Origin of the sequence: Streptomyces sp. NPDC059828, from assembly GCF_042731955.1 — a bacterium.
Classification (GTDB): Bacteria; Actinomycetota; Actinomycetes; order Streptomycetales; family Streptomycetaceae; genus Streptomyces.
Genome location: NZ_JBHWIW010000008.1, coordinates 112,724 through 154,051 on the forward strand (window position 1 = coordinate 112,724; position 41,328 = coordinate 154,051).

General features: G+C 70.1%; 30 protein-coding genes and 2 pseudogenes (1 of these 32 running past the window's edge). 21 read left to right on the forward strand and 11 right to left on the reverse strand.

Annotated features, from left to right (window positions below; all coding sequences use genetic code 11):
* From ACFV6V_RS07545 to ACFV6V_RS07560, 4 genes are all read left to right on the forward strand, one after another.
* Positions 1 to 733: the 3' portion of a caspase family protein gene (locus ACFV6V_RS07545; protein WP_385560492.1), read on the forward strand. 416 nt of this gene lie to the left of the window's left edge; 733 of the gene's 1,149 nt are visible here — the last part of the coding sequence; the start codon falls outside the window, past its left edge; it ends in the stop codon at positions 731 to 733.
* Positions 734 to 1,537: 804 nt separating this feature from the next.
* Complete coding sequence (locus tag ACFV6V_RS07550; protein WP_385560495.1) at positions 1,538 to 4,039, forward strand: GH92 family glycosyl hydrolase; 2,502 nt, start codon at positions 1,538 to 1,540, stop codon at positions 4,037 to 4,039.
* Between the two features lie 350 nt (positions 4,040 to 4,389).
* A complete protein-coding gene (locus ACFV6V_RS07555) occupies positions 4,390 to 5,217 on the forward strand; it encodes an FG-GAP repeat domain-containing protein (RefSeq protein ID WP_385560498.1) in 828 nt (275 codons plus the stop codon).
* Between the two features lie 56 nt (positions 5,218 to 5,273).
* Complete coding sequence (locus ACFV6V_RS07560) at positions 5,274 to 5,420, forward strand: DUF6192 family protein (protein WP_385560635.1); 147 nt, start codon at positions 5,274 to 5,276, stop codon at positions 5,418 to 5,420.
* Between the two features lie 18 nt (positions 5,421 to 5,438).
* Here ACFV6V_RS07560 and ACFV6V_RS07565 read toward each other — a convergent pair whose 3' ends face one another.
* Entirely contained in the window at positions 5,439 to 5,972 is a 534-nt protein-coding gene (locus ACFV6V_RS07565; protein WP_385560501.1) for a GNAT family N-acetyltransferase, read from the reverse strand.
* A gap of 591 nt (positions 5,973 to 6,563) precedes the next feature.
* Positions 6,564 to 7,178 carry a TetR/AcrR family transcriptional regulator gene (locus ACFV6V_RS07570; RefSeq protein ID WP_385560504.1) on the reverse strand — a complete coding sequence of 205 codons (615 nt, stop codon included), beginning with the start codon at positions 7,176 to 7,178 and terminating at the stop codon, positions 6,564 to 6,566.
* A 121-nt stretch (positions 7,179 to 7,299) separates the two neighbouring features.
* On the opposite strand from ACFV6V_RS07570, the gene ACFV6V_RS07575 reads away from it, so the two are divergent.
* The gene (locus ACFV6V_RS07575; protein WP_385560507.1) at positions 7,300 to 8,283 is read left to right on the forward strand and encodes an oxidoreductase; all 984 of its coding nucleotides are present in this window, start codon (positions 7,300 to 7,302) and stop codon (positions 8,281 to 8,283) included.
* Positions 8,284 to 8,459: 176 nt separating this feature from the next.
* Here ACFV6V_RS07575 and ACFV6V_RS07580 read toward each other — a convergent pair whose 3' ends face one another.
* Positions 8,460 to 9,110, reverse strand: a complete 651-nt coding sequence (locus tag ACFV6V_RS07580; RefSeq protein WP_385560509.1) for a hypothetical protein — start codon at positions 9,108 to 9,110, stop codon at positions 8,460 to 8,462.
* A gap of 610 nt (positions 9,111 to 9,720) precedes the next feature.
* Here ACFV6V_RS07580 and ACFV6V_RS07585 point away from each other — a divergent pair.
* Positions 9,721 to 10,590 (forward strand): hypothetical protein, encoded by an 870-nt coding sequence (locus ACFV6V_RS07585; protein WP_385560512.1) that lies wholly within the window; start codon positions 9,721 to 9,723, stop codon positions 10,588 to 10,590.
* A gap of 217 nt (positions 10,591 to 10,807) precedes the next feature.
* Here the strand turns inward: ACFV6V_RS07585 and ACFV6V_RS07590 are convergent, their stop codons facing one another.
* The 5 genes from ACFV6V_RS07590 to ACFV6V_RS07610 all read right to left on the reverse strand — a co-directional run bounded on the left by ACFV6V_RS07590 (position 10,808) and on the right by ACFV6V_RS07610 (position 17,263).
* On the reverse strand, positions 10,808 to 12,271 hold the full coding sequence (locus tag ACFV6V_RS07590; RefSeq protein ID WP_385560514.1) for a hypothetical protein: 1,464 nt from the start codon (positions 12,269 to 12,271) through the stop codon (positions 10,808 to 10,810).
* 618 nt (positions 12,272 to 12,889) lie between these two features.
* Positions 12,890 to 14,215 (reverse strand): PP2C family protein-serine/threonine phosphatase, encoded by a 1,326-nt coding sequence (locus ACFV6V_RS07595; RefSeq protein ID WP_385560517.1) that lies wholly within the window; start codon positions 14,213 to 14,215, stop codon positions 12,890 to 12,892.
* Between the two features lie 159 nt (positions 14,216 to 14,374).
* The gene (locus tag ACFV6V_RS07600) at positions 14,375 to 14,830 is read right to left on the reverse strand and encodes a hypothetical protein (RefSeq protein WP_385560520.1); all 456 of its coding nucleotides are present in this window, start codon (positions 14,828 to 14,830) and stop codon (positions 14,375 to 14,377) included.
* Positions 14,831 to 15,293: 463 nt separating this feature from the next.
* Positions 15,294 to 15,629, reverse strand: coding sequence for a hypothetical protein (locus ACFV6V_RS07605; RefSeq protein ID WP_385560523.1), 336 nt, complete (start codon positions 15,627 to 15,629; stop codon positions 15,294 to 15,296).
* A gap of 635 nt (positions 15,630 to 16,264) precedes the next feature.
* Entirely contained in the window at positions 16,265 to 17,263 is a 999-nt protein-coding gene (locus tag ACFV6V_RS07610; RefSeq protein WP_385560526.1) for a linear amide C-N hydrolase, read from the reverse strand.
* A gap of 341 nt (positions 17,264 to 17,604) precedes the next feature.
* Here ACFV6V_RS07610 and ACFV6V_RS07615 point away from each other — a divergent pair.
* From ACFV6V_RS07615 to ACFV6V_RS07670, 12 genes and pseudogenes are all read left to right on the forward strand, one after another.
* Positions 17,605 to 17,761, forward strand: a pseudogene (locus ACFV6V_RS07615) (IS5/IS1182 family transposase); the annotation flags it as partial.
* 564 nt (positions 17,762 to 18,325) lie between these two features.
* Entirely contained in the window at positions 18,326 to 18,601 is a 276-nt protein-coding gene (locus ACFV6V_RS07620) for a hypothetical protein (protein WP_385560529.1), read from the forward strand.
* Between the two features lie 9 nt (positions 18,602 to 18,610).
* A complete protein-coding gene (locus ACFV6V_RS07625; protein ID WP_385560532.1) occupies positions 18,611 to 20,413 on the forward strand; it encodes a BTAD domain-containing putative transcriptional regulator in 1,803 nt (600 codons plus the stop codon).
* Positions 20,414 to 20,419: 6 nt separating this feature from the next.
* On the forward strand, positions 20,420 to 22,606 hold the full coding sequence (locus ACFV6V_RS07630; protein ID WP_385560535.1) for a TOMM precursor leader peptide-binding protein: 2,187 nt from the start codon (positions 20,420 to 20,422) through the stop codon (positions 22,604 to 22,606).
* Complete coding sequence (locus ACFV6V_RS07635; RefSeq protein WP_385560538.1) at positions 22,593 to 24,521, forward strand: TOMM precursor leader peptide-binding protein; 1,929 nt, start codon at positions 22,593 to 22,595, stop codon at positions 24,519 to 24,521. Before ACFV6V_RS07630 ends, ACFV6V_RS07635 begins: the two co-directional genes overlap by 14 nt.
* A 36-nt stretch (positions 24,522 to 24,557) precedes the next feature.
* The gene (locus ACFV6V_RS07640) at positions 24,558 to 26,144 is read left to right on the forward strand and encodes a SagB family peptide dehydrogenase (RefSeq protein WP_385560541.1); all 1,587 of its coding nucleotides are present in this window, start codon (positions 24,558 to 24,560) and stop codon (positions 26,142 to 26,144) included.
* A gap of 10 nt (positions 26,145 to 26,154) precedes the next feature.
* Positions 26,155 to 28,842: a lantibiotic dehydratase gene (locus ACFV6V_RS07645; RefSeq protein ID WP_385560544.1), complete on the forward strand. Its 2,688-nt coding sequence runs from the start codon at positions 26,155 to 26,157 to the stop codon at positions 28,840 to 28,842.
* Positions 28,839 to 29,879 (forward strand): lantibiotic dehydratase C-terminal domain-containing protein, encoded by a 1,041-nt coding sequence (locus ACFV6V_RS07650; RefSeq protein WP_385560547.1) that lies wholly within the window; start codon positions 28,839 to 28,841, stop codon positions 29,877 to 29,879. Before ACFV6V_RS07645 ends, ACFV6V_RS07650 begins: the two co-directional genes overlap by 4 nt.
* Entirely contained in the window at positions 29,876 to 30,988 is a 1,113-nt protein-coding gene (locus tag ACFV6V_RS07655; RefSeq protein WP_385560550.1) for a peptidase M50, read from the forward strand. The genes ACFV6V_RS07650 and ACFV6V_RS07655 overlap by 4 nt, the downstream gene beginning before the upstream one ends.
* Positions 30,989 to 31,043: 55 nt before the next feature.
* Positions 31,044 to 32,009: an ABC transporter ATP-binding protein gene (locus ACFV6V_RS07660; protein WP_385560553.1), complete on the forward strand. Its 966-nt coding sequence runs from the start codon at positions 31,044 to 31,046 to the stop codon at positions 32,007 to 32,009.
* A gap of 68 nt (positions 32,010 to 32,077) precedes the next feature.
* A complete protein-coding gene (locus ACFV6V_RS07665) occupies positions 32,078 to 32,836 on the forward strand; it encodes an ABC transporter permease (RefSeq protein ID WP_385560556.1) in 759 nt (252 codons plus the stop codon).
* On the forward strand, positions 32,833 to 34,812 hold the full coding sequence (locus tag ACFV6V_RS07670) for a TOMM precursor leader peptide-binding protein (protein ID WP_385560563.1): 1,980 nt from the start codon (positions 32,833 to 32,835) through the stop codon (positions 34,810 to 34,812). The genes ACFV6V_RS07665 and ACFV6V_RS07670 overlap by 4 nt, the downstream gene beginning before the upstream one ends.
* Before the next feature lie 96 nt (positions 34,813 to 34,908).
* On the opposite strand, the gene ACFV6V_RS07675 is transcribed toward ACFV6V_RS07670, so the two are convergent.
* Positions 34,909 to 35,085: a thiazolylpeptide-type bacteriocin gene (locus ACFV6V_RS07675; protein WP_338678094.1), complete on the reverse strand. Its 177-nt coding sequence runs from the start codon at positions 35,083 to 35,085 to the stop codon at positions 34,909 to 34,911.
* Between the two features lie 283 nt (positions 35,086 to 35,368).
* On the opposite strand from ACFV6V_RS07675, the gene ACFV6V_RS07680 reads away from it, so the two are divergent.
* Positions 35,369 to 36,619: an amidohydrolase gene (locus ACFV6V_RS07680; protein ID WP_385560566.1), complete on the forward strand. Its 1,251-nt coding sequence runs from the start codon at positions 35,369 to 35,371 to the stop codon at positions 36,617 to 36,619.
* Positions 36,620 to 36,769: 150 nt separating this feature from the next.
* Here ACFV6V_RS07680 and ACFV6V_RS07685 read toward each other — a convergent pair.
* Positions 36,770 to 37,692 (reverse strand): annotated as a pseudogene (locus ACFV6V_RS07685) (aminoglycoside phosphotransferase family protein).
* Between the two features lie 534 nt (positions 37,693 to 38,226).
* Between ACFV6V_RS07685 and ACFV6V_RS07690 the strand changes: the two are divergent.
* Positions 38,227 to 38,709, forward strand: a complete 483-nt coding sequence (locus ACFV6V_RS07690) for a hypothetical protein (protein ID WP_385560569.1) — start codon at positions 38,227 to 38,229, stop codon at positions 38,707 to 38,709.
* A 700-nt stretch (positions 38,710 to 39,409) separates the two neighbouring features.
* Here the strand turns inward: ACFV6V_RS07690 and ACFV6V_RS07695 are convergent.
* The gene (locus tag ACFV6V_RS07695; RefSeq protein WP_385560572.1) at positions 39,410 to 40,066 is read right to left on the reverse strand and encodes a proteophosphoglycan 5; all 657 of its coding nucleotides are present in this window, start codon (positions 40,064 to 40,066) and stop codon (positions 39,410 to 39,412) included.
* A 541-nt stretch (positions 40,067 to 40,607) separates the two neighbouring features.
* On the opposite strand from ACFV6V_RS07695, the gene ACFV6V_RS07700 reads away from it, so the two are divergent.
* Positions 40,608 to 41,231, forward strand: a complete 624-nt coding sequence (locus ACFV6V_RS07700) for a hypothetical protein (RefSeq protein ID WP_385560575.1) — start codon at positions 40,608 to 40,610, stop codon at positions 41,229 to 41,231.
* Positions 41,232 to 41,328: the final 97 nt, after the last annotated feature.

Sequence of the window (41,328 nt, forward strand, 5' to 3'; positions counted from 1 at the left end):
CCTCGCCCTGGGCAGGATGAGCGCCTCACAGGGACTCGCCGACCAGGCCGCGGTGGAAGGCACCTTCCTGCTCGCCGCCTCCGCCGAGACCCGCACCGCCCTGGCACCGGTCGGCGACACCCACACGGCCTTCACCGGTGCCCTCCTCGACACACTGCGCCACGGCATCCCCGGCGGCTCGCCGCTGCTCGACCTGGAAGCCATCTACCAACACCTGCGCCGGACCCTGGAAGCGCGGGGACATCCCGTTCCCCAGGCCAGGAACCGCAACAGCGGCGCCCAGGTGGCGCTCGCCCGCAACCACGCAGATCTTCCCGCAGCCCCGGTCACCACCGCGGCCAGCACCGAGCCCGACCGTCGCCCCTGGCCCGACCCCGCCTCGATCCGCACCGTCACCGGCTTCTTCACCAACCTCGCGGCCGTGCGGGAGGCCAGCGGCCTGACCCAGCAGGAGGTCAGCCGCCGCTCAGCCGGACGCATCTCCGTGGCAAGCATCAGCAGACTGGTCAACCGAGACACGCTCCCTGCGACCTGGGCCACCACAGCCGCCTACTTGTCTGCCTGCGGCGTACCCGACGACCAGATCAGTCAATGGAAAGGCTCCTGGCACCAATTGCACCAAGCCGCGGCCGTGACGCAGCAGGCGCGCGCTGAGGCGCCCCGCGGTGAAACCGCTAAACCCACAACGCCGCGACGACGGCTCTCCAACCTGTGGCGCCGCCCTGGTCACTGACCAGGGCCGGCCGAGGCCGAAGCTCCCGGCGGGCTGGGCCGAGGGGCTTTCTCCGTGTGGCCGGATTCGTTCCCGACAAGGGTGTTCCACCCTGCGATGGCCAAGAGGCCGACCACGAGAATCACGCCCGTGGACGGCTTCTTCCACCGGCTCGACGCCGATGAGGGCTTCACATAGTGCCCTGCTCGGTAATACCCCTTGCGATTCTGCGCCACAGTCCCACATCCCCCGAGGCCGACCCGACCGATACGCGCACGAGTGTCTCAGCGACCGTCCCATTACGGTTCTTGAACTGCTGAACGTGGCTGATTCTGCACTTTGGCCGCCGAGTGGTAACCCAATATCTGGCCGCCCCATGAAGCTGCAGGAACATGCCGGCCTATCGCTATGCCCACTGCATACCCAGCTCGTGTGGACGATCGCGCTGTTCCCAGGGGTACGTTCACGCAATTCCCCAGGCCGAATCCACGTCGCTGTCGAGGAAGGACACCGTGACGGCCGACCCCCGTTCTCTGGACGAGGCTCGTCAGGCAGCGCCGTCCGGCGTCAGCGAAGTCCGTGACTTGCCAGCCCGCTGTGAACGCCTCCGTGTCGTCGATACCCCGGCTGCCCGCATGAGAGGCCGGGACGGCGGACCCCAACGCGCCTCGTCGGCAGTGTCCTCGTCCAGGAGGCGGTGAAGCAGCTGCCCGCCCTGGCTCGGCGGAGGGGTCAAGCCACCCGGCGTTCACCTCGGCGTGAGGGGATTACAGGTACCGAGTTCAGCGCAGACCAGTAGGAGGTCACGTTGACATGCTCACTGCGATGCCGGGTTTCCGACGGCTCGCCCCACCCTCTGGAGAGTGCGCCTTGCGCCATTCACAACGACGTTTCACGGCCGTGTTGCTGGTTGGAACGCTGATACCCGGTTCGCTGCTCACCTCGCAGGCCTCGGCCACGAGCGCGTCGGCCGCGTCCCCTCGCGTCGCCGAAGTGCGCCATCCCGCCGCGTACGTGGACCCCTTCATCGGGACAGCACGCAACGGCACCACCTGGCCGGGCGCCACCCTGCCGTTCGGAATGATCGCCTGGAGCCCTACCAGCACCAAGGGCGACCAGACCAGCACCGGAGCCGCCAACGGATACCAGTACGACGTCACCAGGGTCCGCGGCTTCAGCCTCACTCACCTCAATGGCGCGGGCTGCAACCCCGGGGCCGCTGGGGACGTCCCGATCATGCCGTACACCGGGGAGATCACCGACTCCCCTTCGGCCGACAGCGCGGACCGGATCTATGCCAGCGACTTCTCTCACACCCAGGAAGAAGCCCGCCCCGGCCACTACAAGGTGACCCTCGCCTCCGGAGTGACCACGGACCTCGCCGTCACCCAGCGGGCCGGAGTGGGGGAGTTCGTCTTCCCCGAGGGCAGCCCCGCCAAGCTGCTGTTCCGTACGTCCAATTCGCTCAACGGCAGCGAGGACGCGGACATCCGCATCGACCCCGGGCGGCGCGAGGTCACCGGGTCCGTGCTGACCGGAGCCTTCTGCGGGCGGCGTGCCAATGGCGGCGTCAACAACCGCAAGAGCTACTACCGGCTGCACTTCGTGGCCCGCTTCGACCGCGCGTTCAGCGACACCGGCACCTGGCGCGACGCCGAGGTCCGGCACGGCGCCACCGAGGCGTCAGGCGGCGAGGGATACGCAACCGGAGCAGACCGGGCGGGACGCGGCTCCGGCGGCTGGGTCGGGTTCGACACGAGCGGGAACGACGCTGCGAAGCGCACGGTGCGGATGCGTCTGGGCATCTCGTACGTCAGCGGCACCGCGGCAGCCGAGAACCTGAACGCCGAAGTCAGACATCATGACAACGTTGCCTCGGTGGCCGAACGCGGCTATCGCACCTGGGACGATCAGCTTCGCCGTATCCGGATCAGCGGCGGCACCACGGAGCAGCGCACGGCGTTCTACACAGCCCTGTACCACGCCCTGATGCAGCCCAATGTGATGAACGACGTGAACGGCCGCTACATGGGCATGGACGGCAGGGAGCACCGACTGGCCAAGGGGCAGCGCGCCCAGTACAGCAACTTCTCCGGCTGGGACCAGTACCGCGCCCAGATCCAGCTCCTCGCACTCCTCGAACCCCGCCTCGCGGGGGACTTCGCCCAGTCCCTGTACCACTACGCACAGCAGAACGACGGAGTGTGGGACCGCTGGGTGCATGTCACCGGTGCCACCCATGTGATGACCGGCGACCCCTCTGCCGCGACCCTGGCGACCTTCTACGCCATGGGCGTGCGGAACTTCGACGCCGAGGGCGCCTTCGCCTCCTTCGTACGCCAGGCCACCGTGCCGCATCCCGACGGGCTCTCCGACGCCGGCTGCCCCGGTCAGTGCGTCGGTGTCCGGCCCAATCTGGCGCAGTACCTCGACTCGCACTACGCCGCTCAGGACGTCTGCCACTGCTGGGGCGGCGCGGCGGAGACGCTGGAGGCGTCCGTCGCCGACTCGGCGCTCGCGCAATGGGCGGGCCTGCTCGGCCGGCAGGAACTGCACGAGCGGTTCTCCGAGCGCGGGACCTACTGGAAGAACGTGTTCAACCCTTCGGCCACGCCCGGTGAGGGATATATCCAGGCGCGCAGCCTCGACGGCAGCTGGGTACCCGGCTTCACCCCGGCCACGGGCACCGGCTTCGCGCAGGGCAGCAGTGCCACGTACACATGGATGGTGCCCCAGGACGTGTCGGGGCTGGCCTCGGCGATGGGCGGACGCCAGACCGCGGCGGCGCGCCTCGACGGCTTCTTCCACAAGCCGGACGGCAGCTGGTCGCTCGCCGGCGGGGACCCGCTGAGGTACGACCCGACCAACGAGCCGGGAATCCACGCTCCCTGGTTGTACAACGCGTTCGGCCAGCCGTGGAAGACACAGGAGACCGTGCGGGAGATCGTCAACACGGTGTACGGGCCGGGCCCGAGTGGCCTGCCCGGCAACGATGACCTCGGCACGCTGTCCGCCTGGTACGTCTTCGCCGCCCTCGGCATGTACCCACAGACACCGGGCCGCGCCGAAATGCTGCTGTCCGCGCCACTGTTCCCCCGCGCCGTGCTGCACCGCGACGGTCGCCGGCCGATCATCGTGACCGCCCCCGAAGCCTCAGCAGCGAACCGCTACGTCAACGGCGTCACCATCGACGGCCGGGACCACGACCAGGCCTGGGTGAGCGGCTCGCTGGTCGCTCACGGCGGGAGCATCGCCTTCCGTCTCGGTGCGAGCCCGAACACCCGGTGGGGGACCGACGAGAGGGCGCTGCCGGTGGACTTCCGCTAAGGCGTGCTTCAGAAGTCGCTGGCTGCCTGGCCGGCCGCCCGGGGAGGTCGCGGGCGGCCGGCGCACGGTGCGCCGTGAAGCACCCGGCAGCGCGGCCACGCTCCTGATGAAGCTCTGTGTGTCGCGAGCGGAAACCGCAGACAAGCCTCGGTACTCGAAGGAACAGCCCGGGTACGCAACGCCCGCTCCAGCCCTCCACGATCTCGCGCGTCCGATCGCAAGGCAATATGCCCGTGAAGCCGCTCCCCAGTCTGATCTAGGGTGCTGTCCGACTGTCGACTGACGGACAAGAACGAGGGGGATCCGACATGAGAGCAAGTGTGCACGTGACTGTAGGAGCTGCGGTCGCTGTGGTCGCATCACTGCTGGGGGGACAAGCGACAGCAGCAGAGCGCCCTGGTTGGCGGGACTTCTCCGGACCGTCGGACGGTTTTGGTGACCTGGTGGTCATCCACCCGGACACGAGTGCGTCCTTCTTCTGGGGAACGGGCACAGGGAGTCTGCGCACCCATCACCAGTACTGGGGCTCGGGAGCCGGTTTCAACCTTTTCGTACCCTTCAGTGATCTGACCGGAGACCGCTGTAACGACCTCATCAGCCGCCGGAAGAACGGTGACTTGTACGCGGAGCAGATTCACTGCTCTCCTGGTATGGGCGGGCAGTTCGACCTGAGCCACCGCCTGGGGACCGGCTGGAACCAGTTCAACGTTCTGACCTCACCAGGCGACATGACGGGTGACGGCCGCGCCGACCTGGTAGCCCGCCAGACAAGCACCGGCGACATGTACTTGTACGCGAACAATGGGACCGGCGGACTCGAGGCCAAGGGACGCATCGGCAAGAACTGGAAGACCTACCGTGCCGTATTCGGAGCGGGCGACATCAATGGGGACGGCATCGGCGACATCCTCGCGGTCGACCGCAGCGACTCCCTGTGGCGCTACGACGGGACAGCCGCCGGAACGCTCAAGCCCCGCGTCCTCGTGTTCGGCAATCGGTGGGCCACCGGCCGCAACGCATTCGTGGGCGTGGGCGACATCACGGGAGACGGCCGCCCTGACCTGATCTCCCAGAACACGCAAGGGCAGCTGCTACGCAACAACGGCACCGACAAGAGCACGTTCCGTTCCACCGTCAAGATCGCCACGGCTGGCTGGGGAGGCAAGAAAATCTTCTGACGGCCGCACGGGCTACAGCGTCTTGTGCCAGCTCACCGTCGCGTCCGGTCTCGCTGCTGAGGGCGAGTCCCCGCTGGACGGACGAGGCGAACCGCAGGGTCGGCCGACAGGTCGTCAGGCCTGTCACCCCGCAGGAGACGACCAGCGCTCTCCACAACCTGGCCACCGACGAGGTGATGCAGCGGTCGGTGATCTCCCGGTGATCTGACGGCTCGGCCGGTTCACGCCTGGAACTGGGTGAGATCGATGCTGTACACGCGCAGCGGATATCCGTACACCGGGTGTGGCTTCACGTATTCCGGCACCATGTCCAGCTTGCGGATGACGTTCTCGGACGCTTCGTTACCCACCCGGTTGATGCTGATCAGCCGGTCGAGGCCGCGGTCCTGGAGTGCGAACTCCATGGTGGCTTGGGCGGCTTCGGACGCGTATCCCTGGCCCCAGAACTGTGAGCCCAGCCGCCAGCTGATCGCCACGGCGGGCAGCACCTCCGGCAGGAACTCGGGCACGGACAGACCCGTGAAGCCGACCAGTTCACCCGAGGCCAGCAACTCGACGGCGAAGAGTCCGAAGCCCTCCTCGTCCCACTCTTCCTCGGCTCTCTCGATGGCCTCCGCCGTGTAGTCCAGGTCGCGCGCCGAGCCGTCGTCAATCCAGTGCATGACCCGCGGGTCCGCGTTGATGTCCGCCATGGGCGCAAGGTCGTCGTCATGCCAGCGGCGGAGGAGGAGGCGGGGGGTGCGGATCTCGGTCATGGCGCCCATCCTGCCGAAGGCAACGGCCCCATCGGTAATCGGCGCTGCTGTGTCGCCTCTCCAAGGCCGCAAATTACAAGAAGCGTGACTATTTGTCTCCAGGAAGCATGTGCTCCAGGTGTTCGGGCATCTGGCCGAGCGTGCGTTCGGCCGGTGAGCACAGGCACCCGCGGGCCTGCGGAGACCGCGCCCGGCACCATGCCGGCGCCCCGAGCCTCGATTCTGATGCGCAACACGCCGACCTGGAACCCGTGTCCCCCGCTTCATCGCCGAGCTCGTTCCAGAGCATGTACATGGCCGGAGGGGCTAACCAAAGCGCTCAGTCACACCTGCTGAGACTGAGCGCTGGGCCCCAGGCGGGGGCCGGGAATGCCGTGGCGCAGCAGACAGCGCACCCGGCAGGCGCTCGACTCGCCATCGGGGACGGCCGGAGCAGCGCCGAGGCAACTGGTTGAGCCCAGGGCGTCGGCGCCAAGCCGAACACAAGGGAAGGATGGGTCCGGTGGACACCGATTTCATGCGAGGGTGATGCGCTCTACCTGAGCCGTCGGCACAGAGACGACGGGTTCGGCGCTGCCTGCCCGGTCCCGGTCATGGCGTCGGCAGCACGCGCGCGTGCGCGGCGGCCAGCGCGACGTCCACTGCCTGGTCCGCGGTCGCTTCGTCGACGGGTTCACCGGTGAACACGAGGCGGAAGTAGATCGGCGCGACCAGGGCTTTGAGAAGTTCGGCGGGGTCGGTCTCCATGGGCAGTTCGCCGCGTTCGACGGCTCGGGTGACAACGGGTTCCGCCCGCCGGAAGCGGTCCTCGAACAGCGCGCGCTTGATCTCGGCGAGCTGGGGCATGCGCTCGGCGTCCGAGAGAGCGGTGGTGAGCAGGGCACGGCCCGCCTGCGTGGTCATGGTCGCGACGAGGGAGCGGGCCAGTGCGCGCAGGTCGCTCTCCACCGCCCCTGTGTCGGGGATCGGGATGTCGGTGGCGAAGTGGCAGGCCAGTGCGTCCGCGACCAGGCCGTCGGAGGTTTTCCAGTTCCGGTAGATCGTCGTCTTGTGTACGCCGGCCCGCTGGGCGACGGCGTCGACGGTCAGTGCGGCATACCCCGTCTCCGCGAGCTCCTTGATGGTCGCCGCCAGCACGGCGGCACGCATCTTGTTGCCGCGCCCGACAGCGGGGCCACGCCCTGAGGCCGACTCGACAGACTTCATTGCAACTCCTAGTTGCGTTATTGGTGACACCTGCGACAGTATCAAGGCATTGCAACTTTCAGTTGCGATATGGCCGCGCTCCCCTGCGTCCACAAGCCCCCACCCGTCGATTGAGGTTCCCATGATCCGTGTCCCCCAGGCCTCCGCCCAAGCCGCGCTGAGCGACCCGTGGACGCCGGACTCCATCCCCAGCCAGTCCGGGCGTCTGGTCATGGTCACCGGCGCCAACAGCGGCATCGGATACATCACCGCTCGCGAACTCGCCCGCCGCGGTGCCCAAGTCGTCCTGGCGTGCCGCAGCCGCGATCGCGGGTGTGAGGCGATCGAGCGCCTACGGACCGAGGTCCCCGGCGCTCACGTGGAACTGCGCCTGCTCGACCTCGCCGACCTGCAGTCCGTCCGCCGCTTCGCCGAGGGCTGGAGTCACGACCGCCTCGATCTCCTGGTCAACAACGCCGGCATTGCCATGGTGCCGTTCTCCCGGACCGCCGACGGCTTCGAGTCCCAGTTCGGCGTCAACCACCTCGGCACGTTCGCGCTCACCGGCCTGCTCGTGCCCCACCTGCTGAACGCTCCGGATCCGCGTGTGGTCACGGTCAGCAGTGAAGGCCAGCGATTCGCCCGGTTCGACATGGGCAACCTCGACGCTGAGCGCGGCTATCGGACCGTGTACGCCTATATCCAGTCGAAACGGGCGAATCTGTACTTCGCCACGGAACTACAGCGCAGGGCCGTCGCCGCCGGGCTGAGGTTGCGCAGCATGGCCGTCGCCCCGGGACTCACTCGCTCCAACGTGCTCACCGGCGGCGCCAACAGCACCCGGGGCCGCGCTCACGGAACGCTCATGCGCCTGCTGTTGCGCAGTGCCTTCCGGCCCACGCCGGAGGGGGCCAAGACCTCCCTGTACGCAGCGACCGTCCCCGACCTGGCCGGAGGTAGCTACGTCGTGCCCGACGGGCCGCTCCAGCTCCGAGGTGAACCCGTCCTCCGCACTCGGGAACGCGCCATCCAGGACGCCGCCACCGCCCGCCGATTGTGGGTGCTTTCGGAACGGCTCACCAGTGTGCGCTACCCCTTGCCCGCAAATCCCCCTTCTCAGGATTGAGCAGTACCGAAATGCCGCGGTGACCCTGCCGGACCGTGTCGATTCATCACCGGTGCGCGCGGAGAGCCGGCGTTGTGCCGCCTCCCAGGAACTGAGCAGATGGGTCACCAGCAGGGCCCGTTCATTCACACCTGCACCCAAGGATTGCTCGACGGCCATCACGTGCGCGTTCGCGCCTACTCCAGAGGGGACGACGCGTGCGGCACATGGGCGAGCGCGGTGATCAGCCGCACCGGCATATAGGTGGGCCAGTGATTCCGGCCCACCTGGTAGGACACGTACCCGAGCTCACGGCTCGCCTGTATCTCGGCTTCGGCCTCTGTCTGGTACACGACACGGCAGCCGCCCGCGGCACCCTTGGCTCGCTGCCACAGTGCTGGCGCGGGCTTCCGCTCCTCCTCGGTGCGCGGGGTGAAGATCCTGTCCCCGAAGTCCGCCCAGTTGAAAGGACGCGAACCCTTCCAGTCCTTGTCGATCACTCGCTTCAGCTCCGCGGCCCGTTCCGCGTCGCTCGCGCCCCAGGAGGACGGCACGTTGGTGATCAGGCCGATGCGTATGCTGCGGGCGCGTAGCGCGCGCAGATAAGCGGCCGCTTCCGGCATGTACGTGATGCTCTTGTCCTCTGCCGTGTGCACCAGAGTCTCACCGAGGTCGAAGTACACGAGTACGCACCGGCCGTCCCGACCGGAGCCGGAGACGGTGCCGGTGTGTGCGTCGATGACCGTGCGGGGTAAGCGCTCGGCGGAGGCCGCCCCGGTCATCACCACCACACAGCCGAGGGCCGACAGTATCCGGCCGGTGACCCTGCGAGCGGAAGTCTTCTTCATGGGGCTGCCCTCCGTGGGAGCTTCAGATCACATGCACGTCATGTTCACTTCATACCCGGCCTACGCGGAAAACTCGTCGCTCTGACGATCCCTCCTGACCGGGGCGCGCACTCGACCTGCGACCCCCCATTGACGCCGGGAGGGGTTTGTTGGGGCAGGGATTGTCCGACTTGGCGTCCACATCGAGCTTGCCACCTGGAGCGTGGAGGCCGACATCGACCTCTACGTCCCCGTGCTCGACGTGGCAACACCGGCGATCAGGGGCGGGGTGAAGATCGGCTCCTCGCTGGGCCGGCGGCTCATCACCTCGCAGGCCCTCGCCCTCGGCGCCAACGGCGGGCTGCCGCTGGCTCGCCCCTTGTGGATATGGGCGATGAGGTCGTCCCCGAGAAGCTTGCGGCCGGTGCTGTACCCATGTGATGGGAAACGAGGCGGGCCGCGGGCGCCGTTGGTTCGTTCGCCGACCGGACCTGGCTGCGGGCCCCGGGTTCTGAGACCTCGACGTTTCGGGGCCCGGTACCGGCCGTAGGGGTGATCGAGCTCTTCATCTGGCCCAGTGGCTGCGGCCCGGGTCGCATCGACTGGTCTCGGGCAGCGCACAGTGAGAGGCGTGGATGTCGAGCGGGTCGCCGAGGAGCTCTACAGGCTGCGCCCGTCCGAGTTCGTGGCGGCGCGGGACGCGTACGTCGCCGAGGCACGCAAGGCGAAGGACACCGCGACCGCGAAAGCGATCGCTGACATGCGTCGGCCGACGCTCGCAGCATGGGCAGCGAACCTACTGGCTCGCGAACAGCATGAGGAAGCCACGCGATTCCTGGCGCTGGGGGAGACGTTCCGAGAGGCTCATCGGACACTCGATGCGACACAGCTGCGGGCGGCGAGCGGGCAGCGGCACCAACTCGTCACGACGCTCGCGCGCTCGGCCGCCGCGCTGGCCCGCCGCGCCGGTCAGCCGGTGAGCGACACGGTGCTGCACGAGGTCGAGCAGATCCTCCAGGCCGCTCTCGCCCGCCCGGATGTCGCCGAGCAGTGGGCGAAGGGACGGCTTGTGACGGTGCCTGACGTCGCTGTCGACTTCGACATCATCACCCCGGCGACCCTGTCGCCCCGGCCAGCACCTGCCGCACCCGCCCCATCTCGAAAGAAGCGCGGGCGCGACGAAGAGAAGCGTCGAGGCGAGCTTGAGCGTGCTCGCACAAGGGCTCAGGAAGCAGCCAACGAAGCCCGCAGGCGCGAACAGGGCCTTGACGAAGCACAAGAAGCACAGCGCGGATCGGACGAGAACGCCCGGCGGGCGGCAGAGCGGGTGCGTCGCCTGGAGCACGAGCTGCGGGAAGCCCGGCGTGCCCAGGCCGAGACGGCGGCGGTCGCGGAGGAAGCCGGTACGGCGGTGAGCGACGCCAAGCGCACCTTGCGGGACGCGCGCCACGCCGCAGATGAAACCTCCCGCACCCTGGCACACCTGGAGCAAGAGGAATAGCCCGACCGTTCCCTTGAACGCCCAGACTCACAAGCCACGCCGCCCCGTCGCACTTCCGCCCACGGCGGAGCTGAAGACGTGACGAGGGTCGGCGGCTTGCGGCCGGGCGCACAGCTGCTCCTATCGCGGGGCGCACCGCACCACCCGCACGGCCGGCCTCCTGCCCTCAGGAGAGCGGCCGGGGGCAGGAGGCGGGTGGTCGGGGCAGGTGGGTGCGTCAGCCGAAGCAGTTGGGGACGGGGTCGCCGCCCTGGCAGTTGGTGGGGACGTTGTCGATGATGCGGACCTTGCCGTGGGTGGTGACGGTGCCGTCGCTGTGGACGCCGCCTGCGGGTTCGTCGGAGATGTTGCGGGTCACCTTGCTGTTGGTGAGGCTCAGGTCGTCTTCGTTGAGAATGCCGCCGCCGGTCGCGCCGTTGCCGGGCGCCTGGTTGTCGTTGACGTGGCTGCCACGAACGGCCAGTGAGCCGGAGCTGTCGATGCCGCCGCCTCCGTCGACGCCGGTGTTCCTGTTGACGTTGCTGTCCTCGATCACCCCCGCGCCGAGGAGGAAGACGCCGCCGCCCTGTGCAGTGGCGGTGTTCTCGTTGATGGTGCTGCGCCGGACGTACAGGGCCTGGCCGAAGGGGATGATGCCGCCGCCGAATGCGGAGGTGTTGTGCAGGACGGCGCTCCGGTCGATGCTGAGGATCCCGCCGAGGGTGAGGATGCCGCCGCCGAAGCCGTTGGTGGCGGTGTTGTGTGCGATCAGGGTTTTGCTGAGTGTGGTGACCCCACTGCTGTTGAGGGCACCACCCAATGGGGCGGTGTTGCGGGTGAGCTTGGAATCATGGAGTCCCAGCTTGCCTTCGCTGTTGTCGATGGCGCCGCCGACTTCGCTGAAGTTCTTGCTGAGGGTGCTGGAGTGGAGATCGGCGATGCCCTCGTTGGAGATCGCGCCGCCGTCTTCAGCGCTGTTGTCGGTGAAGGTGACGTGTTTGCTGTCGAGGCGTCCGGCTGGAGTGACGCTGATGGCGCCACCGTCTTCTTCGTCGACCTTGCCTTGGGTGAGGGTGAGGTCGCGGAGCTTCAGGTCACCGCCGGGGCCGACCTCGAAGATGCGGAACTGGTCGGCGTTTGCGGCGCGGGCGATGGTGGCGCCGTTCCCGTGGATGGTGATCGGCTGGGTGATCTCCGGTAGACCGTTGTCGTCCTGTGTCGCCGTCAGCGTGTACGTGCAGTCCTTCGCGAGCACGAGAGCCCCGCCGCGGTTCTCGTTCAGGTCGACGAGGGCTGCGACCAGGTCGTTGGGGTCGCACTCCACGTACCGCTTGTCGCCGCCGTGGGCTCCGTCATGCTTCTTGTGGCCGTGGTGCTCGCCGTCGTGGCCGTACCGGTCGCCGGACCGCTTGTCCGCGTCGTGCTTCTTGCCCTCGTCACCCTTTCCGGCAGTGGACTTCTCCTTGCCCTCGTCGCCCTTGCTGCCGCCCGAGGCCCCTTCGGTCTTCTTGACGTCGACCCGTGCGGTGGAGGAGGCCGTCAGTCCGACCGCTTCGGCGCCGGTGATGCTCGCGACGGTCGTGGTGCCCGTCATGGTCACCAGCCCGGCCGCGGCGAGAACGGCTGCTGTCCGATGACGGCTCAGCGCCGCCGACTTCGCAGGACGCGGAACATCCGCGTCCATGCCCAGTGATCTAGACATCCGACGTGGCTCTCCTTCTGTGTGACGGCGGGTCATGGCCCATGCCAGGCAGGGGCCATGGCTCCCACATAAAAACAAATGAAAAACCGCAAATCAGACAATTATCCTATGTGGGGTGTGTCGTCGCAGATGAAGACGGGAGCCGGACAGCCTTCGAACCATGGATGACGGCCCCCATGAACTCGATGACGATGCGCCACACTGCAGTCGGACAGCAGGCGGTCCACGGCTCTTGTCAACGACCATTTGTGGACACCAAGGCCCGACCGGGACAGCCATTCGGAGCATGGGCACCACGCAAGTCATCGCGGGAAGGCCCGAAGCGGAACCGGAGGAAGGTACAGGTCGCATCAGTCAGCAGCCCTCAAGGGACCTTGTGCCATCAACGCGGGATCTGCACGGCTCGAGGCGGGGGCAGGCACTGGCGAACGATCCGCGTCAGGCATGGCGCCTGGGGCCACGAGGTCCACGCACCCGCCGAGCGCCGAATGGCGGCCGGCGGCTGGCGGTGGTCAGGCGGTGCCCCTCGGCACGGTCGGCCGCACCAAGGGACGGTCCGTCAGGATCTTCGGGTACAGCCCATGAAGGGGCACGCGGTGGGCCGGCATCGGCGAAGGGCTAAGTCGACGGGGGCGTACGCAGGGCGAGGATGGCCATGTCGTCGTGGCCGTCGCTCGGGTGGTGGTCGACAAGAGTCTGGCAAAGGTCGTTCAGGGACAGGTCGCTGTGGCTGGCCGCGGTTTGGGCGAGGGCGTCGAGGCTGTTGTCGATCGGGTGCCGGGGGTGCTCGATCAGTCCGTCGGTGAAGAAGACCACGGTGAAGCCGGCGGGAAGCGGGTGGGTGTGGTCAGGGCGGGGCTGGTCGGCGTCCACTCCCAGGGGGATCCCAGGATCGGCGAACAGATACTTCGGCAGCTGGCCGGGGGCGATGAGCAGGGGCGGGAGGTGGCCTGCGGTGCTCCAGTGCAAGGTCCAGGCAGACCCTGCGGGTTCGATGCGGGCCAGGCAGGCGGTGGTGACGGGGTTGTTGGTGATGGCCTGCAGAGTGTGATCCAGCTGTGTGAGGACTGCGCTGGGCGGGGTGCGGCGATCGTAGAGCAGGGCGCGCAGCATGTTGCGGGTCTGAGCCATGGCCGCCGCAGCTTTCAGGTCGTGGCCTCCCACGTCCCCGATGACGGCAGCACACGCCCCGTCCGGGAGCAGAAAGGCGTCGTACCAGTCACCGCCGACCCGGGCTGGGGCGGTCGCCGGGCGGTAGACGGCGGCGCCCTCGTACGGTCGCAGGTCGGACAGTGTCGGCAGCAGCAAACGCTGGAACTGCTCACTGCGTGCCCGGACATGCCCGAACAGACGCGCATTCTCGATGGCCACTCCGGCGGCCGCGGCCAGTGCAACGACGACGTCCTCGTCGTACTCGTCGAAGGGTTCCCCGTCGCGCCGGTCGGCAAGGTACAGGTCCCCATAGACCTTGCCCCGGACACTGATCGCCACCCCGAGCAGGCTGCGCATCGGCGGGTGACCGGGCGGGAACCCTGCGGATTGCGCATGCGAGGAAATCTCCTCGACCCGGAGCGGTTCGGGGCGGTGAATCAGGGCTCCGAGCAGACCCCTGCCGCGAGGAAACTCGACACCGCCCAGGTCAGCCCGCTCCTGCTCGGTCAGCCCCACCGGGATGAAGTGCGCCAGGCCCTCGCCCTGCTCGTCGAGGACGCCCATCGCGCCATAGCGAGCCTGGACCAGGTCCATGGCAGCCCTGACGATCCGGTCCAGCACCACTGGCAGCTCCAATTCCCGGCTGACCGCCATGACCGCATCCAGCAGCGCCTGCAACCGATCCCTGGTCCGGGCCAGCCCCCGGAGCTGCGCGGAGATCTGGTCGAGCTGGTCGTCCAGGAACTGATGCAGGTCAACGATGTTCGCAGGTTGCGGTTGATCACGTTCCATTGGGCTCTCCCGACGCCGCCGCGTAAGCCGTCGTACCTGGCGGACGTGTATGACTCACCTTCACCCACCGGCATGGAACACCTCACATGTCGCACCGCCCGGGCCGAGCCTGTGCCGGCCCGCCGACCTATGGTTCAGTGCCGGTCGTCCGTCTCCTGTCTATCGCCTTGAGCCGACCACCATCCCCCGACGCTCCGGGATCAGAGTCGGGTACTTGTGCCGCGCCAGGACGTCGCGGGAGCCCGGCACACAAGACTGTGTCGCGCCATTGATGAGGGCCCAACCGAGGCCGAGTCCCACGCCCGCGGTGACGCGTACCTCGGTGTCGGTGTCGGTGTCGGTGTCGGCGAGCGCGGTGGCGTACACCCCGGTGTCGCCCAGCCGCAGGGCGCGCAGCACGTCGAGCACGGCGGCCCGGACGGCCGCCGGGTCGGCGACGCCGAGCGCCTCCCGCAGACCGGCCCCGAACCCGGCCCGGACCTGGGGGCGGTGTTCCCGAAGCCGCTCGGCCGGCGAGGGCCTGGCTCCAGTCGGCACGGTCTCGCCGAGGGCCGCTACGGCGGCCGTCCGGACCGCCGGGTCGCGGTCGGCGAGGTAGAGGCTGAGCGCCTCCAAGTCGGAGGAGTCCTCGGCGAGGGACAGGAGACTGAGGAGGGCGGGGCTGGGCGCGGATCCCTCCGGAGCCCCGGCCGGGTCGGGAGCCGGCGCCGGCGCGGGTGTGGTCGGGCGGGCGGCCGGGGGTGGCATCCCGCGGGCCGGCCGTGGCGACCGGCACCGGTGTGGCGCCCAGCTGGCGGATGCCCACAATGCGGTCGATGACCTTGGCATCGCACACCGCCGGGAGCCGACGGCTGGAGCGAGGGCTTCTTCCTGGCCAACGGGCAGCAGGACCGCCCACACGATGCTGATCCCGGTGCGCATCAGGCGGAGGTGGCGGAAGAGGACTTCCTCGTCCGGTGCGGCGTCCCGGCAGTTCGGACCGAGGTGTGTCGCAGTGAGCTCATCACTGCCCGGGTGGTGGGGCGGTGCGTTCCGCCTCAGCAGTCGACGAATCGCGGGGCCTGCTGGGGGTGGTTCTTCAGCCAGCAGTGCTTTGGAGGTGTTGGTTGTCCAGCAGGACGCGGGTGACCGCTGCCGCCACCCCGGCGGCCAGGAGGCCGCGGTTGGACCGCCAGGACAGTACGGACCAACGTGACTGGGCGGACAGTACGGAACCGATACTGAGCCAGGAGCCGGCAGAGATGACGGAAAGGGCAGAGCCGATCGAGCCGATCGACAGAGTGCTGCCGACCGATCCGAGTGACAGCACGGATCCGGCTGATCCGACCGAGAGTACTGACCCGACCGATCCGATGGACAACACGGAATCCCGGGACCAGAGGGACAACGACGACTCTGCGGCACGCGTGAGCATGGGTCGATGGTAAGGCGCTGAGTCGGCCGTACGCGTTTCGAACCGCTCGCCTTGCCTGCCGTTTTCCGGCGTCGGCAGACGTCGGTTCGGTGCTGTCGGTGCTGGGGCCGGGCCATCCGCCCTCGGCCTGCCGGTAGCCGTCTCCGGCTGCCGTCTGCCCGGTCCCCTGGAGCCGGGCACTCGTGGTTCAGATGAGCGGCCGGGTGCTGATGAAGTGGGCCGGTGTAGAGGTGCACGGGCATCCGCGGATGACGTCCTTGGTGTGTTCGTCGGCGTGTACCGGCTTCGGGCGTCGGCGGTGCTGCCTGGCTCGCCACGACGACGGGCTCGAGCCGCGTGAACCGCCCTGGCCGGCGGGAACGTGCGGGGCCGGGGCCGCCGTCGCGTGGTCACCCGGCGTCACCGATCTGGCTGCGCGACCAGGCCGAGTGGGACCGCGCGGCCGCCAGGGATCCTCGGGCCGTGAGCGCACCGGGTACCGCTGCCACACGGCTTGCAGGCCATTGACCGGCCGCGTTCCACCGCCTGCCGCGAGCAGTTCCCTGCCAGCCCATGCCGTGCCGCCGATGACGAGGGTTCGCCTGGTCCACACCCGGCACCAGTGGTCCAGGCGACGGTGCGGCCGCGAGAGGTTCTCAGAACGGCGCGGGAGACGGTGCGAACGCACCCGAGACATCGCCTGCGAGCAGGAGACCATCAGGGTTCAGTGTCATGACGGGGGCGCCGGGGGACAGGTCGAAGCGGTCGAGTTCCGCCCACAGCAGGTTGGGACTGGTGGCCAGTTCGAGGAAGTACCGCCTGCCGGTGAGGTCGCAGACGGTGCGGTACTCGGTGTTGTACGTCGCGAACCGCCCCGACCCGTAGGGGGCGCCGAAGGGGACGGAGGCGTTGCGGGTGACGGCCAGGATGGCGGCGACCGCCTGCTGTTCGTCGGCTGGTCGGGGCAGCAGCGAGGTGAAGTAGGCGGCGCGCTGGAAGCGGTCGATCGCGTTGACGTTTCCCGGCAGGGGGATTTCGCTGTCGGGCCCGTCGTGGCCGAGCCTCCTCAGGGTGCTCACCTGCTTCTCCAGCAGACGCAGTTGCTCGTCGTAGGCGGGCTCGTTCGTCATGATCGTGTAGTCGCGGCTGTGATGCACCTGCCGTTCACCCGCGAGGTACTCGATGATCGCCGAGTCTCCGGATCTGTCCTCCAACGCCACATGGACCGTGGCCGTGAAGCCCCGCATCTCGATCGGCACCAGCTGGAAGCTGTCGGCCAGGGCCAGGGCTTCGCCGACGCTGGCGGCACTGTCCAGCAGGTACTGGATCCACAGGGCGATCTGGAGACCGGGCCGGTCCGGGTCGCGGGGGCCGGGGTCGCTGTCGTCCAGATAGAGCATGTGCGCCGCCAGGCCGGCTTCGTTGATGCCGTCGGCCGTTCCCGCGCCGTAGACGGTCGTCACGAGGCTGCCGTATCTGCTCGTCCACAGCAGGGGGTTGTCGGCGACCACGATGGCGTCGGCCAGTTTGCCGCCGTCGTGCTTCAGCCCCTGGGGAAAGACGGTCAGGACCGGCTCGGTCGACTCCGGCCAGTCCATCGTGCGGCCGGCGAGGACGGCGTGGTCGTTCGTGTTCCACAGAATCCGCGTGCACATGACTCGTCCCTCTCTTGTGTGCACCCCGCCCCGGGCCCGGCACCCAAGGGCGTCCCGCCTCTGGGTCTCGCCCCCGGGGGCCGTGCCGCCGGCGTCTACGCCTCAAGGACTGCCACGAGCCGGCGGGCTTGCCACCCCTGCTGGGCGGAAAGTACCTGATCAGCCCTGCTTGAGCAGTGGCCGGGCACCGGGCGCCGAATGTGACGCTCGGAGGGGGCTTGTTGGTGTACGGAGTGACGGCTGGCCTGGTGTGTCGAGAGGTGGGTGAGTGAGCCGGGCGGGGAAGCCAGAGCGTGTGAGCTGGGGTTCTTCCTGTTTCCGCTGCCCCAGGGTTTGAGGACTTGTGGGACCTGATCGAACCGCTGACACCGGCCGATCCGGTTCCCGGTCGTGCGCTGGGCCGCTGACCGCCGAACCCCGGAGGCCATCGCGGGCCTGCCGGACGGACTCGGCTCGTTCCAGACTGTTCACAAACGGCTGATCAGATGGGCCGTGGAACGGCACCACCCGCAACACACTGGTCGACACGGTCCATGGTGCAAGAGGTGGGCCTGTCGCAGTCGTCGGTGCGTCGGATCTGGCGAGACCACGTCGATGACCTGCCGTGTCCCGCAAGCTGTGCAGCATCTAGGCCGGTGGCACGGCTTCCTCGTTCGGCCCCCGCCCTCACCCGGGCAGACGCCCCCGTTCCTCCGGTATTTCCCGCACCGGTGCCATTGCACACCCAGCCCTCGACCATCGAGCGGGGAATACGCCGGAATCCTTTCCTCGCTCCGAGTCAAACCATGCCTGGCCAGCAGGAATCAATCGATCATGTGCGGTTGGGATGAGACCCTCGAAGAACCTGACGCCTCATCAAATTCCGCTCTTGAAAAGAATCTTGACAATGGCAATGGGCGGCGCGAATGATGAGCGCGCTCCGCCGTGGTGACCACCACCTGGCACCGGGCACGCCGCTACGGCAGTACGGCCGGGGGACGACCGTGCTGCCGCGGAGATGTCGTTGGCATCGTGATACGCACCGCGAAGACGACCGCAGCGGAGCGATCTGGGGGGCGAAGCATGGCGGGAACGACGATGACGTCGGCGGAGCGGACATGCGCCGGTGCCGCCCAGGCCTGTGCACTCGGCATGCTGACGATCGGCACCGGTACAGCTGGGGTGGCGACCGCGCCCACCCGGGCCGGCGGCAGGTGCACCTGGCCCGGCGAGACCGTGGCGGGGCCGTTCCCCGTGCGGACGGTCCAAGCGCCCTTCCACCGAGCCACGGTCGGGCAGCAGCAGCAGCCGACCGCCGCACCGGTCGGTCCGTGCAAGCTGCTCCACGGTGGGGACTAGGCCGCGGCGATGCGATTCGAGCTACTGGGGCCGCTGAGCATCACTGACGGCACGGAAACCGTCGTACTCCAGCCCTCCAAACCGACGAATCTGCTCGCCGCTCTGCTGTTGCACGCCAACGGCGTGGTGTCCGCCGAGTACCTGCAACGAGCCATCTGGGGTGAGGAACAACCAGCTGCGGCGAAAGCCGCCCTGCAGACCTGCGTCCTGCGCCTGCGGCGGCTCTTCGTCAAGCACGGGGTGGTGGACACCCCGATCGAGGCGGTCCCCGGCGGCTACCGGATCAGCGCGGGACCGCGGAGCCTCGACGTGATCGGGTTCCGGGACGGGGTACGCCATGCAGCCCGTCTCGCCCATACCCCGGAGATGGAGTTACGCGCGCTCAAGGACGCGCTGGCGCTGTGGCAGGGCTCGCTGCTGGCCAACGTCCGCTCTGAAGTGCTGCACCGGGACGAGGCTCCACGGCTGATCGAGGAGCGGCTGCGCACCGTGCAGCGCGTCTGCGACCTCGAACTGTCACTCGGTCGCTGCGGGGAGGCGCTGGTGGCGTTGTGGAGCGAGACACGTGCCCACCCCGGCAACGAGCGGTTCCACGAGCAGTTGATAGAGGCGCTGTACCGCAGCGGGCGGCAGAGCGAGGCGCTGACCGAATACCGGCGGGTCAAGCGACATCTGCTCGAGGAACTGGGTGTCGACCCCTCGCCGGGGCTACGACGGCTCGAGTTGGCCATCCTCCGCGGCGACGACCTGGGGCCGTCGGCCGACGGCGTGCGGGCAGTTGCCGCGATCGGCACCGCGGCCGTCCGCCGATCTCCGGTCGAGGACGGTGGCGACCCGCCGCCTCCGGTGGTTCCGGTGCCCCCCGTGCCGTCCTTCACCGGCCGAGCGGCCGAGGCCGCCGCCATGGTGGCCCAGCTGACCGAAGCCCGCGACGAGGCTGTGACCATCCTGCTCTCGGGCGCCCCGGGCATAGGGAAGTCCGCACTCGCCCACCACGTCGCCCATCAGGTACGGGACACGTTCTCCGGCGGGCGGTTGCACGTGCCGATGGTGCACCCCGGCGGGGAGCCGCGCGACGCCGCCGAGGCCGCCGCCGCGGTGGCGACGGCCTTGCGGGGCCGGGAAGGCGGCGCTCCCGTTCTTCTGGTCCTGGACGACGTCGTCGACGCCGGCCAGGTCAGGCCGCTGCTGCCGGCAGCACCCGGCGGGGCTGTGATCATCACCAGCCGCATGGGACTCGCCGGCCTGGTGGCCACCCACGGCGGTCGTGTCCACCGGCTGTCCACCCTCGATCAGGAGGACGCGCACCGACTGCTCGTCGCCGCCCTCGGAGCCGAACGGGTCAAGCCGGAAGAGGCCGCGGCACGCCGACTCGCCGCCCTGTGCGGGTACTTCCCGCTCGCCCTGCGCATCATCGCGGCCCGGCTGCTGACCCGCCCCGCGCTCGGTCTCGCGGACGCCGCGGGCTGGCTTGCCGACGACCCGCTGGCACGGCTCTCCCTGGCGGACGACCCCCGACTGTCCGTCACCCGAGTGCTCGACGCCGCCCTCGACCGGCTCACCCCACGACTGGCCGACGCCTTCGTGAGGGCCGGCTCCCTGCCGTCGGCCGCCTTCCCGGCCCAGGACGGCGTCACCGCTCTCGGCACCGGCGCCGCCGAGGCCGAGGAACTCCTGGAACGGCTGGTCGACGCAGGGTTCCTGGAAGAAGGCCCACCCGGCCCCTACCGAGTGCATGAACTGCTCCGCGCGTACGCCCGCAGAGCCGCCGCAGAAGGCGGCCCACGCCCCGAGACCACAGAGAGAGCGTGACCCCCCATGGCCGACACCACGTTCGACGCACTCGCAGCGACCCGGCCCCGCATACGCCGGGACGTGCTGTTCACCGAGACCCCCGGCGGCGTGCTGTTCCACAACGCGGACGGCGGCTTCCACCTCACGGGCCGCACCGCCTACCGCTTCGCCTCCCTCCTCGTCCCGCACCTCGCCGGACGCCACACGCTGGGCGACATCTGCGAGGGCTTCGGTCCGCCCCAGCGCGCCATGGCGGCGGAGCTGGTGAAGACCCTGTACGAGCGGGACTTCGCCCGCGACGTCCCTGAGAAGGACACCGCCGACTCCGACCCCGACCTCAACGCCATGACCGGCCCGGCCCGCCGGTTCTCCGCACAGATCGCGTACATCGACCACTACACCGATGGGGCGCCCGGGCGCTTCGCCCGTTTCCGGAACACGCGCGTCGCGGTCCTCGGCGGCGACGACGTCGCCCGCTGGTGCGCGCTCAGCCTGGTCCGCAACGGCTGTGCCCACATCGCCGTCACCGCCGAGTTCCCCGACGTGGCCCGCGAGGCCGGCGAACTCGACGCGGACGACAGCCCGGTGCGCATCGACCGACTGGCCGTGGCGTCCGGGTGGGCGGAGCTCGCCACCTTCGACGTCGTCATCGTCACCGGGCCCGAAGCGGTGACCACCACCCGGCGGCTGCTCACCGAAGTCGTGCCCGACGGGGTCACCCTCATCCCCTCCTGGGGCTTCGGCGGACACACCGTCACCGGCCCGCTCGCCACCGCCACCTCCACCGGCTGCTGGACCTGCGCGGTCCTGCGGCTCGGCGGCAACACCGACGAGGGCGCCGCCGCCGACCTCTGGGCCACCGCCACCGGCGGCGTCACGCCCCGGGCAAGCCGGGCACTGCCCACCGGGCCCGTCGCCTCGATGACGGGCAACCTCCTCGGCTACGAGATCTTCCGGCTCACCACCGGCGCCCTGCCGCCCGAAACCAGACAGCAGGTCCTCGTGCAGGACCTGGAGTCGCTGGACGTCGTCGCCGAGCCCGTCCTGCCCCATCCCCGTTGCCGCCGCTGCGCCGCGCTCACCACGACCGGGGGCTCCCCGCTCCCCGGCGAACTCGCCCTCCCGGTCACCGCGACCGTGGAGACCGCACGCGACGCCGAGACCCTCGTCGAGGACCTCAACCGGATCAGCGGCGCGCTGGTCCGCCCGTACACGGGAGTCTTCCGCCGCTACGACGACGAGCAGATCACCCAGACCCCCCTCAAGATCAGCCGGGTCGAGGTCGCCCTCGGAGCCGGCGTACGGCGCACGATCGCCGCCTTCGACGTGCACCATCTGGCGGGCGCGCGGATGAGGGCGCTGCACGCGGCGGCCGAGACATACGTCGAGCATGTGGGGCCGGCCGACGCCGGTGCGCGGGGCACGGACGTCGCCACCGCGCTCGGCCCCGACCGGCTGACGACCGGCGGCGGCACGGGCGGGACGGTCACGGCATGGACCACCGCGACCTCACTCCTCACCAAGGAGCCGATACGGGTCCCCACGGCCGCGGTACGTCCTTTCGGAGAGCACAACAGGGCCCGGTTGATCCTCGCCACGCGCGCGGGAGGCGGGGCCGGCCCTACACCTCAGTCGGCGGCCGGCCGGGGCCTGCTGTCGGCGCTGAGCCACGACGCCCTGCTGCGGGCGGTGCGGGGAGCGACGCAGGTGCGGCTGCTGGCTGCCGACGAGGCTGACGACGCCCCGGAGTTGGTCTTCCTGCTGAAGTCGGCCCGCACCCTGGGCGTCGACGTCGAACTGCTCGATCTGGGTGAGGCCGCACGCACCTCGGCGCACACCGTCCTGGCCAGGGTGGCCGACGGCCGTTGGGCGGTCGGTGCGGAACTGTCCAGCCGGGCAGCGGCCTGCTCGGCCCTCCGCGATCTCCTCGGCCAGGTCCAACTGGCGGTGGAGGATCCCGGTACCGCGGTGGACCTGGGCGATCCGCTGCTGGGCGACCTGGCACCGGAGGCGATCACGGTCACAGGTGGGCCGATGGCCCCGGACGCGGCCACGACGGACTTCCCGACGATCCTGGACCGCCTCCGGGCCGCCGGCCGGGACGCCCTCCATGTCCCGACGACGCCCGCCGACCTTCCGGCGGGCGGCATCAGCACGGCCTACATCCTCCTCACGACCGAACCCGAGGACGGCGTCCATGCCCGTGACTGACGCGACGCGCCGCCTGGCGGAGGGCCTGTACGACGCCCTCGCCCGGTACGGCGTCAGCGTGGAACTGGACGTCGCCCCCCTCGGTGTCCGAGACGCATTCAAGGCGGACGGCGACCGCCGGTTCGGAGCCGTGCCCGTACGGCACTACGGCCGTCAGGTCATCGTCGGGCCGTTCACCGGGACGGCTCACGACGGGCGGCGCCCGTGCGGCCTGTGCCTGGACCGCCGCTGGCAGGCGGTACGCTCAGTCCCCCTGCGGGAGGCGCTGGAACTGGGCGCCGGTACCCGGGCGGCGGGGGAGACCCCGTACCTGACCCCGTTCGCCGCCGACGCCCTTGCGGCGCTGATCGCCGCCCGCGCGTCCGACGGCACAGCGCCCGTCACCGGCACTTACCCGGCCGTCCACCTCGTGGACCTGGAGACGCTCCGCTCCCGCGCCTACCCCTTGGTCCCCGACCCCGAGTGCCCCGCCTGCGCGGAGCCGGAACCCGACACTCCCGAAGCCGCAGTGCTGCGCCTGCGCCGCGCCCCCAAGCACCGTCCCGGCAGTTTCCGCGTCCGGGACACCAGTGCCTACGACCTCCCACCCGAGGCCTACACCAATCCCGTCTGCGGGTCCCTGGGTCCGTCCGTCGTGCAGGACGTGTCCTCCCTGTCCACCTCCGCCACCATCGGCTGCTTCTCCATGCGCTCGGGCGCCTACCTCCGGGAGACTTTCTGGGGCGGCCACGCAGACACCTTCGCGCAGAGCATGCGCATCGGGGTCCTGGAAGGACTGGAGCGCTACGCGGGCATGCGCGCCCGCACCAGGCGGGCAGGGGTGCTCGACTCCCTGGACGGCCTGCGCGCCCGGGGCAAGCCGGCACTGGACCCCCGTCGGTGCGGCCTCTACTCCGAAGCGTTTCACCGCGCCAACCCCGGCATCGCGCCGTTCCGTCCCGACCGCGAGATCCCCTGGGTCTGGGGCTACTCGCTGGCCGACCGGCAACCGGTCATGGTCCCCGAGGTGCTGACGTACTACCACGCACCGGGGCTGGAGAACCGCTTCGTCCAGGAGTCCTCCAACGGCTGCGCCTCCGGTGGCTGCCTCGAAGAGGCCGTGTACTGCGGACTCATGGAGGTCGTGGAGCGCGATGCCTTCCTGCTCACCTGGTACGGGCAGGCCGCACTTCCCGAGATCGATCCCCGCACCAGCGCCCGCCCGGCCACCCGCGCCATGGTGGACCGGCTGGAGATGTACGGCTACGAGGCCCGCTTCTTCGACACCCGGATCACGTTTCCGATCCCGGTCGTGACCGGCGTCGCGGTACGTCCCGACGGCGACCTCGGCCGCATGTGCTTCGGCGGCGGCGCCGGGCTCGACCCGGAAGCCGCGCTCGCCGGCGCCCTGTGCGAGATCGCCACCGACGCGGTGAACCTCCAACGCCGCACGGAGCGAGACTGGGAGCGACTGCGGGCCATGGCCGACGACTTCGACAAGGTCCAGGCACTGCACGACCACCCGCTCGCGTACGGGGTCCCGGAGATGGGCGACCACGCACACTTCCTGATCGGGGAGCCCGGCGCGCCCAGGCCGCCCCGGCGGACCTTCACGGAGCTGTACGGCGCGGGCGCGCGGTGTCCGGCGCCCGAGGTGTCGGACGATCTGCGGGAAGACCTGGAGTGGTGCGTCCAGGCGGTGACCGGCGCCGGGTTCGACGTGATCGTGGTCGACCAGACCATGCCGGAACAGCGGGACCTGGGCCTGACCACGGTCAGCGTGATCGTGCCCGGACTCCTGCCGATCGACTTCGGCTGGACGCGCCAGCGCGCGTTGGGCATGCCTCGCCTTCGCACCGCCCTGCGCGAGGCCGGCCTGCGTGATCGCGACCTCGTACCCGCCGACTTCAACCCCGCGCCGCACCCCTTTCCGTGAGCGCCCCCGACCGACCGAGCCACCGAGGAGTTCGTCATGGGATACGCCCATGAATACGCAGCTGCGATCATGCGGCGCGGGCGGGTCGCGATGGAACCCGCCGAGTTCGTGCCTGACTGGGCCGACAGCCCCCGCAAGAGCAAGTACTACCCGGGCGTGGACACCATGCCGCTCCCCGGCAGCGGCTATCCGGCAGACGCGTCGCTCGACCGGGGCCTGGGGCTGGGCCCGGACGCCGGCCCGCCCGCAGAGATGTTCGACCTGGGAACGCTGTCCGGGATGCTGTACGACTCGTACGGGCTGACCGGTCGCCGCCTCGGCGTCCAGGCCAACACGGACCTCGCCACCCTGCCGAGCTTCCCGCTCGCCAACTGGTCCCGGGGTACGGCGTCAGGCGGCGGCCTCTACCCCGTGAGCGTCTACTGGGTCTCCGGCCCCAGCGGCCCCGTACCGCCCGGCGTCCACTACTACGCGACCCGCCACCACGCCATGCAGCGACTGCTGACCGGTGACGTGTCGGGCGAGTTGCGCGCGGCCCTGGGTGACACCGCCCAGGGCGCCGAGGCGACCGACCAGTACCTGGTGCTCGGGGTCAAGTACTGGCAGAACGCCTTCAAGTACAACAGCTTCGCCTTCCACGCCGTCAGCATGGACGTCGGCACCGTTGTGCAGACCTGGCGCATGTGGGCCCGGGCCAGGGGCCTGGAGGTCGAGCCGCTGATGTGGTTCGACGAGGAGCGACTGGCCCGCCTGCTCGGCATACGGACCGAGGAGGAGGGCGTGTTCGCCGTCGTCCCCCTGCGCTGGCGCGGCGCCCGCACCACGTCGGCCCCTGTCCCGGCGGCCGTACGCCACCGGGACGCCGAGCGGTCTCGAACCGTGCTCACCTTCGACGCCGTCACGCGGATGCAGACGGCCACCGCCGAGCACGCCGCGCGGCGCCCCGCCCCCGGAGCGCTCGCCTGTGCCGCCCCGGCTCCCGGCCCGAGCGGCACCGGAGTCCCGCTGCCCGCACCCCGGCCGCTGGACACCGACGTCCGTACCGCGCTGCGCCGCCGCCGTAGCAGCTTCGGCCGCTTCGAGGTGGGGCGGCCCGTCGGCCAGGACCAGCTGGCGGCCTGCCTGAAGGCCGCCATGGCGGGGGCCCGGCTCGGCGGTGACACCGGCACGGGCGACACCCGGCTGGTCAACCTGTACACCTTCGTCAACCATGTCGACGGCCTCGCCCCGGGCGCGTACGCCTACGATCCCGACTCCCACTGCCTCAGGCTCGTCGTGGAGGGCCGCCCCGGTGTTTTCCTCCAGCGGAACTACTTCCTGGCGAACTACAACCTGGAACAGGCCGGGGCGGTGCTGGTGCCGACCATCCGCACCACCGCCGTGCTCGATGCCGTCGGCGACCGCGGCTACCGTCTCGTCAACGCCGCTGTCGGTGCCGTGTCGCAGGCCGTCTACACGGCGTCGTCCGCCATGGAGCTCGGCTGCGGAGCAGCCCTGGGCTTCGACAACATCTCGTACATCGAGGAGCTGGGCCTCCAGGGGACCGGAGAGGCGCCACTTCTGATCATGATGATCGGTCATGAGCGGCCCAACCCGGCCGACTTCCGGTACGAGATCGCCTGAGGGGGCCGCCATGCCGTTCATGCTCCGGGTCGCCGGGCTGCCCATCGACACCGTACGTGAGCTGCGCTGCCCGGACAGCCGCCGCTGGGCCGACGACGTCCTGGCCACCGGCGACCGATTGGGCGCGGCGGGCGCCGCCCTGGGCGATTTGCTGCACCCACTGATCGGGCGGAGTGCCGAAGACGCCGAGCGCCGCGCACTGTTGAAGCTGCGCCGGGACGTCTTCAACAACCGCCTGCCGCACGACGCCGAAGCGGCGCTGTCCCTGGTGACCAGCCTGGATGTGGCGGTGGGGGAGGCGTTGGCGGACTGGCTCACCGCCCGCCGCCGCCTCACCGCCCGCACCGCGCAGGGCGCGGGACTGCTCGCCGTCGAGACGGCCCGCACCCGCGCCGCGCTGCGTCGACTGGCGGGCGAGGAGCGGCTGCGCAAGGGCCTCCTGCTCGCCTCGCCCACCCTGGACGCCCAACTCGACGCCTATGTACGGAAGACGGCGGCGGCGCCGGACGCCCGCCCGGACCGGAGGACTCGCAAGATCGAGCGCTCGCTGCTGTCGTACCTGTACCGGACGGCCTGCAAGACCAGCCCGTTCTCGACCTTCACCGGGGTCGCGCTCGGCGAGTTCGGCGAGCGCACCGGCCGGCAGTCCCCGGCGGACGGACTGGAGGTGAGGATCGCTCAGGAGTGGACCAGCCATACCCGCCTGAACGTCGTCGCGCTGCGCCGCCTCGCGGAGTCCGTCGTCGCCGACCCGGCCCGCCGCGCCGACCTGCCCGTGTCCCTGGCCTCCGGCTGGGGCAGGGACGGCGACCGGGTGCGCTACGTGCGCCGCTGGGTGACGGCAGGCGACGACGACACGGCGGTCACCTTCGACGCGGTCAAGGACCGGCTGTTCTTCCTGCGCCGCAGCGGCGTCCTGGAGAGGTTGCTCGGGCACTTCGAGGAGCGGGAGACCGTAAGGTTCGCCGAGCTGGCCGACTGGCTCGCCGCCGACCAGGACGCCGGCGAGGAGGAGTGCGCCCAGTACCTCCAGGCTCTGCTGGACGTGGGCATGGTGCAGGTCCCGTGCCTGCGGACCGAGGTGCACGACACCGATCCGCTACGCGCGTTCCAGGCGTCCCTGCGGGACCTCGGCCGTCCCTGGGCGCACACACTGGCCGGTCGGCTCGACGCGGCCGTGGTGTGCGTCGACCGGTTCGGCAAGGTCGCCCCAGCCGCCCGCAGCGCGCTGCTGCGCGAGCTGAGAGACGAACTGAGCGACATTCAAAAGGAGTTGGGGGCCGAGAAGGGCAGAGTGCCGCAGACCGTGCTGTACGAGGACGTCTCGGCTGGCTCACGGACGAACCTGGGGCCGAAAGTATGGGCCGATCAGATCCAGGATCCCCTGCGCCAAGTGGAGCGGATCCTGCCGGCCTTCGACCTGACGCTTCCGCAGCGCATCACCTTCAAGGGGTTCTTCCTCGCCCGGTACGGCCAGGGCGGCCGCTGCGACGACCTGCTGAAGCTGGTCCACGACTTCCACGAGGACTTCTTCGATCAGTATCTGAGTTTCACCTCAGGCCGTACCTCCTTCGATGCCCAAGGCCGCTACGTCCCCGAGGTGAACTGGCTGGGACTGCCGCAGCTGAAGGCGCTCGACACCGCCCGCGAGACTTTCGTCACCAGGATGCGGGCCCTGTGGGACGACAGCGATGGGGAGGAACTCGTCCTGGAAGGCGCCCTCATCGACGAGGTTGCCTCCCACCTGTCCCCCGTGACAGCCGACTTCCTGCCCATGAGCCATCACCTCCAGCTGGCCGACCGTCGAGACGGTCACCCACTGGCCGTACTCAACCGCTCGTACGGGGGCCTGTCCTTCCCTTTCAGCCGCTTCACCCACTGCTTCGACGGCATCGAGGAGCGGCTGCTGCGCCGGGCGGAGGACATCCGGCCGGAGGGGGCCGTCTTCGCAGAGGTGACCGGCGGCCCGGTGACCAGCAACCTCAACCTCCACGGCAGGCTCACGTCACACGAGATCGTCTGCCCGGGAGAAAGCGGCACGCTGGATCCGCAGTTCCGCATCCCACTCGACAGCCTGTACATCGAGCACGACGAGAGAGCCGACCGGCTGGTGCTGCGCTCGGTCCGGCTCGGCCGCGAGGTGATCCCCGTCTACCTCGGATACCTGGTGCCGCTCGCCCTCCCCGAACTGCCCCGCACCCTGCTGCTGCTCTCTCCGACGTCCATCGCGCCGCTCGACGTCTGGGGCGGTGTCCCCGAAGGCGAACCGGACGGCGGTGTGACCGGACGGCCGCGTGTGAGACACGGCAGCGTGGTGCTCAGCCGCCGCAGCTGGAGCTGCCCGGCCTCCCGGCTGCCGCTGGCCGGTCCGGCGGTGCCGGACGCCGAACGGTTCCTCGGCTGGCACCGCTTCCGGCGGGCACACGGTCTGCCCGACCGGGTGTTCGCCACCGTCTCGGACTCCGGTGCCCGGGGGGCCACCGCCGCGAAGCCGCAGTACGTGGACTTCGACAGCCCCCTGTCGCTGTCCGCGTTCGAGGGGCTGATCAGGACGGCGGAGGCGCGGGTTGTGTTCCGGGAGATGCTGCCCGACGAGGACGCACTGCACACCGTGTCAGGCCGAGGCCGCCACGTGGCGGAACTCGCCGTGGAGACGGCGACCGCCACCCGTACGACCGGAAGGGACCACCACGGATGACGACGACCGGAGCGCGTACGGGAACCGGGGCCTGGCAGGCCACCCACGTCTTCTACGCCGCCAACCCCCGCCCCATGCTGCTCCACTGCATCCGCCCCCTCGTGGCCGGGCTGGAGGCGGACGGACTCCTCGACGGGTACTTCTTCATCAACTACTGGCTCGAAGGCCCCCATGTCCGCCTGCGGATCAAGCCCTCATCCCCGGACGCGGAGAACGAGGTCCGCCGCCGTACCGAAGCGGCCGTCGACGCGTTCCTCGCGGAGCGACCCGCCCTGTACGAGGTCGACTCCGGCTTCCTCAGCGAGTTCTACAACACACTCTTCGAAATCGAGTTCCCCGCCGGCGAGCGCGCCCGCTACACCGACGACCAGGGCCGGATGCGGTTGCTGCCCAACAACACCCGCTGCCCGACCGAGTACGAGCCGGAATACGGCAAGTACGGTGGGCCGGCCGGGATCGAGCTGGCCGAATGGCACTTCCGGCACTCCAGCGATCTGGTCATCGAGGCCTTCCGCACCAAGAACCTGCACCTGCGGACCGTGCTGCTCGGCACGTCGGCGCAACTGATGATGGTCATCTCCGGCTGCTTCCTGCCGGGCGACGACGAACTGGCCGACTACCTGGACAGCTACTACACGTTCTGGCACCGGGCCTTCCCCGACACCGGCTTCATCGGCAGCGAGGAGTACGACACGAACTACGCGGCCATGGCCCCGAAGCTCGCGTCCCGTTTCGCCGCCGTCCGCACCGCCGTCGCCGGCGGAGACGACGCGCCCCGGCTCCCCGCTTTCCTCGCCGACTGGGCCGGTCACTGCGCCGAACTCCGGGCCCGCGCCCGCACCCTGGCCGCCAACGGCGACCTGGTGTTCCGGTCCTGGGACGGTGAACGCGACGAGCGCGTCACCGACCCCGCCGTGGCGCTGCCGCGCCTGCTCTCCCCGTACATGCATATGACCAACAACCGGCTGCACGTGACCATCCGCGACGAGGCCTACCTCGCCCACGTCCTGGGCCGCGCCCTGCGAGAGCCGCGATGACGGCCCCGACCCCCTCCGCCTTCACGGCGTACCGGCCCCGGCTGCGCCCCGGGGTCCTGATCAGCGACGCGCTCCTGCACGGCAGGAACACCGTGCACCTGATCAAGGACACCGGCAGCGGGCAGTCCTTCAAGGTGGGCACCAAGGAGCACTTCCTCATCTCCCGCATGGACGGGCGCCGCAGCCTGGAAGAGATCGGCTCGGAGTACGCCAGCGCATACGAGCGCAGGCTCGCCGCGGCCCACTGGCAGCAGCTGCTGGGCATGCTCGGCACACGAGGGCTCCTGACCGACTCCCCGGCCGTCGCCGGGCCCCCGACACCGTCACCCGAGCCGCGCGGCGTGCTGCGCGGCAGTCTCCGGCTGGTCGCGGACGCGGACACGACGACCGCGCGGCTGCACCGGGCCGTGCGCCCGCTGCTGTCACCGTGGTGCGTGGCACCGCTGCTGGTCCTGCTCGTCGCCATGGAGGCCGTCCTCGCCCGGCACGCCGGTGAACTGGTCCTGGCCACCGGGGAACTGTTCACCAGTCCGGCCCTGCTGACGGCCGCAGCGACCCTGCTGTGGCTGAGCACCGCTCTGCACGAGCTGGCGCACGGGGTGGTCGCCCGGCACCACGGCGGCCACGTCCGCGAGATCGGACTGCGCTGGCGGCTTCCGGTCGTCATCATGTACTGCACCGTCGACGACTTCCTCTATCTGGGCACCCGCCGTCACCGCATCGCCACGGCCGCCGCCGGTGCCGTGATGAACCTCCTCTTCCTGCTGCCGTTCTTCGCCGTCTGGCGGTACGCCCCCGTCGACGACGCCACCCGAGGAGCCCTCGCGGGACTCCTGTTCCTCGGGAGCGCGCAGGCGCTCACCATGCTCGTTCCGCTGCCCCCACTGGACGGGTACAAGATCGTCGCCCAGTTGGCGGGCGCCACCGAACTGGCCGCGTCGACCCGGACGTATCTGCGGCTGGCCGTCCGCCGGGACCCTGCCGCCAGGGAGTACCCACGCCGGGCCCGTGCCGCCTACACCGCGTACGGAATGAGCGTGCCGTTCGTGCTCGGCGCGCTCGTCGCGGCGGTCACCACGATCGTCCACCACCTGCTCACCACCGGGTGAGCGCCGTCAAGGCACCGGCTCACCACGCGGTGAGCCGCCCGACAAGGAGAGACCCGTGAGCACCACTGACCCCACGTCCCCCGCCTCACCCTCCGCACAGGACGCGCCGGCCATCGCCCTTGACACCGTGCGCAAGCACTACGGATCCACCAAGGCCGTGGACGGCATCTCGGTGACTGTGGCACGCGGTGAGTTCTTCGGGCTGCTCGGTCCCAACGGCGCGGGCAAGACCACCCTCATCGAGATCATGGAGGGCCTGCGCAAGGCGGACTCCGGCTCCGTGTCGGTCCTCGGCCGAGCCCCCTGGCCGCGCGACGTCCATCTGCTGCCGAGAGTCGGCGTCCAGACACAGGCGTCGGCGTTCTTCGTCCGGCTGACAGCGCGCGAGCACCTGCGCACCGTCGCCGCCCTCTACGGTGTGGGACACGACGCCGCCGAACGGGCCCTGACGTCCGTCCGGCTGACCGACCAGGGCGACGTCCGGGTGGAGGACCTGTCCGGCGGGCAGCGCCAGCGTCTCGCCGTCGCCGCCGCCCTCGTCCACGAACCGGAGCTGATCTTCCTGGACGAACCGACCGCGGCCCTCGACCCGCAGGCCCGCCGGGACCTGTGGCAGGTGCTGCGCGACCTGAAGGGCGCCGGCCGCACCATCGTCTACACCACCCACCACCTGGACGAGGCGGAAGCCCTCTGCGACCGGGTCGCCATCATCGTCGCCGGGCGCCTCGCCGCGCTGGACACACCCGCCCGGATGGTGGCCGCAGGCAGTCCGACCACCCGGCTGCTGGTGCCCGCCGATCGGCTCACGCTGGAGGCGGCCCAGGGCATTCCCGGTGTGCGGGCGGCGGACCTGGAAGGCGACACGATCGTCCTGGAGACCCTGGACTCGGGCCCCGTCCTGGCCCACGTCGACGCACTCGCCGGGCTCCAGGGCGTACGGACCCGCACCGCCAGCCTCGAGGACGTCTACCTCGAACTGATCGGCAGCGCCGCCGAGCCCGCCCCCACCAAGGCCCCGTAGCCGCCGCCGTCGCGGCACCCCCGCACCCGTTTCACGCGTACACGCGTACACGAAAGAGAAACGCCACCATGAGCGCATACGCCGCGTTGAGTCAGGCCGGATACCGGGCCTACGTCCGCGACAAGGCCACCCTCTTCTTCACCTTCGCCTTTCCCCTCCTCTTCCTCGTCGTCTTCGGCCTCATCTTCCACGGCAAGAACGTCGAGCAGAGCGGGCAGCCCTACATCAACTACATCGCACCCGGCGTGCTGGCCTGGGGCATCGCCAACGCGGCCGTCTTCGGTATCGGATTCGTACTGATGCAGTGGCGCCGCGACGACCTGCTCCGCCTCATCCGCATGACCCCGGTGCGGCTCCCCGCCGTGCTCGCCTCCCGCTACGTCCTGGCCCTGGGCATCGGCCTCGTCCAGGCCGTGCTGTTCGTGGGGGTGGCGCTGCTGCCCTGGTTCGGGCTGCGCCTGGCCTCCGGATGGCCGCTGGCACTGCCGGTACTGTTCCTCGGCATCACCGCGTTCCTGGCGATCGGGGTCATCGTCGGCACGTACGCGCAGACGCCCGAGGCGGTCGCCGCGATCGCCAACTGCCTGATGATCCCCATGGCGTTCCTGTCCGGCTCCTTCTTCCCGCTGGACGCCATGCCGGACTGGATGCAGACCCTCGCCAGGGCCCTGCCGCTGTACTACCTCGTGGACGGGACCTCCGCCGCCCTCACCGGCAGCGACGGCGTCAGCGCCGACGTAGCGGTGGCCTGCGGGGTGCTCGCCGGCTGCGCCGTCGTCTTCGGAGCCATCGCGCTCAGAACCTTCCGCTGGAGCGACCAGTCATGACCGGCACCGTGCGCGAGCGCGCGGACGCGCCCCTGGACGCTGCCAGGAACCGACTGCAGCGCGAGCTGACCGCCCGCCACCGGACGGCGGCCCTGCCGAACCTCCCCGTCCCCACGGTCGTACCGCTCGGTGCCGCCGACACCCTCGGCTGCGGTGTCGCGGACCCGTACGCCGCCGAACGGCCCGCAGCGAACATCCAGCTCACCTCGCGTGCCGTGCTCGTCGGCCCCTGGGGTGGGGACGCGGGCGGCGGGACGCACATGGACGCCTGCGGCCAGTGCCTCGCCATGCGGTGGCAGCGGCTGCGGAGCCGTTCGGAGCGGGAGGCGCTCGAACTGGGCCACCCCTCGTACGGCGCTGTCGACTGGCCGGTCCTGACCCCCTTCACCGTGGACGCCGTCTGGGCGGCATACGTGGCGGTGTTGCCGGGTACGCGTAGCGCCCCGGAGGGGTTCACGGCCGCGGACCGGTCCCTGCCGCAGGTGACCCGCGTCGACCTGGGCACCCTGGCCACCGCGACGTTCCCACTGCTGCCCGAGCCGCTGTGCCCCGCCTGCGTGAAGGAACGCCCCGACACGGCCGACACGGCCCGCATGACGTTCGTCCCCCGGCCGAAGCCGACCCCGGACGGCTACCGCCTCCGCCCCCTGGACGCCTATCCACTGCCGACCGCGGCCCTGGCCAACCCCGTGTGCGGTGCCATCGGCTCCGACACCTGGATCAACCCCGCGTCCACGACCACCGCACCGGTCGCCGGCACCCACTTCGTGCGGGGCTACGCCGGACTGAACGACGTCACCTGGAGCGGGCAGTCCAACCGCTACACCACCAGCAGGACCCTCGCCTATCTGGAGGGTCTCGAACGCTACGCGGGCACCCACAGGCGCCGCGGCACCGCCCCCGTCATGGCGGCGTACAGCACCCTCATGGCCGACGGCGCGCGCGTCCTGAACCCCGCCGACTGCGGCTTCTACGCGCCGGAGACCTACGCGAAGGACCACCTGGTCAGCCCCTTCGACCCGGACCGGAAGATTCCCTGGGTGTGGGGGCACTCGCTGCGCGACGATCAGCCCGCCCTGATCCCCGCCAGGCTCGCCCACTACGGCGCGGGCGTCGACGCCGACAATTTCGTCTTCGAGTGCTCCAACGGCTGTGCGACGGGCGGGAGTCTGGAGGAGGCGATCCTCTTCGGGCTGCTGGAGCTCATCGAGCGAGACGCCTTCCTGCTCACCTGGTACACCAGGGCGCGCCTCACCGAGATCGACCTCGCGACCTGCCGGACTCCCGCGATCCACAACATGGTCGACCGTGCCGCACTGCACGGCTACGACGTCCACGCCTTCGACACGCGCATGGGCCCGGCCGTCCCCGTCGTCACCGCCCTGGCGGTCCGCCGCGACGGCGGACACGGGACGCTCTCCTTCGCTGCTGCGGCCGGCTTCGACCCGGAGGGCACGGTCGAGGCGGCCCTGTCCGAGGTGCTGACCTACATCCCGTACCTGCCGTACCAGGTGGCCGAACGGCGCACCGAACTGGAGGAGATGGCCCAGGACTTCACCAAGGTCCTCCACCTGAAGGACCACGCCCAGCTGTACGGCCTGCCGACCATGGCGGGCCACGCCGCCGAGTACCTGAACCCGACCGCAGTGCGGCCGCTCACCCAGGTGTACCGGGACTGGGAGGACCGCCGCCCGCGCACCGGGGACCTGCTGGACGACCTACGGCTGGTCCGCGACGAACTGTGCGGCGCCGGGTTCGACGTGATCGCCGTCGACCAGACGACTCCCGAGCAGCGCCGGATGGGCCTGCACACCGTCAGCACCACCGTCCCCGGGCTCCTGCCGCTCGACTTCGGCTGGACCAGGCAGCGCGCCCTGCGGATGCCCAGGCTACGCGCCGGACTGCGCGACGCGGGCCGACGCACGGACGAGCTTCCGGAGACCGAGATAAAGATCGTCCCGCACCCGTTCCCATGACCCGCGAGGACCTACGGGACAGCATGGACAAGCCCCTTCCCGCGTGGAGACAGGACTCCGTCCGGGAAGGGGCCGCCGTGCTGCGCGTACGTCCTGTCAGGCGCTGCAGGAGGTGGTGCTGGTGGTGCTGGAGCAGGTGGAGGTCGAGGAGGAGGAACACGAACCGGCGAGGACGACCTCGGCCGCGTCCGAGTAGTCCGAGATCTCGAAGGTCTCCGACTCCAACTCCAGGATCTCGTCGGCGAGGGTGGCGAGCTCGGTCTTGGCCATGATGATCTCCTTGGATACCGACTACGGGTCAGCGCCGCCGGAGTCCCCGGCGGCCGAGGCCGCGGCGGTGTCACCCGGCGACGCTCCCATCCCAACCCCATCCGCTGTCAGATCGGCCGCGTTCCGCTGCCAGAGCGCTGACACGAGGTGACAGCGGACCGACTCCAGTCGCACGTCCGGCTCCTGGACGCTCCTCCCACCGGCCGCTGACGGCACATGCTGCGAAGTCAGAACCGTGCCGGGCTTGCCGGCAGAACCCCGTACCGACCCAGCGAGGTGGACACCCGTGACCCACGCAACCGCAGGAGCGACGTCGCCCGGCACCACCATCCTGCCTCCCGGGGCCCTGCGTCCCGCTCTGGAGCTCTACATCGACCTGCACTCCCATCCCGAGCTGTCCGGTGCCGAGCAGCGCACCGCCGGCATCTTCGCGGCGGCACTGTCCCGGCACGGCTACGCGGTCACCCGGGACGTCGGGGGCCACGGCGTCGTGGGCGTCCTGCGCAACGGCCCCGGCCCGACGATCCTCCTCCGCGCGGAACTGGATGCCCTGCCGGTGAACGAGGGGACCGGTCTGCCCTACGCGAGCACCGTCCCCGGCATCATGCACGCCTGCGGCCACGACCTGCACCTGGCCGCCGTCGCGGGAGCGGCCGGCGAGCTGACCCGGCTGTCGGACCGCTGGCGAGGCACCGTGCTGATTGTCGGCCAACCTGCCGAGGAGACCCTGACCGGCGCCCGGGCGATGCTCGACGACGGCCTGTACGACCGGTTCGGCCTCCCTGACCTGGCGTTGTCTCAGCACGCTGCCCCGATCCCCGCGGGCACGGTCGCCCACGCGGCCCCCGGCGCCCCGCTGCTGTCGGGCAGCGTCACGCTCGATGTGGTGGTCCACGGCCGGGGCGGCCACGCGGGCACACCGCACCTCACGGCCGATCCGGTCCTGGCGGCGGCAGCAGCGGTCGTCCGCCTCCAGTCGGTCGTGGCGCAGCAGACGCACCCCGCGGAACAGGCGATCCTGACCGTGAGCGTTCTCAAAGCGGGCGATCGCGCCAACGTCACTCCCGACCGGGCGGAAATCACCCTGTGCATGAGGGCGTTCACCGACGACGCCCTCACCAGGATGAGTACGGCGGCGCAACGCGTCATCCGCGCCGAGTGCGCGGCCTCCGCCTGTCCCCGGGATCCCGAGTTCACGGTCGCCTCACGCTCGCGTTCCCTGATCCCCGACCTCTCCGTGACGACTGCCCTGCTCCAGGTGCACGAGAACCTGCTCGGCGCCCATCGAGTAGCCCGCACCCCGGCCACCACGGCCACCGAAGACTTCTCCTGCTTCGGCGAGGACGGCGTCCCCCTGGCGTACTGGTTGCTCGGTGTCACCGGTGCCGGCGCGTGGCGGTCCGCCCTCGCGGGGGGCGATCCGGTACCGGTCAACCATGCGCCCGGCTTCGCCCCCGACGTACGAACGGCCCTGCCGGTCGGTATCGCGGCCCTGAGGGACGCCGCGCTGCACCACTTGGACAAGGCGGTCACGTGAAGACCGGGCCGCGACGGGCGAACGGCCACGCCTGGCCCCTGCCCGGATCACCCACTGCCGCATTCGTTTGCCCACGACGAAGGCAAGTGCTGTCAACCGCGACGCAGCGAAGGAAGTGCTGTTCAGGCTGCGGCTGATGCACCCCCGTGCTCACCGGGGCCGGCGGACCGTTGCTACGAGTCGTCGCAGCGCGGCGTGGGCGGGTGGACCCCAGGTGGCCTTGCCGCCGGGGCGCCCATGGACTCCGGCCTCTCCGATGTGGATGCCGCTGAGGGCGCGCAGCACCGCCCAGCCGCGGGCGCGGCGCAAGGTCGCGGTGTCCGGGGTCGGCCGGTAGGCGCCCAGGAAGCGATCGGCGGCGCCGTCCGGCAGCAGGATCCAAGGGGCGGCGAGGTCGCAGGCCGGATCGCCTGCGAAGAGGTCGCCGAAGTCGATCACGCCGCAGAAATTGCCGTCCGCGGTGAGAACGTTGGCCGGATGCAGGCCGCCATGGAGCCACAGTGCCGGACCCGCCCAGTCGGGCGCGGCGGCGGCGTCTTCCCAGACCGCGCGGACGGCGTCCGGGTCGGGGACAAGCCACAGCTCGGTGGCCGAGGCGAGCTGCTTGGCGAACCTTCGGCATGGTCGGCCAGCGGCCCCCCGCGGTCACGACCGGCGGGCGCCCCATCGGGGGCAGGTCGGTGAAGAGCCGTCAGGAAGGCGGCCAAGGTGTCGGCAGCCTCCACAGCGCGCGTGGCTGGTGCGCGGTCGGCGGGCTCGCCCGGCACCCAGGTGGTGACGATCCAGGGCCGCGGAAACTGCTCGGAGGGCTCGCCGAGGCGCTGCGGAACGGGGACCGGCAGCGGAAGGTGCGGGGCGAGTGCGGGCAGCCAGGCGTGCTCCTTGCGCAGCAGTGCATCGGCGGACCGCGTTGCCCAGGGCAACCGCACTGCGAGGTCGTCGCCGAGCCGCCACAGCTGGTTGTCCCAGCCACGAGCACCGAGCCTCACTGGGCGATCGGCCAGGTCAGGGTGCTGATCGCGCAGCAGAACCCGGACCAACTCCGCGGTGACCTCGATCTCGGTGTGAGTCATGCGGAGCAACCATAGTCGGGGGGTGGGCCGCCTCGAGAACAGCTGGAGTTGCCGAAGGGCGACGTCAACTGAGACTCCGTCGATGACTTGTCCCACCCGCGCATCAGCGCTGGCCACAGACGTGACCACAAGCAGGGTCAACTGAGACGGGACATGCGGGTATGCGCGGCAGGGGGAACAAGATGCACCGGCGCGATGGAGAACGCGCACGCTGCCGTCTTCGTGGGCGCGCAGGCGCGCCCTCACTCCGCTTCCGGACGGCCGCTCTCCGGCACTGTCTTTCGGTCATTGACGGTTGCGGGCCGGGGTGCCCGAATGCGTCTTGATCCCCCGTCCCGCAGCATCGCCACAGGTCGAGCCGGGCTCAGAACGGCGAGTCTCGGACTGCCGCCGACAGGAGCGCACTTGCCGATGCCATGTGTGCCTGCAAGCATCCCAACGCGCGCTCTACGGCGACCGGGGCACGGGACAGACTCCGGGCGGCCCCCCACCCGTTGGTTCTGCCCGTTGGACACCAACCAGGAGTGCTTCTCCATGTCGCGATCGAAAAACCGATCCCTGCTGCTCGGCGTGGGATCCGCCGCCGTCATGATGGGTGCCGCTCTCGCCCCCACCACGGCGTCGGCGGCAGCTGACACTGCGTCCCAGTCGACGCGGGCCGAGGCACCGGCCGCCGGGTTCTGGTCATGCACGGTTCCGCCCGGCTATACGTTCACCGGCACCCAGAACACCCTGGCCTGCTCCCCGAGCGGGGTCCGCACCATGTATTACGTGCAACTCCCCGCGGACGGCATGTGGGCGTGCACCACGATGCCCGGCTTCACCTTCTCCGGTGCGCAGAACACCCTGGCCTGCTCCCCGAATGGCGAGTTCCGCACGATGTACCAGCTACGCACTCCCAAGACGGGGCTCTGGGCTTGCACCGTCCCGCCCGGCTTCACCTACACGCACACACAGAACACCCTGGCCTGCTCCCCGAGCGGGGTCCGCACCATGTACTACCTCAGGGCGCTCTGATGGTTCAGCCGGTTCCCGCCCGCCGGGTGTCACGGGGCGGCGGGGACCGGCCGGACGCGGGCGGAGGGCCGCCTGGAGCCGCGCACGGGTACCGGCCGCGTCACCGAGGGCAGCTATCACCGCACCCCAACAGCTTTCGTGGAAGGGCGTGAAGCGGCCTGCTTCCGCGCCGACCCGGCGCTGAACTGACGGGCGCAGGCTCGCCGCCTCGGTTGCCGCGAGCTCATGAGGGACATCGTCCAGGCCGTCGCCGGTCTGTTTTTCCATCAGCAGACCGTGGGCACGAGCTCGGCAGGACCGTCCCGTGAAAATCTACGGGGCTTGGCGGCTGGGCTGTCCCATGACCGCTCGGGCCGCGTCGAGGAACGCCAGCCGGTTGTCCTCAGTGATCGCGGCGTCGGAGCCGTTCTACCGCACGTCAGCGCCACGTCGGGCTACTCGGGTGCGTGGCGAAGAGGACTCCGGGGATGAGCTGCTCCGGCGGGTGCTGACCGGGTCGGGGTCGGCCGCGGACCGGGGGAACCGGACAGCTTCAGCAGGAAGCCCTCGGTACCGGAGCGTTGCCGTAGGCGCAACAGCACAGTCGGCTTCGAAAGTCGCGGCCGAGGGGGAGGCTCTCGATGAACGTCCTGAAGTCCGCGGCCCGTGTGGGCTCGGTGTTCCACTCTGTCCCGCTTGGGCGCGGCCTGTCGTCTGCCGGCTACCGCCCAGTGCGCGGCCAGGTACGGAACGCGTGCGCCGCGGCTGTTCCGGCTGCCGGGCTCCACGCTCTGGCTGTGGCGGGTTGGGGACCGATGACGGCCGTCAGTAGGGCTTCGGTGATCAGACAGTCGGCGGCGACGAGCGCTTCGATCGCCGCTGCCATCGGCGGTCCCTCCAACCCTGGGGACTCTTTCGTGTACTCCGTGATGAATTCCACGGTCATGTCCATGCTGAGTGCGGGCAGGCCGACGCTGGCGAACCCGTCGTCCGCCTCGTACGCCACGCTCTCCCAGCGCCCGCCCTCGAAGCCGTAGGCGAAGCCCACCCACGCACCCGCTTCCTGTGCCGCCCGCACCGGCGGTTCCCACCACGCCGGCGCCCCGGCCAGCAGGTCCGTCTCCCGTTCCTGGAAGTACGTGGCGGCAGGGCCGTAGTACGTGTTGCTGTACTCGTGGTCGTGGCCGACGATCACAGCGCGCCCGCCGTCGAAATGGTGCAGGTCGAGCCAGTTCCCGCCACCGTCGTCGTAGTGCCAGCGGGCAGCGTCGGCACCGCAGCCGTCCCCCCAGCCGCGTGCCGCGAGCACGGCGGCGAAGGCAGCCCAGCGTGGGCGCAACTGGGCAGGAGTGGGCAGGTCCAGCGTGATGAGAGCCATGTGTCACACCCTTGCACGCGGGTGTGACAGGCGCGCACGAAGGCGGTCGGCGGAGCAACTGCCCCAGCGCTGCAGCGTGCCACCAGGCGCCCCCGGTCCACCCGCGCTGTTGGACGACGCACGCCCCACCAGACGGGAAGGGCGAGGTCCAGTGGGAACGCCGCTGCCGGAAGGCAGGCCCTCGGCCTCTGGGCCGGTGACGGTGCGAAGTGTCGGCAGAACACCCTCACTTTGCTGTTGAGACGACCTCGCGACTGTGAGGGCTCTACGCCATACGCGAAGCAGTCAATCTGAATCGGAGCGCAAGTTGACGCCCGCACGAGAGCAGTGGCCGGGACGGCGATCTCGCTTCCGTACGCCCTTATTCGGACACGCAACGCTTGTTACGTACAAAACTGTTGAATGTTAGTCGATGACGCATCCGCAAATGGTGCGCTGATGTCTCTTTCTGGTCGTTGACGCCCCTCAAACGGCGGTGCGAGTGTGGCGGCCGAACCACGAGAGGTGCGGCATCGGGCCGCTCCTCGAGAGGAGGAAATCCATGAGATCCATTCCGCTGTTCCGGTTGTCACCGGGCGGTCGCCTGAGCCTGGCAGTGATGGTCGGCGCAAGTTCCCTGGCGCTGATGACTCCTGTGTCTGCATCGGCGGCCGAAAGCGGATCGTGGACTTATGTCAGTCCGCAGGAATGTACGTTCAACAAAGGTGAGACGAACAGGTCTTCGGCGGACCGGAACGTGGCATTCGGTAAGTCGGAGGTTCAGGCGTGGAAGGCATCTGCGGCCGGTAGTTGCCGTCAGATGAACAGACTCCCTGCCGGATTCCTGCTCGCTTCCGCCGACCTGTACAAGTGGAATGACCAGCTGCGGGTCTGGCAGCTCTGTCGTACCACCGGCCGCGTGACGAACAGCGCCCCCGGAGACCGACTGGAAGCGACCATCCGTATCACCGCCGACCTGATGCCGTGCGGCAACGGCTGGTACGGCACCGTGGCCGGCGGCTGGCAGTACAGCCCCTTGAAGGGGGCGTGGGTGGGTGGCAGTGTCTGGTCCGGGTATCAGCGCTTCGCCCCGGCCGCAGAGTCAGAGGCACCGCCATCGCCGGCCTGGGTCGGTGCCGACGGCGTCGTGGACTCGGGCACCGGGACGGCAGCGGTGACCGGCTAGCGGCCGGTCTTGCTCATGCTGGGGAGGGCCCGGGGGGGGTTGGCCCCCGCCCCCCCCCAGGCCCGGGTAACTGGGACGGGAGCACCAGGGACCGGTG

What these genes read in the sequence shown, in the direction of transcription:
- ACFV6V_RS07610 (WP_385560526.1), bottom strand. Translation starts at nt 17,263, where the DNA reads ATGTGCACGCGGATTCTGTGGAACACGAACGACCACGCCGTCCTCGCC.
- ACFV6V_RS07575 (WP_385560507.1), top strand. Translation starts at nt 7,300, where the DNA reads ATGATCCGTGTCCCCCAGGCCTCCGCCCAAGCCGCGCTGAGCGACCCG.
- ACFV6V_RS07630 (WP_385560535.1), top strand. Translation starts at nt 20,420, where the DNA reads ATGGCCGACACCACGTTCGACGCACTCGCAGCGACCCGGCCCCGCATA.
- ACFV6V_RS07665 (WP_385560556.1), top strand. Translation starts at nt 32,078, where the DNA reads ATGAGCGCATACGCCGCGTTGAGTCAGGCCGGATACCGGGCCTACGTC.
- ACFV6V_RS07625 (WP_385560532.1), top strand. Translation starts at nt 18,611, where the DNA reads ATGCGATTCGAGCTACTGGGGCCGCTGAGCATCACTGACGGCACGGAA.
- ACFV6V_RS07650 (WP_385560547.1), top strand. Translation starts at nt 28,839, where the DNA reads ATGACGACGACCGGAGCGCGTACGGGAACCGGGGCCTGGCAGGCCACC.
- ACFV6V_RS07580 (WP_385560509.1), bottom strand. Translation starts at nt 9,110, where the DNA reads ATGAAGAAGACTTCCGCTCGCAGGGTCACCGGCCGGATACTGTCGGCC.
- ACFV6V_RS07670 (WP_385560563.1), top strand. Translation starts at nt 32,833, where the DNA reads ATGACCGGCACCGTGCGCGAGCGCGCGGACGCGCCCCTGGACGCTGCC.
- ACFV6V_RS07550 (WP_385560495.1), top strand. Translation starts at nt 1,538, where the DNA reads ATGCCGGGTTTCCGACGGCTCGCCCCACCCTCTGGAGAGTGCGCCTTG.
- ACFV6V_RS07595 (WP_385560517.1), bottom strand. Translation starts at nt 14,215, where the DNA reads ATGGAACGTGATCAACCGCAACCTGCGAACATCGTTGACCTGCATCAG.
- ACFV6V_RS07620 (WP_385560529.1), top strand. Translation starts at nt 18,326, where the DNA reads ATGGCGGGAACGACGATGACGTCGGCGGAGCGGACATGCGCCGGTGCC.
- ACFV6V_RS07690 (WP_385560569.1), top strand. Translation starts at nt 38,227, where the DNA reads ATGTCGCGATCGAAAAACCGATCCCTGCTGCTCGGCGTGGGATCCGCC.
- ACFV6V_RS07590 (WP_385560514.1), bottom strand. Translation starts at nt 12,271, where the DNA reads ATGTCTAGATCACTGGGCATGGACGCGGATGTTCCGCGTCCTGCGAAG.
- ACFV6V_RS07570 (WP_385560504.1), bottom strand. Translation starts at nt 7,178, where the DNA reads ATGAAGTCTGTCGAGTCGGCCTCAGGGCGTGGCCCCGCTGTCGGGCGC.
- ACFV6V_RS07655 (WP_385560550.1), top strand. Translation starts at nt 29,876, where the DNA reads ATGACGGCCCCGACCCCCTCCGCCTTCACGGCGTACCGGCCCCGGCTG.
- ACFV6V_RS07645 (WP_385560544.1), top strand. Translation starts at nt 26,155, where the DNA reads ATGCCGTTCATGCTCCGGGTCGCCGGGCTGCCCATCGACACCGTACGT.
- ACFV6V_RS07700 (WP_385560575.1), top strand. Translation starts at nt 40,608, where the DNA reads ATGAGATCCATTCCGCTGTTCCGGTTGTCACCGGGCGGTCGCCTGAGC.
- ACFV6V_RS07695 (WP_385560572.1), bottom strand. Translation starts at nt 40,066, where the DNA reads ATGGCTCTCATCACGCTGGACCTGCCCACTCCTGCCCAGTTGCGCCCA.
- ACFV6V_RS07640 (WP_385560541.1), top strand. Translation starts at nt 24,558, where the DNA reads ATGGGATACGCCCATGAATACGCAGCTGCGATCATGCGGCGCGGGCGG.
- ACFV6V_RS07605 (WP_385560523.1), bottom strand. Translation starts at nt 15,629, where the DNA reads ATGCTCACGCGTGCCGCAGAGTCGTCGTTGTCCCTCTGGTCCCGGGAT.
- ACFV6V_RS07635 (WP_385560538.1), top strand. Translation starts at nt 22,593, where the DNA reads ATGCCCGTGACTGACGCGACGCGCCGCCTGGCGGAGGGCCTGTACGAC.
- ACFV6V_RS07565 (WP_385560501.1), bottom strand. Translation starts at nt 5,972, where the DNA reads ATGACCGAGATCCGCACCCCCCGCCTCCTCCTCCGCCGCTGGCATGAC.